Source organism: Formosa agariphila KMM 3901 (assembly GCF_000723205.1).
In the GTDB taxonomy this organism is placed as follows: domain Bacteria; phylum Bacteroidota; class Bacteroidia; order Flavobacteriales; family Flavobacteriaceae; genus Formosa; species Formosa agariphila.
In genome coordinates this window covers 3,982,192-4,039,862 of record NZ_HG315671.1, presented here as the reverse complement: position 1 = coordinate 4,039,862, position 57,671 = coordinate 3,982,192, and the positions used below count along the sequence as shown (strand labels likewise).

General features: G+C 33.4%; 55 protein-coding genes (2 of these 55 only partly in view). 36 read left to right on the top strand and 19 right to left on the bottom strand.

The window, feature by feature from the left end:
- The 3 genes from rnc to pyk form a co-directional block, all read left to right on the top strand.
- Positions 1-499, top strand: the 3' portion of a protein-coding gene (rnc, locus tag BN863_RS17030) for a ribonuclease III (RefSeq protein ID WP_038532619.1). The gene continues 242 nt to the left of window position 1, outside the view; 499 of the gene's 741 nt are visible here — the last part of the coding sequence; its start codon lies off the left edge, out of view; the stop codon is at positions 497-499.
- A gap of 135 nt (positions 500-634) precedes the next feature.
- Entirely contained in the window at positions 635-1,120 is a 486-nt protein-coding gene (locus BN863_RS17025; protein ID WP_038533848.1) for an IPExxxVDY family protein, read from the top strand.
- Positions 1,120-2,553 (top strand): pyruvate kinase, encoded by a 1,434-nt coding sequence (gene pyk, locus BN863_RS17020; RefSeq protein ID WP_038532617.1) that lies wholly within the window; start codon positions 1,120-1,122, stop codon positions 2,551-2,553. The genes BN863_RS17025 and pyk overlap by 1 nt, the downstream gene beginning before the upstream one ends.
- A 156-nt stretch (positions 2,554-2,709) precedes the next feature.
- On the opposite strand, the gene BN863_RS17015 is transcribed toward pyk, so the two are convergent.
- The 3 genes from BN863_RS17015 to dinB all read right to left on the bottom strand — a co-directional run bounded on the left by BN863_RS17015 (position 2,710) and on the right by dinB (position 7,850).
- Positions 2,710-4,074 (bottom strand): hypothetical protein, encoded by a 1,365-nt coding sequence (locus tag BN863_RS17015; protein WP_038532615.1) that lies wholly within the window; start codon positions 4,072-4,074, stop codon positions 2,710-2,712.
- 23 nt (positions 4,075-4,097) lie between these two features.
- A complete protein-coding gene (locus BN863_RS17010; protein ID WP_038532613.1) occupies positions 4,098-6,524 on the bottom strand; it encodes a TonB-dependent receptor in 2,427 nt (808 codons plus the stop codon).
- Between the two features lie 225 nt (positions 6,525-6,749).
- Positions 6,750-7,850, bottom strand: coding sequence for a DNA polymerase IV (dinB, locus tag BN863_RS17005; RefSeq protein ID WP_038532612.1), 1,101 nt, complete (start codon positions 7,848-7,850; stop codon positions 6,750-6,752).
- Between the two features lie 91 nt (positions 7,851-7,941).
- On the opposite strand from dinB, the gene BN863_RS17000 reads away from it, so the two are divergent.
- The 6 genes from BN863_RS17000 to BN863_RS16975 all read left to right on the top strand — a co-directional run bounded on the left by BN863_RS17000 (position 7,942) and on the right by BN863_RS16975 (position 13,147).
- Complete coding sequence (locus BN863_RS17000) at positions 7,942-8,619, top strand: NAD-dependent epimerase/dehydratase family protein (RefSeq protein ID WP_038532611.1); 678 nt, start codon at positions 7,942-7,944, stop codon at positions 8,617-8,619.
- The gene (locus tag BN863_RS16995; protein ID WP_038532609.1) at positions 8,600-9,070 is read left to right on the top strand and encodes a CYTH domain-containing protein; all 471 of its coding nucleotides are present in this window, start codon (positions 8,600-8,602) and stop codon (positions 9,068-9,070) included. The genes BN863_RS17000 and BN863_RS16995 overlap by 20 nt, the downstream gene beginning before the upstream one ends.
- Positions 9,070-9,621, top strand: coding sequence for a YciI family protein (locus BN863_RS16990; RefSeq protein ID WP_038532608.1), 552 nt, complete (start codon positions 9,070-9,072; stop codon positions 9,619-9,621). Before BN863_RS16995 ends, BN863_RS16990 begins: the two co-directional genes overlap by 1 nt.
- A 320-nt stretch (positions 9,622-9,941) precedes the next feature.
- On the top strand, positions 9,942-11,498 hold the full coding sequence (gene amaB, locus BN863_RS16985; RefSeq protein ID WP_038532606.1) for an L-piperidine-6-carboxylate dehydrogenase: 1,557 nt from the start codon (positions 9,942-9,944) through the stop codon (positions 11,496-11,498).
- A 189-nt stretch (positions 11,499-11,687) separates the two neighbouring features.
- Positions 11,688-12,605: an OmpA family protein gene (locus BN863_RS16980; RefSeq protein WP_038532605.1), complete on the top strand. Its 918-nt coding sequence runs from the start codon at positions 11,688-11,690 to the stop codon at positions 12,603-12,605.
- 29 nt (positions 12,606-12,634) lie between these two features.
- Positions 12,635-13,147: a hypothetical protein gene (locus BN863_RS16975; RefSeq protein ID WP_038532604.1), complete on the top strand. Its 513-nt coding sequence runs from the start codon at positions 12,635-12,637 to the stop codon at positions 13,145-13,147.
- 227 nt (positions 13,148-13,374) lie between these two features.
- Here the strand turns inward: BN863_RS16975 and BN863_RS16970 are convergent, their stop codons facing one another.
- Both BN863_RS16970 and BN863_RS16965 read right to left on the bottom strand, forming a co-directional pair.
- Positions 13,375-14,508, bottom strand: a complete 1,134-nt coding sequence (locus BN863_RS16970; protein WP_038532603.1) for an ATP-binding protein — start codon at positions 14,506-14,508, stop codon at positions 13,375-13,377.
- 2 nt (positions 14,509-14,510) lie between these two features.
- Positions 14,511-15,263 carry an SDR family NAD(P)-dependent oxidoreductase gene (locus BN863_RS16965; protein ID WP_038532602.1) on the bottom strand — a complete coding sequence of 251 codons (753 nt, stop codon included), beginning with the start codon at positions 15,261-15,263 and terminating at the stop codon, positions 14,511-14,513.
- A 249-nt stretch (positions 15,264-15,512) separates the two neighbouring features.
- Here BN863_RS16965 and BN863_RS16960 point away from each other — a divergent pair, with 249 nt between their 5' ends.
- From BN863_RS16960 to BN863_RS16910, 11 genes are all read left to right on the top strand, one after another.
- Positions 15,513-16,514, top strand: coding sequence for an AAA family ATPase (locus tag BN863_RS16960; RefSeq protein WP_038532600.1), 1,002 nt, complete (start codon positions 15,513-15,515; stop codon positions 16,512-16,514).
- Between the two features lie 105 nt (positions 16,515-16,619).
- Entirely contained in the window at positions 16,620-17,483 is an 864-nt protein-coding gene (locus BN863_RS16955; RefSeq protein WP_038532599.1) for a DUF58 domain-containing protein, read from the top strand.
- Between the two features lie 16 nt (positions 17,484-17,499).
- Positions 17,500-19,185 carry a hypothetical protein gene (locus BN863_RS16950; protein WP_038532598.1) on the top strand — a complete coding sequence of 562 codons (1,686 nt, stop codon included), beginning with the start codon at positions 17,500-17,502 and terminating at the stop codon, positions 19,183-19,185.
- On the top strand, positions 19,185-20,189 hold the full coding sequence (locus BN863_RS16945; RefSeq protein WP_038532596.1) for a vWA domain-containing protein: 1,005 nt from the start codon (positions 19,185-19,187) through the stop codon (positions 20,187-20,189). Before BN863_RS16950 ends, BN863_RS16945 begins: the two co-directional genes overlap by 1 nt.
- 3 nt (positions 20,190-20,192) lie before the next feature.
- Positions 20,193-21,230 carry a vWA domain-containing protein gene (locus BN863_RS16940; RefSeq protein WP_038532595.1) on the top strand — a complete coding sequence of 346 codons (1,038 nt, stop codon included), beginning with the start codon at positions 20,193-20,195 and terminating at the stop codon, positions 21,228-21,230.
- Complete coding sequence (locus BN863_RS16935) at positions 21,227-22,159, top strand: tetratricopeptide repeat protein (protein ID WP_242404049.1); 933 nt, start codon at positions 21,227-21,229, stop codon at positions 22,157-22,159. Before BN863_RS16940 ends, BN863_RS16935 begins: the two co-directional genes overlap by 4 nt.
- A 25-nt stretch (positions 22,160-22,184) precedes the next feature.
- Complete coding sequence (locus BN863_RS16930) at positions 22,185-23,957, top strand: BatD family protein (protein ID WP_038533844.1); 1,773 nt, start codon at positions 22,185-22,187, stop codon at positions 23,955-23,957.
- A 1-nt stretch (position 23,958) separates the two neighbouring features.
- Positions 23,959-24,708, top strand: coding sequence for a tetratricopeptide repeat protein (locus tag BN863_RS16925; RefSeq protein ID WP_038532593.1), 750 nt, complete (start codon positions 23,959-23,961; stop codon positions 24,706-24,708).
- Positions 24,709-24,751: 43 nt separating this feature from the next.
- The gene (locus tag BN863_RS16920; RefSeq protein ID WP_038532592.1) at positions 24,752-25,051 is read left to right on the top strand and encodes a hypothetical protein; all 300 of its coding nucleotides are present in this window, start codon (positions 24,752-24,754) and stop codon (positions 25,049-25,051) included.
- A gap of 71 nt (positions 25,052-25,122) precedes the next feature.
- The gene (locus BN863_RS16915; protein WP_038532590.1) at positions 25,123-26,715 is read left to right on the top strand and encodes a SulP family inorganic anion transporter; all 1,593 of its coding nucleotides are present in this window, start codon (positions 25,123-25,125) and stop codon (positions 26,713-26,715) included.
- A gap of 188 nt (positions 26,716-26,903) precedes the next feature.
- A complete protein-coding gene (locus BN863_RS16910; protein ID WP_038532588.1) occupies positions 26,904-27,530 on the top strand; it encodes a carbonic anhydrase in 627 nt (208 codons plus the stop codon).
- Positions 27,531-27,601: 71 nt separating this feature from the next.
- Here the strand turns inward: BN863_RS16910 and BN863_RS16905 are convergent, their stop codons facing one another.
- Both BN863_RS16905 and BN863_RS16900 read right to left on the bottom strand, forming a co-directional pair.
- The gene (locus tag BN863_RS16905) at positions 27,602-28,684 is read right to left on the bottom strand and encodes an HmuY family protein (protein ID WP_038532587.1); all 1,083 of its coding nucleotides are present in this window, start codon (positions 28,682-28,684) and stop codon (positions 27,602-27,604) included.
- Positions 28,685-28,699: 15 nt separating this feature from the next.
- Positions 28,700-30,832, bottom strand: coding sequence for a TonB-dependent receptor plug domain-containing protein (locus tag BN863_RS16900; RefSeq protein ID WP_038532586.1), 2,133 nt, complete (start codon positions 30,830-30,832; stop codon positions 28,700-28,702).
- A 96-nt stretch (positions 30,833-30,928) separates the two neighbouring features.
- Between BN863_RS16900 and BN863_RS16895 the strand changes: the two genes are divergently transcribed.
- The 4 genes from BN863_RS16895 to BN863_RS16880 are packed head-to-tail and all read left to right on the top strand — an operon-like array spanning position 30,929 to position 36,064.
- The gene (locus BN863_RS16895; RefSeq protein WP_051774908.1) at positions 30,929-31,840 is read left to right on the top strand and encodes a DUF6607 family protein; all 912 of its coding nucleotides are present in this window, start codon (positions 30,929-30,931) and stop codon (positions 31,838-31,840) included.
- 2 nt (positions 31,841-31,842) lie between these two features.
- The gene (locus tag BN863_RS16890) at positions 31,843-33,345 is read left to right on the top strand and encodes an ankyrin repeat domain-containing protein (RefSeq protein ID WP_038532585.1); all 1,503 of its coding nucleotides are present in this window, start codon (positions 31,843-31,845) and stop codon (positions 33,343-33,345) included.
- A 5-nt stretch (positions 33,346-33,350) separates the two neighbouring features.
- The gene (locus BN863_RS16885) at positions 33,351-33,845 is read left to right on the top strand and encodes a DUF2271 domain-containing protein (protein ID WP_038532584.1); all 495 of its coding nucleotides are present in this window, start codon (positions 33,351-33,353) and stop codon (positions 33,843-33,845) included.
- 14 nt (positions 33,846-33,859) lie between these two features.
- Entirely contained in the window at positions 33,860-36,064 is a 2,205-nt protein-coding gene (locus BN863_RS16880) for a PepSY domain-containing protein (protein WP_038532583.1), read from the top strand.
- On the opposite strand, the gene BN863_RS16875 is transcribed toward BN863_RS16880, so the two are convergent.
- Positions 36,061-36,585: a CvpA family protein gene (locus tag BN863_RS16875; RefSeq protein WP_038532581.1), complete on the bottom strand. Its 525-nt coding sequence runs from the start codon at positions 36,583-36,585 to the stop codon at positions 36,061-36,063. The two genes, BN863_RS16880 and BN863_RS16875, sit on opposite strands and share 4 nt — an antisense overlap.
- 128 nt (positions 36,586-36,713) lie before the next feature.
- Between BN863_RS16875 and BN863_RS16870 the strand changes: the two genes are divergently transcribed.
- The 3 genes from BN863_RS16870 to BN863_RS16860 are packed head-to-tail and all read left to right on the top strand — an operon-like array spanning position 36,714 to position 38,527.
- Complete coding sequence (locus BN863_RS16870) at positions 36,714-37,070, top strand: hypothetical protein (protein WP_038532580.1); 357 nt, start codon at positions 36,714-36,716, stop codon at positions 37,068-37,070.
- A 37-nt stretch (positions 37,071-37,107) separates the two neighbouring features.
- A complete protein-coding gene (gene pheS / locus BN863_RS16865; protein WP_038532579.1) occupies positions 37,108-38,127 on the top strand; it encodes a phenylalanine--tRNA ligase subunit alpha in 1,020 nt (339 codons plus the stop codon).
- Between the two features lie 4 nt (positions 38,128-38,131).
- Positions 38,132-38,527, top strand: coding sequence for a hypothetical protein (locus BN863_RS16860; RefSeq protein WP_038532577.1), 396 nt, complete (start codon positions 38,132-38,134; stop codon positions 38,525-38,527).
- Between the two features lie 12 nt (positions 38,528-38,539).
- On the opposite strand, the gene BN863_RS16855 is transcribed toward BN863_RS16860, so the two are convergent.
- The 6 genes from BN863_RS16855 to BN863_RS16830 all read right to left on the bottom strand — a co-directional run bounded on the left by BN863_RS16855 (position 38,540) and on the right by BN863_RS16830 (position 44,625).
- Complete coding sequence (locus tag BN863_RS16855; RefSeq protein WP_038532576.1) at positions 38,540-39,541, bottom strand: NAD(P)H-dependent glycerol-3-phosphate dehydrogenase; 1,002 nt, start codon at positions 39,539-39,541, stop codon at positions 38,540-38,542.
- A gap of 163 nt (positions 39,542-39,704) precedes the next feature.
- Positions 39,705-41,009 carry a voltage-gated chloride channel family protein gene (locus tag BN863_RS16850; protein WP_038532574.1) on the bottom strand — a complete coding sequence of 435 codons (1,305 nt, stop codon included), beginning with the start codon at positions 41,007-41,009 and terminating at the stop codon, positions 39,705-39,707.
- A 375-nt stretch (positions 41,010-41,384) separates the two neighbouring features.
- The gene (locus BN863_RS16845) at positions 41,385-42,536 is read right to left on the bottom strand and encodes an adenylyltransferase/cytidyltransferase family protein (RefSeq protein WP_038532573.1); all 1,152 of its coding nucleotides are present in this window, start codon (positions 42,534-42,536) and stop codon (positions 41,385-41,387) included.
- 69 nt (positions 42,537-42,605) lie between these two features.
- Positions 42,606-43,184, bottom strand: a complete 579-nt coding sequence (gene nadD, locus BN863_RS16840) for a nicotinate (nicotinamide) nucleotide adenylyltransferase (protein WP_038532572.1) — start codon at positions 43,182-43,184, stop codon at positions 42,606-42,608.
- 6 nt (positions 43,185-43,190) lie between these two features.
- A complete protein-coding gene (gene gmk, locus BN863_RS16835) occupies positions 43,191-43,766 on the bottom strand; it encodes a guanylate kinase (protein WP_038532571.1) in 576 nt (191 codons plus the stop codon).
- A gap of 1 nt (position 43,767) precedes the next feature.
- On the bottom strand, positions 43,768-44,625 hold the full coding sequence (locus tag BN863_RS16830; protein ID WP_038532570.1) for a YicC/YloC family endoribonuclease: 858 nt from the start codon (positions 44,623-44,625) through the stop codon (positions 43,768-43,770).
- Between the two features lie 116 nt (positions 44,626-44,741).
- Here BN863_RS16830 and BN863_RS16825 point away from each other — a divergent pair, with 116 nt between their 5' ends.
- Entirely contained in the window at positions 44,742-45,221 is a 480-nt protein-coding gene (locus BN863_RS16825; RefSeq protein ID WP_038532569.1) for an acyl-CoA thioesterase, read from the top strand.
- 2 nt (positions 45,222-45,223) lie between these two features.
- Here the strand turns inward: BN863_RS16825 and BN863_RS16820 are convergent, their stop codons facing one another.
- Positions 45,224-46,108 (bottom strand): DMT family transporter, encoded by an 885-nt coding sequence (locus BN863_RS16820; RefSeq protein WP_038532568.1) that lies wholly within the window; start codon positions 46,106-46,108, stop codon positions 45,224-45,226.
- Positions 46,101-46,454 (bottom strand): arsenate reductase family protein, encoded by a 354-nt coding sequence (locus tag BN863_RS16815; RefSeq protein ID WP_038532566.1) that lies wholly within the window; start codon positions 46,452-46,454, stop codon positions 46,101-46,103. Before BN863_RS16815 ends, BN863_RS16820 begins: the two co-directional genes overlap by 8 nt.
- Before the next feature lie 72 nt (positions 46,455-46,526).
- Between BN863_RS16815 and BN863_RS16810 the strand changes: the two genes are divergently transcribed.
- Complete coding sequence (locus tag BN863_RS16810; RefSeq protein ID WP_038532565.1) at positions 46,527-46,991, top strand: DinB family protein; 465 nt, start codon at positions 46,527-46,529, stop codon at positions 46,989-46,991.
- Here BN863_RS16810 and BN863_RS16805 read toward each other — a convergent pair.
- Together BN863_RS16805 and BN863_RS16800 are read right to left on the bottom strand one after the other, a co-directional pair.
- Positions 46,971-47,645 carry a DUF3298 and DUF4163 domain-containing protein gene (locus BN863_RS16805; protein WP_242404048.1) on the bottom strand — a complete coding sequence of 225 codons (675 nt, stop codon included), beginning with the start codon at positions 47,643-47,645 and terminating at the stop codon, positions 46,971-46,973. The genes BN863_RS16810 and BN863_RS16805 overlap by 21 nt on opposite strands.
- A gap of 165 nt (positions 47,646-47,810) precedes the next feature.
- Positions 47,811-48,563, bottom strand: a complete 753-nt coding sequence (locus tag BN863_RS16800; protein WP_038532564.1) for a THC0290_0291 family protein — start codon at positions 48,561-48,563, stop codon at positions 47,811-47,813.
- Between the two features lie 229 nt (positions 48,564-48,792).
- On the opposite strand from BN863_RS16800, the gene gdhA reads away from it, so the two are divergent.
- Positions 48,793-50,136, top strand: a complete 1,344-nt coding sequence (gdhA, locus tag BN863_RS16795) for an NADP-specific glutamate dehydrogenase (RefSeq protein ID WP_038532563.1) — start codon at positions 48,793-48,795, stop codon at positions 50,134-50,136.
- Between the two features lie 64 nt (positions 50,137-50,200).
- Here gdhA and BN863_RS16790 read toward each other — a convergent pair whose 3' ends face one another.
- The gene (locus tag BN863_RS16790; protein ID WP_038532559.1) at positions 50,201-51,226 is read right to left on the bottom strand and encodes a threonine aldolase family protein; all 1,026 of its coding nucleotides are present in this window, start codon (positions 51,224-51,226) and stop codon (positions 50,201-50,203) included.
- Positions 51,227-51,446: 220 nt separating this feature from the next.
- Here BN863_RS16790 and BN863_RS16785 point away from each other — a divergent pair, with 220 nt between their 5' ends.
- The 6 genes from BN863_RS16785 to BN863_RS16760 form a co-directional block, all read left to right on the top strand.
- Positions 51,447-52,913: a circularly permuted type 2 ATP-grasp protein gene (locus BN863_RS16785; RefSeq protein WP_038532557.1), complete on the top strand. Its 1,467-nt coding sequence runs from the start codon at positions 51,447-51,449 to the stop codon at positions 52,911-52,913.
- A gap of 7 nt (positions 52,914-52,920) precedes the next feature.
- Entirely contained in the window at positions 52,921-53,874 is a 954-nt protein-coding gene (locus BN863_RS16780; protein ID WP_038532556.1) for an alpha-E domain-containing protein, read from the top strand.
- 48 nt (positions 53,875-53,922) lie between these two features.
- Positions 53,923-54,771: a transglutaminase-like domain-containing protein gene (locus BN863_RS16775; RefSeq protein ID WP_038532555.1), complete on the top strand. Its 849-nt coding sequence runs from the start codon at positions 53,923-53,925 to the stop codon at positions 54,769-54,771.
- Between the two features lie 62 nt (positions 54,772-54,833).
- Positions 54,834-55,944 (top strand): peptide chain release factor 2 gene (gene prfB / locus BN863_RS16770; protein ID WP_148304639.1). Its coding sequence is split into 2 segments (ribosomal slippage): positions 54,834-54,896 and positions 54,898-55,944, totalling 1,110 coding nucleotides; the frame shifts between segments, so codons are not numbered across the junction.
- 12 nt (positions 55,945-55,956) lie between these two features.
- Positions 55,957-56,298: an arsenate reductase (glutaredoxin) gene (gene arsC, locus BN863_RS16765; RefSeq protein ID WP_038532551.1), complete on the top strand. Its 342-nt coding sequence runs from the start codon at positions 55,957-55,959 to the stop codon at positions 56,296-56,298.
- A 120-nt stretch (positions 56,299-56,418) separates the two neighbouring features.
- Positions 56,419-57,671, top strand: partial view of a TonB-dependent receptor domain-containing protein gene (locus tag BN863_RS16760; RefSeq protein ID WP_038532550.1) — the 5' portion only. It continues 1,210 nt past the right edge of the window; 1,253 of the gene's 2,463 nt are visible here — the first part of the coding sequence; it begins with the start codon at positions 56,419-56,421; its stop codon lies beyond the right edge, outside the window.

The following is a 57,671-nucleotide window of genomic DNA, read 5'->3' as shown; positions in this document are numbered from 1 at the left end:
TGCAGGAGATGAAGGTTATCTTACAAAAATGCGTTCTAAAATTGTAAGTCGCGAACATTTAAATGAATTAGGGAAGGATTTAAAATTAATAGATTTAGTTGAAAGTAAAATCCCAAAAGGTCAATTTGGAGACAACATTCATGGTAATTTATTCGAAGCTTTAGTAGGTGCAATTTATCTAGATCGTGGTTTTAAATACTGCGAAAAGTTTATTTATAAGCGTATTATTATACCTTTTGTAGATATAGAAACCTTAGAAGGTAAAGTTATAAGCTATAAAAGTTTACTAATAGAATGGTGCCAAAAAGAAAAGAAAACGTTCGATTATAACGTTTATGACGATACTGGGGTAGATGATGTAAGACACTTTGCTGTTAAATTAATGATAGACAAAAAAGTTGTAGCCAAGGCAAGAGCTACATCAAAAAAGAAAGCCGAAGAAAAAGCTTCAAAGCGTGCGTTCTTTGCATTTCAAAACGAAATATCAAAAGCGAACTAATTTAGGTTATTTCTTTTTTTTCTAAAAATTCCCTCAAACTAAAACGTTTTCGTGAAAATATAACACTAACTTATAGTTAAAAGGTGATTTTTTAAAACTTATATATGTTATATTTACAACAATAACGTAATGATTATGGCCATTCATAAACTTAATCTTGAGGACTTTTTTGAAGACGTCGATTATATTTTAATTGCCATACACAGTAGATTAGAGGATTATAGATTAGCATATTATTTAAATAGTCATCTAAATTTAAGTCTTACAAGAAGAGCTCAAGATATTGATTATAAATATTTTTCAGCTGCTTATTCCATTTTTGAATGGAAGGACGACGCAAATTTAATCACATATAATTTGGTGTCCAATATATGTAAACGCGAAGAAGATAGCTTACAAAGCTCCGGCTCATTGTTTACAAATCAAGAAAAAATTATAAAGTCTTATAACTTAGTTCCAGAGTTAAAAAATGTAGATTATTTAATGAAGATAACTAAAGAAGACTTGCAAATTACTGAACAATTAATAGTGAATAAAATCCAACAAATACCTCAAGTTATTACAACTTACACGGTAAATGTGGATCAGATAAAATCTAAAGACAATTTAATTTTTAATTAATGTTGAAAAGAAAGAAGACCAAAATAGTGGCAACCCTAGGGCCAGCCACGAGTACGAAAGAAGTTTTAAAGGGTATGTTAGACGAAGGCGCTGACGTATTTAGAATTAATTTTTCTCATGCTGATTATGCTGATGTAACAGAACGAGTTAAAATGATTCGTGAGTTAAATGAAGAATTCGGTTACAACGCTGCAATATTAGGAGACTTACAAGGTCCAAAACTTCGTGTAGGTGTAATGAAAGGAGAGGTTTTTGTAAACCCTGGAGACGAGATTATTTTTGCTACTGGCGAAAGATTTGAAGGCACAAAGGAGCGTGTTTACATGACTTACAAACAATTCCCTCAAGATGCTAAACCCGGAGAACGTGTACTTCTAGACGATGGAAAATTAATTTTTGAAGTTGTTTCAAGTAATAACGTAGACGAAGTTACAGCAAAGGTTATTCAAGGAGGTCCTTTAAAATCTAAAAAAGGTGTAAACCTTCCAAATACGAATATCTCTCAACCTGCGCTTACAGAAAAAGATATAGAAGATGCTATTTTTGCATGTTCTTTACAAGTAGACTGGATGGCTTTATCTTTTGTGCGTCATGCAGAAGATTTAATGCAATTACAAGAGCTTATTAAAGAACATAGTGAAGAAAAAATTCCAATTATTGCCAAAATTGAAAAACCAGAAGCGGTAGAAAATATCGATAAAATTGTTGCGTATTGCGACGGTTTAATGGTTGCTCGTGGTGATTTAGGAGTTGAAATTCCTGCAGAGGAAGTACCGCTAATTCAGAAGCAATTAGTACTATGTGCTAAAAAAGCAAGAATCCCTGTAATTATTGCAACGCAAATGATGGAAACTATGATAGATAGTTTAACACCAACGCGTGCTGAAGTAAACGATGTTGCCAATTCTGTAATGGATGGTGCCGATGCCGTAATGCTTTCTGGAGAAACTTCTGTTGGGCAATATCCAATTCAGGTTATTAAACAAATGTCGAATATTATTAAAAGTGTAGAAGATTCACCACTTATTAAAGTGCCACAATCTCCACCACATATTCGTACTAAACGTTATATTACAAAATCAATTTGTTTCCACGCCGCTAACATGGCAAACGAAATTAATGCACAAGCGATATCTACATTAACAAATAGTGGGTATACAGCGTTTCAAATTTCTGCATGGAGACCTTCTGCTCACATTCTAGTATTCACGTCTAATAGACGTATCTTAACGCAATTAAATCTATTGTGGGGAGTTAAAGCGTTTTACTACGATAAGTTTGTTAGTACAGACGAAACCATTGAAGATGTAAATAAATTGGCTTGCGATAAAGGCTATTTAGAAGAAGGTAACATGTTAATTAGTTTAGCAGCAATGCCTATTCAAGAAAAAGGAATGGTAAACACGTTACGTGTGTCAGAGATTAAGTTATAATCGCTGTAGTTACCTAAATCATAAAAAAGCCTCATTAACATTCGTTAATGAGGCTTTACTTTTGACTAATTTTGCAATAAAATAATAGAGTATTTATCCTAACAAAAGACTGCCTAAAAAGACAGTCTTTTTTATATATCTATTGGTAAATTTGGTTTAGAATACACCTATAAAGTGACTTCCTTCTGCATTTTCTAGTTGAGCACCTTTAGTAACATCACCACTTTCAGTTTCAACAATATAAATATTTCCGTTTTTCCCTACAGGAGCTTCTGTTAAGTAGATTTCTGTACCTTGAACTACAAAACCTTGGTATTGGAATAAGTAGAAGTCAGGATCGTAAGGAATATCAGTAATTAATTGAGCTGTTCTAGTATTTAAATCAGCAAGTGCAAAATATCCTTGAGCTCCAGCAACACCTTCAGCAGAACCTTCGTGACGGTATGCTATAACAGCTTTTCCATTTGCTGCAGGTCTCCATGCAAGTATATATGCGCCCTCAATCCCTAAGGCATCATCTAAATTGAAAACATAAGAATCGTCATATTGATTGTTAGCATCAATTTTTAAGATGTGAGAACCTTCTGGGTCGCTTTGGTTTGCTTGGTATACGCTTCCGTTATACTCCCAAGAGTTAATACTACGGTATCCGTTAGTGTTACCATGTCCTACAGTAGAAGTAATAATAGTAGGATTTTCTAATGAAGGGTAATCTAGTACAATAGTTTTAGATCCTAAAATTTCGTAATCACTATCGCTTTCTGTTGTTGCAGGATCTACTTTACTTAATCGGGCACCAATATAAAGTTTATCTTGAGCTTCGTTTAAAGTAGGCATATCAATTCTAGAGATATAGTATCCAGCAGCTTCTTCTTCTGCACTTAATGGGATAAGGTGTTCTTTTACCTCTTTAATTTTAGAGTCTACTAAATCTAAAGTTACTACGCCCATTGTAGCTTCGGTACGAACATAAGTATCGTCTGACACGTCGTTTGGAGTACCATTATCATCAATAGTAGGGTCTGCAACATCTACATAAACTGCACAACCTGTTTGGTCTCCATCAAATAATTTAATCCATCTAGGAGCTGTTCCTACGTATTGAGAAATATTTACAGCTGTTCCGTTTTGGATGTATGCATTACCGCCTTCTACATCGTATTTTGTATAATTTCCACCCGTATCTCCGGCGTAGCTGATATTGAATAAAGTGTTACCATCTTCAGAAGCTTGTAATCTCGCTGTTCTGTTTGACGGTGCGATAAAACCATTTTCAAATGGATTTACTATTACTGAAGGGTCTTTAGCGTCTTCGGTACTTATAGCGTAAACTAATGTTCCGCCATTTCCATCTCCTGGAGTTTCACCCATTCTAGCTCCGGTTACAGTTATCCATCTTGAATCTGTAGGTGTTGGATTTGGATCTACTGGGTCGCTGTCATCACTGCTACATGAAGTTATTAATCCTAGCGTTAAGGCTATTCCTGTAATGATTCTGTAATTTAAAAAGTTACGTTTCATATTTCAATTATTAATTTTTGTTTCTAAAATTTATTGATTGTATAATTCAGTTTTAAGTAAAATGCGCGCCCTGGCTTTTGTACAGATAAATTATCGTATACAGCTTCATCAAATATATTCTTGATATCAAAGCTTACAACAAGTTTATTATTAGGAAAGGCATAGCTAGCACCAAAATCTTGAGCAAATTGTTGTGGGACTTCAAAGAATTCATTTCCAACCGTATTAGAACCTTGATCTGTTAAGTATGAAAATTTATCTGTAAAGTTCATGACGTAATACAGATTTAATTGTGATTTTTTCTGGAATATATCTTGAAATGAATATCGGAAACTACTATTCATTGTAAAAAATGGTGTGTTAGGTATGTTTATTTCGGTTCCAAGTGCTGTTTCTGTAGTTAAGTCGAAATTGGAAATGTTAAAATTAAATCCAAAATTATTATTATAGGTATAATCTAATTGAGCATCTACTCCTTTAGATTTTGCGTTTCCTTGATTCACATAGAGTATTGTTTCATCATCAACGTTTAATGATGTTTCAATAGGTAAACCAATACGGTCTGTCATATCTCGAATAAAGAAATTGGTAGAAATACTAAATGCGTGTTTTTCAATATTAAATGTACCTAGTCTAAATCCTAAATTATAGTTTTTACTTTTTTCTGGTTGTATACTTGGGTTGGCTACCACATTATCTCCATCGTTACCAAATACTTCGGTTTCATCTGGTAAACGTATTGCTTTTTCTGCCGAAACTAATAACGAAACATTAGGAATCACGTCGTATGAAAGTGCAAATCCGTATCCGTTATCTTTATTGTCACTAATAGTTACTACGTCTACAATTTGAGGATTGCCATTGGCATCGTTCTCTATATCTGGATCTGAATTGGTTGTTTTTTGTTGATAATATTTCCAAAAAATATTAGCCTTTAATCGGTCATCAAAAGCGTTTAGCTCGTAAGTAAAAGATGTAATGTTTTTATTTAAATCTCTAGTACCAACAAACGTACTCTCTAATAACGATTGTAAAGCATCGCTATCTTCTCTATCAATACCACTGTAAACATGATTTACTAATACCTTATGATTATCGTTTATAGTGTATGATATTCCTGATCTTACAGATGCAACATTTCTTTTAATTGTTGCTAATGTAGGGCCGCCTTCTTGTTGAGAATTCCAGATGTATTTAAACTCATCTCCTTTATAATCGATAGCTCTTTCTCCTGCCCAACTATACGCCCAAGGCATAGTATCGTTGACCACTCGGTTTCTGGTTCCGTAAACACCATGTACATTTATATCTAGACCTTTAGTAAATAAATCTTTCTTTTGGTATGTTAAACTTCCAAGTGCAGCATCAGATTCCAGAAACCTGTCTTTATAAGGCGTAATGGTCATAAAAGCACCATGTTGTACTTCTTTATAATCGTCTGATCCTGTTAAGCCAATAAAGAATTGGTCTGCCCATTTTACATCTGTAAACCCAATTTGAGCCATTCCTCCAACAGATCTATACGCATCGTTAAACCGTCTTGCAGTAATAGGAGTTTGTACACCACCTAATCCAGTAACCACAACACTTCTACCTGAAACCTTATAATCGTTATCCGAACTGTTATAAAAACCCGAAGCCTTTACTGTAAAACCAGACTTGTCGAAACGATATAAACCATTAAGGCTTGTCTGTAACGTGTTAAATGAACCGTATGAAATTGATGCGTTTAAATTATTTTTAGCGCCTTTATGAAGTACAATATTTATTGCCCCACCCAATGCATCGTCTGCTAAATATCCAGGTACAACACCTTTATAAACTTCAATCCGTTTAATCATTGAAGGCGGTATACTATTTAAACTAAAAGAAGAACCGTAAACAGAAATAGGTATACCGTCTATAAAAATACGAACAGCACTTCCAGATAATCCGTTTAAACTGTATTGAACATCTGATCCTAACCCTCCGTTTTGGCGGATATTCACACCTGCACTTGTTCTTAGTAATTCGTTAGTTTGCACATTTCTTAAACCAGCTTCTTTAGTTTCTATAACGTTAACAGCAAACCCTTCGTCTTCAATTTTTTCCTTAGTAGTTTTAGATTTTACTAGGATTTCTGCTAAATCTTGGTATTCAGAAAATTTTATTACCGTGTTATGTATGTCTTTAGAAGAATCATGTACTACTTCTATAGTAACAGAATTTGCATTTAAAGAATGCATCTGAATGTTATATGTACCAAAAGGAATATTTTTAAAACTGTAGTCACCATTAATACCAGTTACAGTTTCTTTTTTTAAATCGATACCTATTAATATTATATGGGCTCCAAGAACAGGTTCGTTAGTATCGAAAACAACATTTCCGTTTAATTCCCCTTTTTGAGAAAAAGCGACACAGCTTATTAAGAAAAGTAAAAAAGTAAAGTGTCCTTTGTTTAAGACCATTTGTGTAAATTTTAACGCAAAATTAACCTTATTTAGACTTAGTACAAATAAAAATAAAAGAATTGTGAATAATTTTAAATCTATACTTATTTGGTGGATATTCTTTAATAAGAATTATTCTAAATTAATAATTCAATATTCGAAATGACTATTTTTTAAGAATTGTTAATTTAGACTTTACGCTTTAATATGAATAATAGCAATTGTATGGTAACTTTGCTTAATCTAGAATTTAAATTGCAATTGTACGCTTACACTTTTCTGTTCTAGTTTTTTATCTTGCTTTTCTGTGTTTAAATTGGAAATAGAAATGCCTAATAGCCTTACAGAATTGCTTAATTCTTCTTGTATTAGTAACGTTTTAACCGTGTCCATAATAAGGTGGGCATCACTAATAAAATAGAGTAGGGTTTTACTTCGTGTTTGCAATGTGAAATCGCTGTACTTAATTTTTAGTGTAATGGTCTTTCCTGCTACTTTGTTTCTCTTTAATCGTTTAGAAACTTCTTCGGCAATAAGTTCTAGTTTTTCTAACATGAAGATTTCGCTAGATAAATTTTCGCTAAAAGTACGTTCGGCAGCAAGCGATTTTCTAATGCGATTGGGTTTTACCTCACTATTATGAATGCCTCGAACCACATGATAATAGTACTGTCCAGATTTTCCGAAATGGGAATCTAAATATTCAAGCGATTTTAATTTTAAGTCTTTTCCTGTATAAATGCCTAGTTGATACATTTTTTCGGCAGTTACTTTTCCAACGCCGTAAAATTTCCGAATATCTAATGCTTCCAAAAAAGGTAATACATCTTCAGGATTTACAGTTTTTTGTCCGTTTGGTTTGTTGTAATCGCTAGCAACTTTAGCAATAAATTTATTAATAGATATTCCTGCAGATGCCGTAAGCCCCACTTCTTTTAAGATTCTGCTTCTAATTTCTTCAGCAATAAGCGAAGCGCTAGGGTTTCCTTTTTTATTTACGGTTACATCTAAATAAGCTTCATCGAGCGAAAGTGGTTCAACCAAATCGGTATAATCAAAAAATATTTTCCGTATCTGTTTAGATATGTCTTTATAGCGGTCAAATCTGGGTTTTACAAAAATTAACTCAGGGCAATTACGTTTGGCTTGAGCACCACTCATTGCACTTTTAACTCCAAATTTTCTAGCTTCATAACTCGCAGCACTTACAACTCCACGTTGTTCACTGCCGCCAACAGCTATAGCTTTTCCTTTAAGTTCGGGAAAATCCATTTGTTCTACAGATGCGTAAAATGCATCCATATCAACATGAATTATTTTTCTTAACGGAATATCTGACTCCATAATTTAGTGGTACATTGCTATGGTTTATTGCAATGTGTTTTGTATACTATTCAACAAATTTAAATAACTTTATTCAAGAAAATATAAACTTATGGGTAAAACAGCTATCGTATTGGGTGCAACGGGTTTAACAGGAGGGAACTTGTTGCAAGCACTTTTAAAAGATAGGAGTTATAGCCGAATCGTGTTATTTAGTAGATCCACTTGTGGCATTAAACACGCTAAAATTACAGAATACCTTATCGATTTATTCGAGTTAGATAACTACAAAACGTTGTTTCTAGCCGACGTGGTGTTTTGCTGTATTGGAACCACGAAGTCTAAAACACCAAATAAAGCCATATATCATAACATTGATTATGGAATTCCGCTTGCTGCAGCCAACCTATGTCTAAAAAATAATATAGAGACCTTTATATGTATCTCGGCATTAGGTGCAGATGCCAAAAGTAAAGTTTTTTATAATAGAACTAAAGGTGAAATGGAAGCTGTTGTGTTATCTTTAAAAATTAAAAATACCTATATGCTTCAACCATCTTTAATAGTTGGTGGTCGAAACGAGTTTAGATTAGGGGAATATTTAGGAAAGATTTTAATGAGATTGCTATCGCCTTTATTTATTGGTAAATTGAATAAATACAAACCTATAGAATCTGAAACCATTGTGTCTGCCATGCTTTGGTTGGCAGAACATACATATGAATTAGAGCGTATTCCTTCAGAAAAAATAAAAGAGATTGCAATAAAATATGATAGAAATAGAACGTAAATTTTTAGTAAAGTCTGATGCTTTTAAAGCTGAAGCTTATAAACATACTAAAATCGTACAGGGATTTTTAAATACACATAAAGCACGAACGGTTCGTGTGCGTGTAAAAGGAAATGAAGGATTTTTAACCGTAAAAGGCCAATCGACTAAAGATGGTTTAGAGCGTTTCGAATGGGAGAAAGCTATCGAAAAATCAGATGCAGAAGCACTTCTTAAATTATGTGAAGACGGTGTTATAGATAAAATTCGTTATGAAATTAAAATGAATCAACATGTATTTGAAGTTGACGAATTCTTTGGAGATAATGCCGGATTAATAGTTGCCGAAATAGAATTGAGTCATCCTACAGAAATCATTTCTAAGCCACTTTGGTTAGGAAAAGAAGTTACTGGAGAGGTGAGATATTATAATTCGCAACTCAGTAAACAACCTTATAAAACTTGGAAATAATGAAATATATTATTGTGTTATTAAGCTTCGTAGTAGTATTAAGCTGTAAGAACGAAACAAATCAAACCCCTATAAATACATCGATTAAGCCAGTCGATACGGTAGAAGGGACCGTGAAAGCAGATTCTATAATTTTAGATGACGAAATTAAAACAGCGCCTAAAAGTTACAATGAAATTAAAGCCGAATTAACAGCCAAAGGTTTCGAGACCTACGATTTTGTAGATAAAAAAACAAAAGACACTGTTTTAATGCAACAGTATTTTATAGCATTTTTAAAAGGAGGAGCTGTAAGAACTCAGAATGAAGAAGAGGCGCAACAATTGCAAGAAGCACATTTAGACTATTTAAAGAAAATGTACGATTTGGGCTATGCAGATATTTCTGGTGGTTTTGGTGATGATGGAGAGGTTAGAGGTGTAACCATTTATAATGTCCCAACTCAAAAGATAGCCGATAGTCTAGCCAATGCAGATCCAATGGTGAAAGCTGGCCGATTAGAAATAGAAATTCGTCCGTGGTGGGCAGCAAAAGGGGCTACTTTGCGTTAATCTAGAGATTTCATCTTTACTGATAATTTTAAAATAGGAGAAAGGAATATCTCTCTAGCACTTCCGAAGTGTCTATCTTTAATCGTTTTGGTAAGCTTTTTTAGACTCTAAGAACAGTCCGTTCTCTTGGAGTGGTATGTATAAAAATCAAGATGTTTCTACATCAAATTATAGTATGTAGTTAGTATAGATTCTCAAATATTTACTGAGCACTTCACGTTAAAAATGTTAGCTTTTATTTATTGTATCTGTCTGATATAAAGCGTTTTTAAATTAGTATCTTAGTAGAAATAGATGGTGTAATTTATAAAAACTACAAAATGAAATCGGTTGCTGCTAAATTCAAAATTAAAAACGTTCTAAAAGAATTAGGCGTTAAAAATACAAATGAAGGAACGTCTACTGGAAAAAACAACTTTTCAAGTAGTGATGTAAGTATTAAAAGTTATTCTCCGGTTGATGGAGAATATATTGGTTCTGTAAAAATTACTACTAAAGACGATTACGAAAAAGTTGTTGAAACTGCACAAAATGCATTTAAAGTTTGGCGGACAACTCCAGCACCTTTGCGAGGAGAAATTGTACGTCAGTTTGGTAATAAATTACGTGAGAGAAAAGAGGCTTTAGGGAAGCTCGTGTCTTACGAGATGGGTAAAAGTTATCAAGAAGGATTAGGGGAAGTTCAAGAAATGATAGATATCTGCGATTTTGCCGTGGGATTATCAAGGCAACTTCACGGGTTAACCATGCACTCCGAACGTCCTGGACATCGTATGTACGAGCAATACCATCCGTTAGGTATTGTAGGTATTATCTCAGCTTTCAATTTTCCTGTAGCTGTTTGGGCTTGGAACACAGCTTTGGCTTGGGTTTGTGGCGATGTGTGTATTTGGAAACCGAGTGAAAAAACACCATTAACAGGTGTTGCTTGTCAAAATATTGCTGCCGAAGTATTTGCGGATAATAATCTTCCAGAGGGCATATCGAATGTTATATATGGCGATCAGCATGTTGGTGGTTTATTAACAAAAGATGTGCGAGTGCCTTTAATTTCGGCAACAGGTTCCACAAGAATGGGAAAAATTGTGGCTCAAGATGTGGCGGCACGATTAGGTAAATCGCTTTTAGAGTTAGGCGGAAATAATGCCATAATTGTTACGCCAGATGCCGATATAAAAATGACTGTTATTGGGGCGGTTTTTGGAGCTGTTGGTACTTGTGGACAGCGCTGTACGTCTACACGACGTTTAATTATTCATGAAAGCATGTATGATCAAGTTAGAGAAGCTCTAGTTAAAGCCTACAACCAACTAAAAATTGGAAATCCATTAGATGAAACGAATCATGTTGGGCCACTTATCGATTTAGCAGCCGTCAAAATGTATGAAAATGCTTTGGTTGCTGTAGAAAAAGAAGGCGGAAAGAGTGTTGTAGTTGGAGGTGTTCTTGAAGGACAAGGTTACGAAGGTGGATGTTATGTAAAACCAGCAATAGTAGAAGCTCAACCTCATTATAAAATGGTTCAGCATGAAACTTTTGCGCCTATACTATATTTGCTTAGATATTCTGGAGATGTTAGTAATGCTATCGAAATTCAAAATGCTGTGGCACAAGGCTTGTCGTCGGCAATTATGACAAATAATCTTAGAGAAGCAGAACAATTCTTATCTGTAAATGGTTCCGATTGTGGAATTGCAAATGTAAATATAGGGACGTCCGGTGCTGAGATTGGTGGTGCATTTGGAGGCGAAAAGGAAACTGGTGGCGGACGAGAGTCAGGTTCCGATGCTTGGAAAGTGTATATGCGTAGACAAACAAATACAATAAATTACACGACAAATTTACCACTTGCTCAAGGTATAAAATTTGAATTATAGATGAGTATATCTATTTAAAAGAGAAGCGTTTTTCAGTAATATGAAAGGTGCTTTTTTAGTTTCTAATGCATTTTTTTATTCAATTTATGGTCTAAAAATATGCAGTTAAGTATTTACTTTTTTTTTATTGAAAAAACTTACATAAAAATTCAATACCTTAAGGGTCACTAATTTAAAAACCTTTAACCAATGAGCAAAAAAGCAGTTTACCTATTGGGTATTTTGTTAACCATCATTCTTGGAACAATTTTGTATTGTAACCTCTGTACAACATGTTGTGTCCAGGAAGAAATTGTAGCAGAACCTGTGGTTGTAGAACCTAAAGCGGCCACTATGAACCCGTTTCTATTAAATGATTCTAATGGAGATTTAAAACTTAATGTTAACGATAACATTAATTTTAAAGCGTCGGGAATTACTATTCTTACACCCATTTCTAGTAGTGTAGAAAATGCAATCGATAGTCTTAAAGTCTATTTAGACGCCAATCCTTTAAAAACTATAGGGATTACGGGACTTTACACCAGTGAAGAAACTAATAACTCTGCATTTCCAAATTTAGGTTTGGCAAGAGCAAATGCTGTTAAAAATTACTATGTTTCAAAAGGTATTTCTTCTCAACAGATTGACACGTTTGGAACATTGCAAGATAGCATGATTCCTGATCAAGATAGTGTGTATTACGGGCCAGAAAACTACTCCATTTCTACACGTGATGAAAGCGATAATTCGCATCTAGATGCCTTACAATTAATTAAAGATGAAATTGAAGCGAATCCATTAGTTATGTATTTCGATACCGCAAAAGCATCTATAAGTTTATCTGCAGAACAACGTGAAAAAGTGGCTAAAATCTCTAGGTATTTAGATAAAGTTGAAGGTGCTACAACAACCATAGTAGGTCATACAGATAATACTGGTAATGCAGATAGTAATGTGGTCTTAGGGCAGGAGCGTGCAGATTTTGCAAAATCTTACTTTATAAGAAATCATATTCCTGAAAGTAAAATTACAACACTTTCTAAAGGGCAAACAGAGCCTATCGCAGATAATGATACAGAAGACGGTCGTGCTAAGAATAGAAGAACTATAGTAATATTAAATTAAAAAACGTTTAAACTTAAAAAATATAAATTATGAATATGTGTATATTAATTCCAGCAATTGTAGGCCTACTTTGTGCTTTGTTAGGGTATTTTCTTGGAAAATCGAGCGTTAAAGAGGTAGACGAAACATTGTATACAAGTAAAATCTCAAAATTAGAAACCGATTTAAAAGCGTGTAACTCTAAACTAGGTGCGTTAAAAATGCAAGATAGTAGAATGGCAGCCGCCATGAGTGCACCATTATTAGTCTTTAATGCAGCAGAAGCTAAAGCCATCTTTGGAAAACTAATTAAAGAAAACGATTTAAAAATTATTGAAGGTATTGGTCCAAAAATTGAACAATTATTTTTTAATGCAGGTATTACAACTTGGAAAGCACTTTCTGAAACATCGGTAGCTAAATGTCAAGAGGTGTTAAATGGAGGAGGCGAAGCCTTTAAGGTTCATAATCCAGGGACATGGCCAGAGCAAGCAAAATTAGCTTACGAAGGACAATGGAAAAAACTGTTAGAATGGCAAGATATTTTAGAAGGCGGAAAATAATTCTGTTTAGAACATAAAAAAAGAAAACCACCTATAAAATAGGTGGTTTCTTTTCTAATAAATAACCTTAATTTCAATGCCAATCTTTATTGGGAGAAATAAGGTTAATATTATGATAATGACTAATAGCACAACAAATATATTGCTTAATAGGGATTGATTTATCTTATTTATATAGTTGGTACTAAAAATTACATAAATGGTATGTAATAATGTATAGTTAAATTCTAACTGTATTTTACTTTTCTTAGGATGCGCATTGCTTCTTTGTAAAGGAGATAAACTTCTAAGGTGTAGGATTTAAGGTAGGGCTTGGCTTCTTCAAGTTTATTCAAAGATTCAGGGAAATCATTAAGGTAGCATAACAGGTAAGTTGCGGGTAAGTTTTTAATATCTTTTTCTTCGGATTTATTAAGTGAAAATCCTTTTTTTAATTTTTCGAGAATAGTATTATTGCTGTTGTAAATATGGTGCAATACCTTCTTGTCATATTGCGGTGGCTCAAACAATAATTTGGTGTTTATTTGGTAGCTCGCATTGTCTTTAAAACTGATAATAGTTTCTTCTAAAGGGTAGTAATTATAAGATTGTTGAAGTCCTAAATGGACATACTCAATAATGTTAAAAGAGTCTTCGGTAATGCTAATTGAAACTTCGTCTAAGGTTGAAAAAAACAATCTAACCTGTTCGTTAATCAGTTCAATATCTACTCTAGAATAGTAAATGTTATTTTTTACGATTTTTCGTTGTCCGGCCCAACACACCACAAAGTATTCTTTAAAAACAAGATATTCAGGATTGTAATCCTTTCTAGAATTCATAAAGTCGAACACGCCATTTAAGGTGTATTCTATGTTGTTTTGCGCATGATTTTCTATGGCTTCAACAATCTTAGAGTTTACATCTTTAAGTTCAATGTCGAAAGCTTTAGGCATGCTAATGCTCCCGTCTCTAAAAAATACCGAACCGCCGTAATATTTCCAAATATTTTTTCGGAGGGATGTAATTTTGTTATTCGATCGTATGGTAACTAACCCAACCACCTTATGACCTGGTAAATGCGGAAACGGAATGTTCTCGTATTGAACTATAGGCGGATTAGTGAGGTATGCGTTTATTAAATTCTGAATTTTACTATCGTCGAAGAAGTCTACGCCTATAATTTCATTCGTATCATCTTCAACTCCAATTACAATAAACGAATTGTTTTTAGGGTTGCTGTTAGAGAGTGCACACACATGCTTTAAAAACTTAGCTTTCCCTTCTTTTTCGCTAATATTAATTTTACGCTTTTTATCGTAAAAACTATTTTCGTCGTTATGCGCTAATAGGTTTTTTATAAGAAGACGTTTATTAATCATTTTTAATCCTTTTTTACTATCGTTGAATTGGCTTGAGCGGTAGGGAACACGAGTAAATCTGCAATATTAACATGGTAAGGTCTGCTAATTACAAAGTAAATAATTTCGGCAATGTCTTCGGGTTGCAAAGCATTAAAGCCTTTGTATACTGTATTAGCTATTGGGTCGCCTTTAAAACGCACCTGAGAAAATTCTGTTTCAACTAAACCAGGATTTATTGCTCCTACTTTTATACCATGCGGATTCATGTCTATACGCATACCTTCGGTTATGGCTAAAACAGCATGTTTACTTGCGCAGTATACATTACCTTTTGGGTAAACTTCTTTTCCGGCAGAAGAACCTATATTAATAATATGTCCAGATTTACGAGCTATCATCTTAGGTGTTATGGCTTTACTAACATATAAAAGTCCTTTTACGTTTATGTCGATCATAGCATCCCAATCTTCGGTATCTCCATCCTGAAAAGGGTCTAAACCGTGAGCATTACCTGCATTATTAATTAAAATATCGATGTTAGAGAATTCTTCGGGTAAAGAATTAATAGCATCCATAGTGGCTTGTTTATTTCGAACATCAAAACACAAGGTGTGTACATCGGTGTCTTTTTCTAGGGCCTTTTTTACAATGTCTAAACGGTCTTTTCGGCGTCCGCATAAGACTAGTTTTATATGGTGTTTTGCAAATTCGTGAGCAGTAGAACGGCCAATTCCACTTGTAGCTCCTGTAATTAATGCTATTTTAGTATTCATTTTATGCTGTTAATAGGTGTAAATTCAACTATAAAAATACTTAATACACTTTAATAAATGGGATGTTTGTGTTGTTTATTGTATAAATGTCAAGGTTTTTAATTGATATATTTTGTTTTTATCACCTTAAATCTTAATTATTGTATAATGTTTAATTTTTAACCAATTATTAACAGCTATACACGGAAAATTTTAACAATTTGCAAGGCGTTAAAATGCTGAATAAAATAGAGTTTTAAAACAAAGAATATGGATAGTACCAGTACAGTTGATATTAAGTCAATCAACGAAAAGATTGAAAGAGAAAGTGCTTTTGTAGATTTACTTACGTTAGAGATGAACAAAGTAATCGTTGGGCAAAAACACATGGTAGAACGTTTACTTATTGGGTTATTAGGACAAGGGCATATCCTTTTAGAAGGGGTTCCTGGATTAGCAAAAACATTAGCGATTAATACATTGTCTAAGGCTATCGATGGTAGTTTTAGCCGTGTACAGTTTACTCCAGATTTATTACCTGCAGATGTTGTTGGTACATTAATTTATAACATTAAAGAGAACGATTTCTCGATTAAAAAAGGTCCAATTTTTGCAAACTTTGTACTTGCAGATGAGATTAACAGAGCGCCGGCAAAAGTACAATCGGCTTTACTGGAAGCGATGCAGGAGAAACAAGTAACTATTGGAGATGAAACCTTTATTTTAGATAAGCCATTTTTGGTAATGGCAACACAAAACCCAGTAGAGCAGGAAGGAACGTATCCGTTACCAGAAGCGCAAGTCGACCGTTTTATGTTGAAAACTGTTATCGATTATCCTAAGTTAGATGAAGAGCAACTTATTGTTCGTGCTAACTTAAGAGGAACTTACGAAACCGTAAATCCTGTGGTATCTGTAGAGCAAATTATAAGAGCGCAAGCTGCAGTTCGTGAAGTGTATATGGACGAGAAAATTGAGAAATATATACTTGATATTATTTTCGCAACACGTTACCCAGAAAAATATAGATTAGCAGATTTAAAGCCGTTAATTTCTTTTGGAGCATCGCCTCGTGGAAGTATTAACCTAGCTACAGCTGCTAAATGTTATGCCTTCATTAAGCGTCGTGGTTATGTTATTCCTGAAGATGTTCGTGCCGTTGTTTACGATGTGTTACGTCATAGAATTGGAATTACTTATGAAGCTGAAGCCGAAAATGTAACGTCTGAAGATATCATTACTAAGATTGTAAATGAAATAGAAGTACCATAATCCCATCCTAAACCCTTCATAGAAAGAAGGGCTTTAAAAGGGTGAATAAAATTTTAAATTTTAAAATCTTTTCTCCAATGGAGAGAGGGTTGGGAAAGAGGAAAAATGGATACTAAAGAATTACTTAAAAAAGTACGAAAAATTGAGATTAAGACACGCCGACTGTCTAATCACATTTTTGGAGGAGAATATCATTCTACCTTCAAAGGTCGTGGTATGACGTTTAGTGAAGTGCGTCAATATCAATTTGGAGACGATGTTAGAAATATAGATTGGAATGTTACCGCGCGTTACAACGAGCCTTATATAAAAGTGTTCGAAGAGGAGCGTGAGTTAACTATGATGCTTATGGTTGATGTTTCTGGATCGGAATGGTTCGGGACAGAACAGCAATTTAAAAATGAAGTAGTTACAGAAATAGCCGCAACATTAGCATTTTCGGCAACCCAAAACAATGATAAAATTGGATTGGTGTTGTTTTCAGATACCATCGAACTTTACATTCCGCCAAAGAAAAGCCGTTCGCATGTATTGCGTATAATTCGTGAACTTATAGAATTTAAGCCAAAAAGTAAACAAACTAATGTTGCTGAAGCGTTTAAGTTTTTATCGAGTGTCTCCAAAAAACGTGCAATTGTTTTTGTGCTGTCAGATTTCATTTCAGACGATTATAAGCAGACTTTAAAAATCGCAGCTAAACGTCACGATGTTACAGGAATTCGCGTGTACGATAAGAGTGAGGAAAGTATTCCAAATTTAGGTATGGTACATATGCAAGACGAGGAAACTGGCGAGTTAATGTTAGTCAATACATCGTCTAAAACGGTAAGAACAAATTACAGTAAATATTATCAAGAAAAAGTAAACTATTATAAAGACAGTTTTGCAAAATCTGGAGCTGGAACTATAGATTGTCGTGTAGACGAAAGTTATGTGAAAAAATTACTTGGCTATTTTAAACGCAGATGATAATCTTAAATAACTTATGAAAATTTTTAAATTCCCAATATCGAATCGCTTCAAGAATAGCTTATGTTTACTAATTGTATTCAGCATATTCTCGAGCTATTCGTATGCACAAGATATAACATCAGGAATCGATTCTACTTCAGTAAAAGTAGGCGCGCAAATTACATATAAAATTGAAGTTGAGGTAGATTCTACTAAGCTAGTCGTGTTTCCAGAAGGACAAACTTTTGCGCCTTTAGAAATGATACATTCGTATCCTGTAGATACAACTAAGCGTGATGCTAAATTCAACTTAATTAAGAAATATGGTTTAACGCAATTCGATTCTGGACAGTATGCTATTCCGATTCAGAAAATTGTAATTGGCGATCAAACATTTCAGACCGATTCTTTAAAGGTTGAAATTAGAGACATTGTTGTAGACTCTACCAAGCAAGGACTTTACGATGTAAAGTCGTACATACAAGTCGAGAAAAAGAATAATAACTGGTGGAGATTACCACTTTATATTTTATTAGGACTAATCATATTAGGTGCTATTTTATACTGGTTTTTATGGCGTAAAAAACCATTGACAGAGGAAGAAGAGATTGCATTATTACCACCTTATGAACGTGCAAAATTAGCACTTCAGAAATTAGATGATAGTCAGTTTTTAGCACATTCAGAAATTAAAGAATATTATTCTGAATTGACATTAGTACTTCGTAAATATTTAGATGAAAAGGTTTACGATAAGGCTCTAGAAAGTACCACCGATCAATTAATAAGCCGTTTACAATTACTAAAAGAAGGTAATCAAATAGATTTTAGTAAAGAGACTATTAAAAATATTGAAAGTATTTTAAAACGTGCCGATTTAGTAAAGTTCGCTAAATCTGCTCCAGACGTCGAGTTAGCTGCATTAGATAAAAAAACTATTGCATTAGAAATTGATCATGTTAAGGAAGTCCTTCCAGAACCAGATGAAGAAGAAAAGTTATTAAACCAGCAGTATAAAGAAGAACAAGCGCGTAAAAAGAAGCGTAAGAAAATCATGATTTCTATAGCTGCCGGACTTGGTTTAATTGCTTTAATATTTGCAGGATTTGCTATGAAATATGGCTTCAATTATACCAAAGACACTATTTTACGTCACGATACTAAACAGTTATTAGAAGGACAGTGGGTAAAAAGTTCTTATGGTTTTCCTCCAATTACCATAACAACACCAGAAGTGTTAATGCGTTTAGAAAGTCCTGTTCCAGATGAATTGAAAGAAAAAATTCAGGTTACTAAGTTTGGTTTCGGCACCATGTCTGATGCGTTTAGTGTAAATGTTACTACACAAAAATTTGCGCCAGAAAATCCACAAGCACAACAAGGTGGTCAGCAGCCACAGCAAAAACCAGCAGCAATAGACTTAAATGAAGCTTCAGAACGTGCTATACAGCAATTCGAGCTTAATAAAGTAACAGATATAACGGTGAAACGCGATAAGTTTACAACACCAAATGGGGCAGAAGGTTTAAAAACGTATGGAAACGGACATATTCCTTTGGCGAATTCAGATAACTATATCGCTGGACATTATATCATGCTTCATTTTACAGCAAATAATGTATTACAAGAAATTATAATTACATGGAAAAACGACGATGTGTATGCCGAAGAAATGGCAGAGCGTATTGTAAATTCCGTAGAACTAAATAAAGCAGAATAATGTTTGAGGGTATAGAATTTTTAAACAAAGAAGTATTCTGGTTGCTAGCATTGTTACCAATAGCATTGGTATGGTATCTTTTTAAGCAGAATAAGCAAAATGCCGAGCTTAAAATGTCAAGTATTAAGGGGTTTAAAGTAACTAATTCGTGGTTGCCAAAATTAAAACATCTCTTATTTGCTTTACGTTTGTTGGCATTAGCGTTATTAATTACCGCTTTGGCAAGACCTAGAACTGTAGATGTGTCGTCTAGAACAAATACTACAAAAGGTATCGATATTGTAATGGCAATAGATGTTTCGGCAAGTATGTTGGCAAAAGATTTAAAACCTAACCGTTTAGAGGCTTTAAAAGAGGTTGCTGCCGATTTTATTAAAGAGCGTCCAAACGACAGAATTGGTTTGGTAGAATATGCCGGAGAGAGTTATACAAGAACTCCAATTACTAGTGATAAAGGAATTGTTATCCGTTCTCTAGAAGATATTAAGTATAATAATATTATAGAAGGTGGTACTGCAATTGGTATGGGATTAGCAACTGCTGTAAATCGATTAAAAGACAGTAAAGCAAAAAGTAAAGTAATTATTTTACTTACCGATGGAGTTAATAACTCCGGTTTTATAGACCCTAAAATTGCTAGTGAAATGGCCGTGGAATTTGGTATTAAAACCTATACAATTGGATTAGGTTCTAACGGTATGGCATTATCTCCAATAGGAATTTTGCCAAATGGAACATTTCAATACGGTCGTGTTCAAGTAGAGATAGACGAGGCGCTTTTAGAAGAGATTGCTAACGTAACTGGAGGGCAGTATTTTAGAGCTACCGATAATCAGAAACTAGAAGAAATTTACGGAGAAATTAATAAACTGGAAAAAACAGATATAGAAGAGTTTAAATTTTATAATTACGAAGAGAAATACCGCCCATTATTACTGTTGTCAGGTATGCTATTGTTACTTGAAATTTTACTACGTTCTACAATATTTAAAAGTTTTATATAATAGATGTTTCAATTAGAAGAAAAAATATGGTTTTGGGCACTGTGTGTCGTTCCGGTGATTATCGTCATCTATTTGATGCTTCAGTTATGGAAACGCCATGCTCAAAAAAAATTCGCCGATAAAGCACTTTTAAAACGATTAAGTCCAAATCGTTCGGTATTTAAATCGGTTTTAAAATTAGTAATTATATGTCTGGCTTTTGCATCTTTGGCAATTGCATTAGTAAATCCTAAAGTCGGGACAAAGTTAGAAACGGTTAAGCGAGAAGGTGTAGATATTGTTTTTGCTGTAGATGTCTCTAAAAGTATGCTAGCCGAAGATATTGCACCAAACAGATTAGAAAAGGCAAAACAATTGGTAACTCAGATTATTAATAATCTGGCAAGCGACCGTGTGGGAATTATCGCTTACGCAGGAAAAGCATTTCCGCAATTGCCAATTACTACAGATTATGCTTCGGCAAAAATGTTCCTTCAGAATATGAATACAGACATGATGTCGTCTCAAGGAACCGCAATTAATGAAGCTATTAATTTGGCAAAAACATATTACGACGATGCTGAGCAAACAAATCGTGTGCTTATTATCATTTCAGACGGGGAAGACCATAGCGAAGTTGCTGCACAGGTTGCAGAAGAGGCCGCCGAAGAAGGTATTAGAATCTTTACTGTTGGTGTTGGAGATGTAAAAGGTGGACCAATACCTATTAAACGTAATGGCATTGTTATGAATTATAAAAAAGATAACAATGGAGAAACTGTTATAACACGATTAAATGAAGAAACACTTAAAAATATAGCGAACGAAGCCAATGGTGTTTATATTAATGGTAGACATACAAATACGGTGGTAGAAGAAATTCGCGATATTTTAAACGGTATGGATAAAACAGAATTTGAAGCTAAGCAAATAGCCGATTTTAAATCTCAATTTCAGTGGTTTATCGGATTAGCAATTTTACTTCTGTTTTTAGATATTTTCTTGTTAGATCGTAAGACAGGGTGGTTAAAGAAGTTAAACTTATTTAACGAAAACTTATGATAGAAAACGCTAAAAAAATAGTAATATTCAGTGATTTTGGAGTATTTGTTATGAAACCTATTGTATTAATTTTTATTGCATTTTTTACAGTATCGTCTTATGCACAAGACGACAATGAAGCGCTTGTTGAAGCAGAAAGATTATCTAATAATTTTGTTTTTGAAGGTAATGCGAAGGTGTTAGAAGAGGATTATATAGCTGCCGAAATGGAATATAGAAAAGCTATTTCTGAAGCAGAATCGAATGTTTCTGGAATATATAATTTAGGAACGTCGTATTTTAAAAAAGGAAATTTAGAAGAGTCATTATTTCGATTACAAGAAGCAGCAAATAAGTCTACAGATAGAAGTGAAAAACATAAAGCGTTTCATAATATCGGAAATATTTTAATGCAGAATAAACAATGTAAAGAAGCTGTTGAAGCGTATAAAAATGCATTGCGAAATGATCCTACAGACGAAGAAACGCGATATAATTTTGGTCTAGCTAAAGAATGCGCTAAAGAGCAGGAAGAGCAAAACGAAAATAACGAGGACGATCAAGAAGATAATAAAGATCAGAATCAAGATAATCAAGACGAAAACGAAGATCAAAACCAAGATCAGGAGGACCAAAAAGACCAAGATAAACAGGACGAAGGCGACGATAAGGATCAGGATAAAGAAGATGAAGGTGATCAAGATCAAGATAAAGGCGACGAAGAGGAGAATGAAGATGGTAAGCCTAAAGACGATAAGCAAGATCAAGGTGAAGGCGATCAAGATAAAAAAGAACAGCCCCAGCAGCCAAAGCCTCAGCAAGGGCAAATGTCGCCACAGCAAATTAAAAACTTGCTAGAAGCGATGAATAATCAAGAACAAAAAGTTCAAGAAAAAATGAATGCAGAGAAACAAAAAGGGGAACGCATTCAAACCGATAAAGATTGGTAATTTTGTTTTGAGAATGAATTTAAACATGAAAAGGATTAAACATATAAGTATAGTTTTAGTTTTACTAGTTTCTAGCGTAACCTTTGCACAGGTTAAGTTTGAGGCTAAAGTGAGTAAAACTAAACTTGGAATTAATGAGCGTTTAAGAGTAGACTTTGAAATGAATAGAGATGGAGATAATTTTAATCCACCTAGTTTTGCAAATTTTAAAGTTGTTGGAGGACCAAATCAATCTGTAAGTAAATCATGGGTAAATGGGGTGTCTCAATTTTCTAAAAAATACTCTTACTTTTTAGCACCTACAAGTCAAGGAACTTTTACGTTAAGTCAGGCCTCTATTGAGGTCGACGGCGAAGTGTATAAAACTATTCCAACTAAAATCACAGTAACTTCTGCGGTAAGCAAACCTCAAGATGGTAACAATGCCGATTATGTGGCGTCAGAGAATATTCATTTGGTAGCCGAGGTTTCTAAAACAAATCCGTATTTAAATGAAGCGATTACAGTGGTTTACAAACTGTATGTATCGCCAAATACTGGGGTTAGTAATTGGCGCGAAATAGACAATCCGAAGTATAGCGATTTCTGGAGCCAGAATATAGATGTAAAAGGGTTACAAGTAAAGAACGGAACGTATAAAGGAGAATCTTACCGTTATGTAGAATTGCGTAAAACGGTATTGTATCCTCAAAAAACAGGAAAACTTAAAATAGAACCTTTAAGTTTAGATATAACAGTAGATGTACCAACAAATAGACGTGATATTTTTGGAGGCCGATTAATGACACAAGTTCATAAAACGGTTTCTGCTGGAGAGCGTACTATTAATGTAAAACAACTTCCTGAAAAAGGCAGACCAGACGATTTTACAGGTGCGGTAGGAGACTATGATTTTAAAGTTACAACCACTAAAACCGAGTTAAAAGCATCGGAGTCTTTAAACTTAAATGTTGAGGTTTCTGGAAACGGAAACTTGAAATTATTTGAATTACCAAAAGTGGTTTTACCAAGTTCTTTAGAGGTTTACGAGCCAGAACATAACGAAAAAGTAACTACAAATTTAAGAGGTATGCAAGGGCGCATTTCCGATAATTATACGGTAGTGCCTCAGTTTAAAGGAAAATATCCTATACCAAGCATCTCGTTTTCATATTTCGATTTAAAAACAGAATCGTATAAACGTATTTCTTCAGAAGAGATTGTGGTAGATGTTACCCAAGGACCTAATAATGCCATTGCTGAATCTCAACCATCTGTTAGCGGAGAGAATAAACAACCTGTAGTTTTAAACAACGACCAATTTGCATTTATTAAAACCAAAACCACACTAGAGAGTAATAAACCGTCTCATTTCTTTAAGTCGAAATTATTTTGGAGCTCTTTATTGGTGCCATTTTTAATGATTCCATTAGCTATGGTCTTTAGAAAACAAAAAGCGGTTAGAGATGCAGATGTTACCGGAAATAAAATAAGAAAAGCAGATAAGTTGGCTAAGAAGTATTTGAGTGAGGCTAAAAAAGCTTTAGGTCAAAAAGAAGCTTTTTATGTTGCTTTAGAAAAAGCGCTTCATAATTATTTAAAAGCAAAACTTAATATTGAAACTGGCGATTTAAGTAAAGATAAAATACAGAACCTTTTACTTGCTAAAGAGGTCGACCAAACAGTGGTTTCCGATTTTTCATCCATACTTGAAAGTTGTGAATTGGCACGTTACACGCCATCTACGAAAGTTAGCATGCAACAAGATTACGATAAGGCAGCAAGTACCATTTCTTTAATAGATAAACAAATACGTTAATATGAAAGCAGTTTTATACATACTAATGATTTTGTTAAGTAATTTTACTTTTGCTCAAGAGCAATCTCTTTTCGAGCAGGGTAACACACTTTATAATGAAGGTAAATATGCTGAGGCTATAGATAAATATCAAGCCATACTAGATAGCAACATGCAGTCTAGCGAGGTGTTTTTTAATTTAGGAAATGCCCATTACAAGTTAAATCATGTAGGCCCGAGTATTTATTATTTTGAAAAAGCATTACAGTTAGCGCCTCGAGATAAAGAGATAAAAAACAATATCGCTTATGCGAGAAACATGACCATAGATGCTATAGATGTAGTTCCAGAAGTAGGTATTTCTAAACTCTTAAAAAACATTACAAATGTTATGAGTTTCGATGGTTGGGCTATAACAACCGTAATCTTATTTATTCTATTTGTAGTCTTATTTATTAGTTACTATTTCGCAGAATACACAAATAAGAAACGTGCGGCTTTTTCAAGCAGTATCATCATTTTAATTGTAGGTTGTTTCACTTTATTTTTTGCATTTCACAATTATAATCAACATAAAAAAGATAATCCAGCTATTATTTTTGCTCAAGAAAGCCAAGTTAAAAATGAGCCTAACCTAAGTAGTCCAGAGGCTTTTAAGCTACATGAAGGAACAAAGGTGCAAGTTCTTGATACTGTAAATAACTGGAAAAAAATAAAACTCTCCGACGGAAAAACAGGTTGGATTTCTAGTGCAGATATTAAAGTCTTATAGTTATATTTGCAGTAAACTTATAGTTCTTCAATGAAAATATTATATGTATAAAACCTTTATTTCTTTATTTCTTACTATGATTTTTGCGATGCTAATTTCGGCACCAACGGTCATATCTATTCTAGATAAAGATGTAGATGTATCCATGTTTTATAACATTGCTGAAGAAGAGAATAGTAAGGAAACGGTTAAGCTTTATGAATTAGAACTTAAATCGCATCCAGGTTTAAACGACTTAATTGGTTACTCAGACCATGATAATACGTTTAGTTTTTACCTTAATATTAATTCTCAATTCGAATTAGATAACTTTTCCCCACCCCCAGAAGTAAGCATAGTATAATACGTTTTAATGGTCTGATTTTAAGTAGTCAGACTGCATATTTATTTTAAATATTAAAGCAAATTTTTATTATGTTTAAAACATTGAAAAATGATTTTCCGGCAAGTATTGTCGTGTTTTTCGTGGCTTTACCTTTGTGTTTAGGTATTGCTTTGGCGAGTGGAGCGCCGTTGTTCTCTGGAGTTATTGCAGGGATAATAGGAGGTATAGTAGTAGGATTTTTAAGTGGCTCTAAAATTGGAGTGAGCGGACCTGCAGCAGGATTAGCTGCAATTGTTTTAACTGCCATTGGTACGTTAGGAGGTTATCAGAATTTTTTAGTAGCAGTAGTTTTAGCAGGTATCATTCAAATTATTTTTGGAGTTTTAAAGGCCGGTGTTATAGCATATTATTTCCCGTCTTCAGTTATTAAGGGGATGCTAACTGGTATAGGAATTATTATTATTTTAAAGCAAATTCCAAACTTTTTTGGATATGACGAGCAATCGTCTTGGGATTTCGAATTCTTCGAGATAGATGGAGGTAATACCTTTTCAGAACTGTTTAATATTATTAATAATGTCCATCCTGGAGCCGCTTTAATTGGGGCGATTAGTTTAGCTATTCTTTTATTATGGGATAATGTGTTAGCTAAAAAGAGTAAAATCTTTACGGTTATTCAAGGGCCTTTTGTCGCTGTAGTTTTAGGAATTGTTTATTATAATTTAACCAAAGGTCACGATATATTATCTATAGGCCAAAGCCATATGGTTAATGTACCTGTGCCAGAAGATGCAACTTCCTTTTTTAATCAATTTAGTTTTCCAAATTTTAGTGCAATCACCGACCATGGTGTGTGGATTGTAGCCTTTACAATAGCTTTAGTTGCTAGTTTAGAAACGCTATTATGTGTAGAAGCATCAGATAAAATTGATCCAGATAAAAATGTCACGCCAACCAATAGAGAGTTGTTAGCTCAGGGTATTGGTAACATCGTGTCTGGTTTAATTGGAGGTTTGCCAATCACCCAAGTTATTGTTAGAAGTTCAGCTAATGTGCAATCTGGAGGTAAAAGTAAATTATCAACTATTTTACATGGATTCTTATTATTAATCTCTGTTATTTTAATTCCTACGTTGTTAAATATGATTCCGTTGGCTGTTTTAGCGGCAATACTATTAATTGTAGGTTATAAATTAGCGAAACCTGTTTTATTTAAACAAATGATTGATTTAGGTTGGAAACAATCAGTACCATTTTTTGTGACTATAATTGGTATTGTATTTACCGATTTATTAGTTGGTATTGGTATGGGACTTGGTGTAGGGATTGTAATTATTCTGTTAAAGAGCTATCAAAACTCACACTTCCTAAATATGGAAGATAAAAGTAATGGAAAACCAAAAGTGAAAATGACTTTAGCAGAAGAGGTAACTTTCTTTAATAAAGGAGCTATTTTAAAAGAATTAGATCGTTTACCAGATAATTCGAGTTTAGAATTGAACCTCTTAAAAACACGTTATTTGGATTATGATATTATAGAAATACTTGAAGATTTTACTCACAAAGCAAAAGAAAGAAACATCGATATTACTTTAATTTCTAAGCGTGGTGTGGTAGAGAACCCAGAGAGTTATATCGCATTCTTTAAAGAACGTCCTAAGTCTAATATCAGTTTAAGCTAAACATTATATGCGATTTAAAGCACATAAATGTGCAAAATAATATACTTTTAGGAGTATTTAATTAGAGTATTCTAGAGTTTAAAAAGTATTAAAACAAACTAAATAAAGGTTGTTAAGTCGGCCATAAAAGAAGGGATTTAAAATAAAATCTCTTGATTAAATTTAATAGAATTATAAAAATATAAGTTATGGTATTAAAAAATGTATTTAAGAATAACGAAAAGTGGATTAAAGATAAGTTAGCTACTAACGAAAACTATTTCGAAGATTTACGTCACGGGCAAACCCCAGAATTTTTATATATCGGGTGTTCAGACAGCCGTGTAGATGCAGAAGGTTTAATGGGATTAGAATTGGGACAAGTTTTTGTACATAGAAACATTGCGAATATGGTGCCTAATACCGATTTAAATGTGATGTCTGTTGTAGATTATGCCGTAGATCACTTAAAAGTAAATCACGTTGTGGTTTGTGGTCATTATGGTTGTGGTGGTGTTAAAGCCGCTATGCAATCGGCAGATTTAGGTTTATTAAACCCATGGTTAAGAAACATTAGAGATGTATACCGAATTCATGCAGACGAATTAAATGCTATTGAAGATGAAGATAAAAGGTATAATAAGTTAATCGAACTAAACGTTCAAGAACAATGTGTTAACCTTATTAAAACATCTGCTGTTCAAAAAGCGATACGTAATAGAGCGATGCAAGTTCACGGATGGGTATTCGATATTCATACTGGAAAATTAATCGATTTAAAAATTGATTTCGATGCTATTTTAGAGAACATCAGACAGATTTATCATTTAGATTAATTAAAATCTATTTTATTAAAAACAACAAAAGCCACTCCTAGAGTGGCTTTTTTAATCTGTATAGAATGGATTTATTGTAATAAACTATACACAAATTCAGGATAACCACGAACTCCAGATTCGTTAGTTAAAGCTAAAAATTTAAGCTTATAATAGTTACCATTAGCATCTTGAACGATGTAAAATACCGAATCCTTAAGCGACGGTAAAGAACTTGGACCCCCACCATTTCTCCAGCTACTACCAATATTACGTTGGTCATTTTCGAATAGTGTAGAATTAACATCGTCTAATGTAAACGTATCGTAAGTTAACGTTGCTTCTTCATTATTAATTAAATATGCTTTAGCATCGGCTTTTAAATTATTTGCAACAAAATCTGTATAGCCGTAAGAACCATATCCCTGAATCTCATTAGTAAAAACGGTAAAGTTTAAATCCCATTCAGATTTCTTAGGTTCTACATCTACTACAGTTTCAGTATTAAAACTAAAGAATGTAAAATTGTAATCACTATTTTTTGAAATTGTAATTTCTTGATGTGTGGTAGCATTTAAATCAGCATATTGTAAAACATAATCATTCCCAGATTTTGTAATTTTTATTTTTTTCCAACCTCTAGATTCACCTGTAACGGCAACACTTCCTGTAGCAGCTGATTCATTAGAAAGTCCGAATCCTAAGTTTAAAAGGTAAACATTGTTATTGTCTTCTGTAACTTCAGCAATAGCAGTGCCCGATAAATCTCCATTAGGAGCATCTACAAATGCTATATTTTCTGCAGCATATGTACCTACAGCCACTTGCTCTTGTAACGTTAGTACTTCAGTGTTGTCTTCAGTAACGGCATCAATATCTGTAGCAGATAAAGCTGCAGTTGCCATATAAATAGAACCGTTTAACACAACTCTAAATTCTGTCCCAGAGGAAAAACCTAAATCCCAAGAATCACGAGCAATTTCAGTTGTTGTATTGGTACTTAAATCGACATAGACTTGGTTTGGTTCGTTTGCTCCACCAAGATTTGGAGTTACGGTAGCGCCGTCAATTACGATTTCTATAAGATCGGTTGAGTTATCGTCGTTACTTGAGCAGCTTGATAATCCTAATATACTTAGGCAGGTAAAAAGAGTTAAAATTTTGTTGATTTTCATAATTAAATTGGGTTTTTAAATGTTTAGTTTATATAAAAGTTTTAAGTAAAAAGAACGTCCGTAGCCTAGTAGTAATGCATTACTGTTCGTAGCGTGTGTGCCGCTACTAGTTGTTCCGAACGTGTCAACGTTAATTACGTTAAGTAGATTGCGTCCACCTAATGTAGTTTCGAATTTATTTTTAAAGAATGATTTTTTAATGGAAGCATCCATCCAACCATATCCATCGGTAGTCGATTTTGTAAACAGCGCATCGCCATTAGCATCTATGCCCGTAGCTAAATAGGTTTCTTGTTGCCCGTTGTATTTGAAGAGTAAGCTAACGGCAGTGTTCCATTTTTCAATATTATATGTGGCGCTGGTATTTAATTGAAAAGCGTAAAGAAATTCATCGTTAGCATTAACTTCATTATTTAATATCCTAGAAATTCCTTGAAGTGTTGCTCCTAAATTAAAAGTCCATTGTTTGGCTTGAAAGCGATTGTCGGACGTTAATCCCCAAAGTTTATAACCGTCTATATTTATATATTGGTATTGTAAAGGCGACTCGTTTACAATGGCTAAATCTATTTTATTGGTTACGTCTATATAACTTACCTTTAGCGCATTTGTAAAAGCCATATCGTTCACCCAACTTTTCTTTTTTAGATTAATAAAACCGGTGTAACCATCTTCAGGTTTTAAATTTTCATTGCCTTGAACATCGTGATTAGAATCTACAAAATAGTAGTAGAGTTCTTCAAAATTAGGAGTTCTGTAAGAGGTTCCTATATCTCCTCTAAGCTCGAATCCTTTATTTAAAAGTAATCTCATGCTTAAGGCGCCTAAAAATTTAGAGTCGAATTTTGAATTGTATTCGTAACGAACACCTGGTCGAATAGAAAACTTGTTTGTAAGATTTAATTCTGCCGAAGTAAATAGTGCAATATTACTTTGTGTTTGCGTTTTTGCGTGTTGGGTTTCAGAACCTGAAGCTTGGGTGTCATACCCTTCAATATATTTGCCTTCGTAGCCTAATTGAAAATTATAAAAATCACTTTGGACTAAATTATTGATTGTTCCTTTCGAGAAAAATACTTTGCTAGATTGATATTTCTCATCAGTTTCATCCGTCTTGTCTTCGGTTATAATGTAATAATTAAAAATGTTTAAGTCGCGTTCTTGTTGTTGATAAGAGAAGTCAGCACTGTAATTGGCTCCAGAATTAATTTGGCCAGAAAGATTAAGATTCTTTACAAACCGATTGGTTGTGTAAATTTTATCGGTTGCCGAGGGGTTACTCGTCTGATTTTGTACATCAATATTGGCTCTTACCGAACTATCATAATAGTATAATTTTTCATTAAAGTAGTTGAATTTATATGAAACTTTAAAGTTATCAGTATTATAATACACGAACGCATTAATTGTTAATTGTGACTTTGGTAGCCATTCGTAACCTCTTAATCCATTGTTAGTGTAGTAATCTTTACCTTGTTTATCGTTTTTAAATCCTCTAAAATCATTTCTATTAAAACCAACGCGGGCCAACCATTTGTCGTTAATATTATGTGCAATATTTAGCGCTTGAATGTGTCTACCTTCTTCAGACCAATTGTATTCGTCATTTACCGTTTCTTCTTGAACAAATGTTTGTATGTTCCATGAATTAGAAATACTTTTTTTGGTGATAATATTTATTACCCCAGAAACAGCATTTGCGCCGTAATCTACGCCCATCGCACCTTCAACAATTTCAATGCGCTCTACGTTATCTAGATTTATCTGCGTTAAATCGATGTTGTTCCCTAGGCCATTATCACTTACTAGAGGAATGTTATCTACTAGAATATTGAAATATTGCGCATCTAATCCAAAGAATGATATCGTAGATTTTCCTGTTTGCGCATTAGGTATAATGTTTAAGTTTAAATTGAAATTTAAAACATCGGCCAGATTATTGGCAGCCTGATTTTCAATTTGTTCACGGTTAATTACAATAACATTATGAACAGATTTTTTTATGGATTGCGGATTGTATTGACCTGTAATAACAACTTCGTCTAGTGTTTCTGTAGATAAAGAGTCTTTTATGTTTTCCTGAGCAGTCAATAAGGCACTAAAAGGGAGGATTAAAAAAAGTAAAATATTATTTTTATTTAGACTCATTCTTTTTTAGATTTGTAGCAAATATATAATCTTATTTTAATTGAGTCTAAATAAGATTAATTTTTTTAATTAAAAATTAAAACCCAACCAAAAACTATGAAAAAAACTATATTGCTAACTTTCTGTGTAACTATATGTTTAGTGAATACTACCATTGCTCAGAAACAAAAAAAGCAAGATCAAGAAGCGATAAAAGCTATGTGTGGATGTTACGAAGTGAATTTTAATTTTGCCGAGACCTTCAATTATGTTAATGACTCTACTTATGTGCCTTCAGAAGTAAAGCATGACAAAGGTCTAGAGTGGGTAGAATTAGTAGAAGATTCTAAAGATAAAATTGCACTACAACATTTATTAATTGTTGGTGACCCTGCACATCCGCATATTGTTAAACATTGGAGACAAGATTGGGAATTTGAAAACACCGACTTATATACGTATAACGGCGATAACGAATGGACGTATGTAAATCTGCCTAAAAGTGAGGTAAAAGGACAATGGTCTCAGAAAGTATTTCAAGTAGATGATAGTCCGCGTTACGAAGGCTCTTCATCTTGGGTACATGTCGATGGAAAAAGCTATTGGGAGAACACTACTACAGCGCCCTTACCAAGACGTGAGTATACAAAACGTAGCGATTATAATATTACACTAAGACGTAACCGTCAAGAAATTACAAAAACAGGTTGGATTCACGATCAAGATAACGATAAAGTACTTCGCGAAGCTGGAAAAGCAGATGTGATTATTGCACAAGAAAAAGGATACAATACATACACTAAAGTAGACGATAGTAAATGTGTTGCAGCACAAGATTATTGGAAAAAAACCAGTGATAAATGGGCTTTAGTTCGTACAAAGTGGGATGAAGTTTTTGCAAGAGATAAAAATTTATCTTTAGAAGAAAAAGTAGACAATAAACAATTATATAAGTATTTGTTTTCCGAGGAAGACTATCAAAATGAGGAAGATATTAACGCTATTATAGAATCTTTCGTAAAAAAATAAACATGAAAAAATCAGTATTTAGAAATGGAATTTTAGGTGCATTTTTAGCACTAGGAACATTGGTCCAAGCACAAGAATCTAATGTGTTTTTAAACCGTGACTTTTGGGGAACCAACCCTACAGTTCAAACCATAGAACAAAAAATTAAAGAAGGCAATGACCCAGCGCAACTTAACGAAAGAAGTTTCGATGCCGTTGCCACAGCTATTCTTCAAGGTGCATCAAATGCTAATGTTTATCATCTTCTAAAAAAGGATGGAAACGATGTTAATAAGTTAACTCACGATGGGCGTACTTACATTTTCTGGGCAGCAAATAAAGGAAATGTAGAGCTTATGGAGTACCTTATTAAGCATGGTGCTAAAACCGATATTTTAGATAATCATGGGTATTCATTGTTAAACTTTGCAGCAGCAACAGGACAAAAAGATACTAAGGTTTACGATTTATGTTTAGCTAACGGAGCGAAACTAACCGACTTAGATCACCACGGGGCGAATGCCTTATTGTTAGTGTCGCAGCGTGCCAAAGATTTTAGTACGATAGATTATTTTACAGCAAAAGGATTAGATTTAAATACTAAAGATGCCGATGGAAATGGTATCTTTTATTACGTAGCCAAGTCTGGAAACACAGATATGCTTGACCAATTAATCGCAAAAGGTGTAGATTACAAAACGTTAAATAAAGAAGGTGGTAACGCAATGATTGCTGCAAGTAAAGGTGGTCGTGGACCGTCTAATGGCCTGGACGTTTTTAAATATTTAGAAAGTAAAGGGTTAAAAGCTAATATTACAACTAAAAACGGATTAACTCCTTTACATGGTTTAGCAGGTAAAAGTAAAGATGCAGCAGTAATTAACTATTTCTTAAATAAAGGAGTAGATGTTAATCAAGCCGATCAAAATGGAAATACACCATTTTTAAATGCAGCGTCAAGTAATGAATTGGCTATTGTAACTTTACTTAAAAAAGAAGTTAAAGATATTAATGCTAAAAATAAAAAAGGAGAATCTGCTTTAGCTTTAGCTGTTGAAAATAACACGACAGAAGTTGTATCTTATTTAATTGATAACGGTGCAGATGTAAATGCTTTAGATGCTAGCGGTAACAACTTAACACCATATTTGTTTAAATCGTATTCGCCAAGTAGTGCAGCAGATTTTAAAGCGAAATTAGCACTATTAAAGTCTAAAGGATTAGATATTACTAAACCTCAATCTAACGGAAATACGCTATATCATTTAGCTTTAGACCAAAATGAATTTGAATTACTTAAACTTGCAACACAATCTGAAGTTGATATCAATGCGGTTAATGCTGAAGGAATTTCACCGTTACTAAAATCGGCAATGTCTTCTAAAGACGATGTTGTTTTAAAGTATTTAATTGATAACGGTGCAGATAAAAGTATAAAAACCGATTTTGAAGAAACGGCTTTCGATTTAGCGAGTGAAAATGAGCTTTTAAAGGCAAACAACGTAAACATTAACTTTTTAAAATAATTACCATGTCTAAATTTTCAATACTAAAAACTATTTGTGCATTGGCATTTGTTATGTTTAGTTTTTATTCATTCAAACCAGTTGCAGCTTCAACTAAATATAAATGTATGTTGCAAATGACTAATTATACGGGAGAAGGAGCTTACGTTGCCATCTCGTTAATTGATCCTAAAGGCGAATACGAAAAAACCTTGTATATGCAAGGTGATGATGATGAGTGGTACAACGATCTAACTTCTTGGTTTGACTTCTACGGAAAAAAACGTAATAATATTGATGCCATCACAGGAGCTACTGTAGCAGGCGGACAACGTAGTATTAATGTCATTGAAATAGAAGATTCTAAAATCGATTCAGGTTATAGTATCCGTTTTGAATCTGCTGTAGAAGATCAAGAATATTACAAACAAGATGTTGAGTTTGAATTAACATCTGCAAGTGTAAAAAGTAAAGTTGAAGGCACAGGCTTTATACGTTACATACGTATGATTCCTAACTAAAAAATAATTAAAGCATGACAATTTCAATATGGAGATATAGCCACCTTGCGCTGGCTGTATCTTCGTTTGTTTTTATAATATTAGCCTCGTTAACGGGTATTATTTTAGCATTCGAACCTATTTCTAATCAGGTGCAACCTTACCGTGTCGACGATTTTAATGAAGTATCGCTTGCAGAAACGATTCAAAATTTAAAGGCAAATTATATTGAAATTTTAAACGTCGATGTCGATGCAAATGATTTTGTTTCAACATCGGTAATTACTGAAGACGGAGATGCAGAAACATTCTATATCGATCCTCGTACAGGTGAAAAAATTGGCGATATTATCGAAAAATCGCCATTATTTCAATGGACAACAAACTTTCATAGATCGTTATTCTTAAAAACTACAGGACGTATTTTTATAGGAATTACGTCGTTTTTACTTTTCTTAATCGCTGTTTCTGGAACGGTTTTAATCGTTAAAAGACAGCGCAGTTTTAAACGCTTTTTTAGCAAAATTGTAAACGAAAATTTTGCGCAATATTATCATGTTGTCTTAGGTCGTTTGTCTCTAATTCCTATTATTATACTTACGCTTACTGGTGTGTATTTGTCTTTATATCGTTTCGATTTATTGCCAAAAGAAAACCTTACGCACAACGTTAATTATGATGAAATTTCTGAAACTCCAAAACGCGCGTTAAAAGATCAATCTATTTTTAGTGACACCAAGTTATCTGAAGTCCGAAGTATAGAATTTCCGTTTTCTGAAGATGTAGAAGATTATTACACGCTTCAATTACAAAATCGAGAGGTGTTGGTCAATCAATATACTGGCGATATTCTAAGCGAATCTAAGTATCCGTTTATCGCTATTGCATCTCGATTAAGTGTCAATTTACATACAGGTCAGGGCAGTATACTTTGGGCCTTAGTTTTAGCTATTGCTTGTCTTAATATTTTGTTTTTTGTGTATTCCGGATTTGTAATGACTTTAAAACGTCGTAAGGCTAAACTCAAAAATAAATTTAAAAAAGATGCTGCGAAATTCGTCATTTTAATTGGGTCGGAAAATGGGAGCACAGTGCACTATGCGAACATGTTGCACAAGCAATTATTAAAGTTAGGCGAGTCTAGTTTTATTGCTGAATTGAATGCGTTTTCAACGTATAAATCCTGCGAACATTTAGTTGTAATTACAGCGACGTATGGACAAGGAGAAGCACCAGAAAATGCGAATAAGTTTGAAGCTAAATTTAAATCCATTCAATCGGATCATGCCTATAGTTTTTCAGTCGTTGGATTTGGCTCTTTAGCGTATCCAGACTTCTGTAAGTATGCTTTCGATGTCGATACGTTATTACAAACAGATATTAATGCGGTTCAACTTTTAAAGCCCTTCACCATTCATAATAAATCTTTCGAAGCCTACACACAATGGATTAATTTATGGTCGAAAAAAGTAGGGTTGCAGATTAAACTAGAAGGAGAAAGTTTATTAGAAAATAAAAAACGGAAACGCAGTTTTACCGTAAGTCATAAAACTATTGCAAATCAGAATCCAGACGATACTTTTACCATTGCACTAAAATCTAAACTAGGATTAACGCGATTTAAATCGGGCGATTTATTAGCCATTCAGCCAGAACCAAATAGTGTAGAACGCTTATATTCTGTCGGGAAGGTAAACGATACCGTGTTTTTAAGTGTAAAACGTCAAGAATTAGGGTTGTGTTCTAATTATTTAAATGATTTAAATACTAATGATGTTATAAAAGCACGCTTGGTAAAAAACAAAGAATTTCGCTTGTCTAAACATACAAAACATGTATTAATGATTGCTAATGGTACAGGAATAGCGCCGTTTTTAGGGATGATTAATAACAATACTTCAGGCCAAAATGTGCAATTGTATTGGGGCGGAAGACAAGAATCTTCTTTCGAAATTTATAAACCTATTATTGAGGAAGGTTTAAAGTTAAAACGACTTCAGAAACTAGAAATTGGATACTCGCAACAAGCGGGTAAGAAAGTTTATGTGCAACACCTTTTAGAACGCGATGCAGAACAAGTGGCACAAGTTTTAAAACAAAAAGGTGTAATTCTAATTTGTGGGTCTATAGCCATGCAAAAAGACGTTCTAGTTGTTTTAGAAGCCATTTGTAAACGCTATTTAGAAGAGCCGCTAAGTGTATATAAAAATAGAGGTCAGCTTAAATTAGACTGTTATTAACCTAGTTTTTTAGTAATAATATCTTTCTTTTTGGTGTCTACTTTTTCCTTAATTGCAGGATATAATTTAGTCGAAATAGCGATTACAGGTTTGTATAAAATAGATTTATCTAAATCTTTTTTATCTACAAAAGGAACCGTGTCGTTTAGTGTTACAAAAATATTTAAAGCAACACTTGCCATTAATCCTATTTTAAGCATTCCAAAAACACCGCCTAAAATTTTATTTACAATACCTAAAAAGGCAAAATCTGCAAGTTTAGTAAGTGCTTTGCCTGCTAAACCAATAGCTAAAACAATAACCACAAAAGTTACGGCAAAGGCAACAATACTAACGTAATTTTCATCCCAATCTACTTTATCTTCAAAAAGTGAAGCGGTAAAACTACTAAAGTGAATAGCGCCAAAAACTCCAATAATTAGTGCTAGAAGAGAAGCAATTTCCACAAAAAGGCCGTTCATGAATCCTCGAATTAATCCGAATAAAAGAATTACAGCGAGAATAATATCTAATAAAGTCATAATGAATAGGTTGTTTTGTCAAATATAATATTTAAAATGAATTTGTCATATTTTATAAGATGTTTACGAGAAATGAAAGGCTATTTTTTAACTTTGCAGCACGCCACTTAAGCGTAATAGAAAACTATATGTCTAGAGACGAAGAATTAAAAACACGATGGAATGATGTCGTAACTAAATTATCTAACCAATTTGCAGATGGCGATACTTTAGACCTAGATGCCATTATTTATTTAATTGGCTTACAGGAATTAGGGCAGTTTGATCGCACATTTAAAAAAGATCAGAAATTAGATTTAATGCACATTGCCATTTGTAAATTATTGGTGCCCTATGGTTACTATGAATTTGATTTTGTAGACGACGACGGTTGGCCACATTATACCATAAAAGAACAGTTGCCAACTTTAAAAGCCGGTGAACAAAGTATTTTAATGAAAGAAGCTATTGTAAACTATTTCGTTGAAACCGAATATATACAGTAAGAATTATTAAATTTGCACTCATTTTTGAAGGAATATCATGATTGATAAAATAAAAGAACTTATTGCTGAAGCAGAAGCGTTTAAAGCACAATCTAAAGAGGAAGTGGAAACATTTCGTATTAAATACTTAGGTAAAAAAGGATTGTTAAACGATTATTTTGCTGAATTTAAAAACGTAGCTAACGACCAAAAGAAAGAATTTGGTCAAGCTATTAATCAGCTTAAAAACACAGCACAAGAGCGTGTAGATGCGTTGAAAGCAGAGTTGGAAGGGGATGAGGAAGCGAAAGGAATTTACGGCGATTTGTCTCGTCCGGGAGAACCGATTTCTATTGGTGCGCGTCATCCGATTTCAATTGTAAAGAATCAAATAATTGATATTTTTTCAACCATAGGATTTAACGTTAGTGAAGGTCCAGAAATTGAAGACGATTGGCATAATTTTACGGCTTTAAACTTACCGGAATATCACCCCGCAAGAGACATGCAGGATACGTTTTTTATTCAAACTGATCCCGATGTATTATTAAGAACACATACAAGTTCTGTGCAAGTGCGTTATATGGAAAATAATGCGCCTCCAATTCGTACAATTTCTCCAGGTCGTGTGTATAGAAATGAAGCCATTTCGGCACGTTCTCACTGTTTCTTTCACCAGGTAGAAGGATTATATATAGATAAAGATGTAAGCTTCGCAGATTTAAAGCAAACGCTTCAATATTTCACAACAGAAATGTTCGGTAAATCTAAAATTCGTTTACGTCCGTCTTACTTCCCATTTACAGAACCAAGCGCAGAAATAGATGTGTATTGGGGCTTAGAAACAGAGTCTGATTACCGTATAACTAAAGGTACTGGTTGGTTAGAAATTGGTGGTTGTGGTATGGTTGATCCTAATGTTTTAGAAAACTGTAAAATAGATTCTAAAGTTTATTCTGGATTCGCTTTTGGAGTAGGAATCGATAGAATAGCGATGTTATTACACCAAATAAACGACATTCGTTTGTTAAGTGAAAATGATGTGCGTTTCTTAGAACAATTTAAGTCTACAATTTAATTGTATGAAAAAAGATATTGAAATTCCAAAGGTTGAAGGTGTTTATGTCGCTGCTGTAAAGGTGTTTAATAAAGACCTGAATGTAGACGAATGGAATGCATATATTATAAATGATAAAGACATTGATTTAGAGATGGTTTTAATCGTCTCTAAAGGTTTGTCTAAAGATAAGAAAACGGCTGTTATGCGCCATAAGTTGGAAAAGCTTCCTGCTAAAAGCTTTGCTAAAATAGAGTATCTTCAAGACGAAGTATTGGCGTTAGTCAATACGTTTGAAGTCTCTTTTTTCGAAGATAACAAAATGTTTGATAAGTCTTTCGTTTTTAAATCTAATACGATTAACGAGAAGGCTTATCAGCCTATTCCAACTATGGGCGTTCAAGGGGTTCTAGTGAAATAAAAAATACACTTATTAATCTAGTTTCTCGGTCAGTTTCTCGAAGGTCTTTTTAGGATCTTTTCCTTCGTATAAAATTTCGTAAACCGCATTAATTATAGGCAACTTTGTCTTTCTGTCGTTTTTGTCGTTAAGTAATTGTGCGCTTTTAGTGGCATAATACCCTTCGGCAACCATACTCATTTCCATTTGTGCAGATTTTACGGTATAGCCTTTTCCAATCATATTCCCGAACATTCTATTTCTAGAAAATGTAGAGTATCCTGTAACCAATAAATCGCCTAAATATGCCGAGTTATTAATGTTACGTTTCATTTTATGCATTTTCTTAATAAAGCGTTTCATTTCACGAATCGCATTACTCATAAGTACACTTTGAAAGTTGTCTCCATATCCTAATCCATGCGCAATACCAGCAGCAATGGCATAGATATTTTTTAGCATTACGGCGTATTCGGTTCCAATAACATCGTCGCTAATTTTAGTCTTTATATAATTACTAGAGAAGTTTTTAGCAATGGCTTTCGCCTTTTTAGAGTCGGCACAAGAAATGGTTAAGTACGATAAACGTTCTAAAGCAACCTCTTCGGCATGGCAAGGTCCTGCAATTACCGCGATATTATTGTAAGATACATTGTACACATTATGAAAATGTTCGCCAACCAATAATCCCGATTCCGGAATAATCCCTTTAACGGCGGATACCACGGTTTTATTAGAGATATCTACAGTTATTTTTTCTAATTCACTTTGCATAAAAGCAGAAGGAATGGCAAAAATTAGCACATCTGCATACTGTACTATTTCATCTATATTGTTACTTAAAATAAGTTGATCTGTTCTAAACTCTACAGAACTTAAGTAATTAGGATTGTGCTGTTCTTTTAATAAATGTTCTTTTGTGTAAACGCTACGCATATACCACCCCACTTCGTCTAGATTTTCACAAAGCATTTTTACAATGGCAGTAGCCCAACTACCAGCACCAAAAACAGCATATTTTAATTCATTACTCATAAAGTCATTGTCATTTAATAATTCAAAAATACGTAAAAAACTAGTTTCTTTTGGTTATAGAAATGTTATTATGGTTAGTCATTGTAGTATTTAATTTGAATAATTTAAGGTTTAGCCAATATTTCATTTTCTTTAAATAGGGTATTGACTGTGGTTTGTGTATTTACTTCTGATGTTTCCTCTCGTCAATTTCAGATAGGGTTAATCCTTTGTCTTTAATTACACTTGTATTTTTTGGACTTCCAATAATTTGTGACGTGTACACGCCGGTATGGCCTGAAAACAAATAAGACACACTACAGGCAATAGCAATAAATACGCCGGCTTCAATACCAAATAACTCAATGCCCATAACGGTACATGCAATAGGCGTATTGGTTGCTCCCGCAAAAACAGCAACAAAGCCCATGCCTGCTAATAAACCCATTGGTAATGGGATAAACCAAATTAAAACATTCCCTAAAGTCGCTCCAATATAGAATAAGGGGGTAACTTCTCCGCCTTTAAAACCTGCTCCTAGTGTAAATGAAGTAAACAGTAGTTTAGCTAAAAAATCGTAAGAATTCATGTTAGAACTAAACGATTCTACTATCGTGGGTACGCCAAGTCCGATATATTTAGTGGTACCAATACTATAGATTATGATGGCTAAAATAACTCCGCCAATAGTTGGACGTAAGGGTGGATATTTTATAAGTTTTTTAAACAGATTTGCCCAAAAATGTGTTGATTTTGAAAATAACATGGCTACCAAACCAAATATGATTCCTGCTAGAATAGCCCAAAGCAAATTAACGGGTGTCATTTCGGCCACGCTATCTATATGATAGTGTGTATGTGAAATATCCCAAATTTCGCAAAAATAATTGGCCAATACAGCTGCCAAAAAACTTGGCACAATAGCATCTAAACGAATACGCCCTAAGATAAGTACTTCTAGAGCAAAAATTCCGCCAGCTAAAGGTGTTCCGAATACCGATGCAAATCCGGCGCTAATACCTGCTATTAATACTATTTTGCGATCGCCGTTGGTGAGTTTGAAAATTTTTGTGAATTGATCTGCTACAGCGCCACCAATTTGTACAGCCGTACCTTCTCGACCTGCAGAACCTCCAAAGAGATGTGTTATTACGGTGCCAAATAGGACCAAAGGAGCCATTTTAAAAGGAATAATTTTTTTAGGCGAATGAAACTCTTCTAAAAGTAAATTGTTCCCTTTTACAACGCTATTTCCGTATAAATGGTAAGTAATTCCTATAATAAAACCTCCGATAGGTAGTAAGGCAATAATCCAATAATTTGCTTCTCTGTAAAGTGTTGCCCATTCTAAACTCTTCAAGAAAAAAGCAGAAAAACTCCCCGCTATAATTCCTAGAAAGGTGCAAATTATTAACCATTTAATAAGGTAGTATAAAGAAGGGATTTGTTCGACAGAGGCTAGTTTCTTTTTAAGATGTTCAAGTTTCATAATGACCTTTTATAAATGACTCTACAAGGGTGCTATTAATATTAACGTAGAAGTCATTAATTCTTTCTGAAGGGTTTAAGGCAGACCCATTGCCGAATGAAACAAAATTAGAATAAATTAAATAAAATCAATCAGTTTTTGTCAGTCTTTATAATTCTTACTTATGTTTAAGTCATCATATTAAATCGATAGACTTTATAATGTATTGATTACTAATTTTTTAACATTATATTATGTTTGTTAATACAATACTGGCATAATTATTAGAGTTATCTAATTGCTAAGATTTTAATTTAATATCTCTATCATGTACTGACTAATATTTTAGAATGTACTTGATAGAGATATTTATTAATTATAAATGTCTAATGTGTATTAAAGCACTTCTTTTCGTCTAATGTTAATGCGCATAGCATCTTCAATTGGTTTTTCTGAAACTAAAATTAAATAGCCACCTCCACCAGCACCAGCTAATTTCCATGCCATTGCGTGATCTTTATGCTTATCAATTTCTTTATTAATTCTATCGTTAACCATCGCTGGGAACATTTTTACTTGTGCTTTAAATGAATTTAAAAATCCTTTAGCAAAAGTGTCTAAGTCTTTAGCTTTTATAGCGTCCCAAACCATCTCTGATGCTTCAGACAGTTCTTTTACATTGTCTTCAGTAATATATGTTTCACCTAAAAGATCTAAACCAGGTTCTCTTGGCCATAACATAACCATGTATATATGTTCTTCTAACCAAGTTAAGATAGATTCGTCTTGAATAGATTCAAATTTAGTAGGCCAATATGCTTTGTCGTAATAGTGTCTTGTGAGCCCTGGCATACAAATACCAATGGCATCTTGTGCACCAGAAATTAAAGTTGAACCCGGTGTGTTTTCAAATTTAAATAGCATTTCTGCTAGTTTTTCTGGCTTTTCTAATGGTAAGTAATAAGGCCAAATTTGTTTTGCAGCATTTCTAGTAGATGTAGACATACCACAGCGTTCGTTATATTCTATAATCGGCTCTAAAGATAATGTAATAGCCCATCCTGGATGAAATTTAGAGACATAAGGTTGGTCAATCCAAGTACCTGCTAAATCGATTCGGTAAGGTAAAGTGCAATTTCCTGCCGAACGTATAGCCGTTGTAGAGCGTTCAGGAAGTCCTTCGTCTGGAATACGTTTTAAATTTTTTAATTCGATGTTAAGTGCATTACACAATTCTTCTTTTTTTGGAGAAAAACCATCTTCGTTAACCACAAAGTAATCTGGCTTTAAAACTTCTAAATCTTCTTTAAAATCTAAAATCCCAGAACCCGAATTAACAAATGCTTTCTTTACATACCTAATGGCATTAATCATATAAAGTCGTTCTTGTTCCGAATTAATGGTCTGGCGTCCTTTTAATTCTGCAATAGTAGCGTCAGAACCTATTCCAACATATAAGTCACCATATGTAGAGGCTTCTTTAAAAAATGCAATATGGCCGCTGTGTAGCATATCGAAACATCCCGAAACAAATACTTTTTTTTTCATCTTATATTAAATTTATATTCAAAAAAATTGAATTTATATACTTTCTAACACAATGGTAAGAAAGACATTTTATTTGTAAAAATTCATCTCGTCTATGTATGTCCATACATATTCGGGTAGTAAAGGTTTGCAACTTTTGCCATCGCGAACAGCTTGCCTAATAAAGGTTGATGAAATCTCCATTATAGGGGCATCAATACGGTGGATTTTAGGATGATTTAGAAGCTGATTTTCAGTTTTACCTTCAGAAATTCTAGGGTAAACGTATATATCGTGATTTTCTAAAATAATATCATTGTTTTTCCACTTATGAAACCCTTTTAAGTTGTCTTCACCCATAATTAGCGAAAACTCATGTTTAGGATGTTTTTCTAAAAGATAGGTTAATGTATTAATGGTATAGCTAGGTTGTGGCAAATTAAACTCGATATCGCTGGCTTCTAATTTTTCGTAATCTTTAGTGGCCTGATACACCATTTCTAACCGATCGTGATTGTTTAGTAGGGTGCTTTTCTTTTTAAACGGATTATGAGGTGTAACCACCAGCCAAATTTGGTCTAAATCGCTGTATTCTGCCATGTGATTAGCAATCACTAAATGCCCAATATGTATCGGGTTAAAGGTGCCAAAGTAGAGACCTATTTTCATAAATGTTTAATCTTTACTTATAAAGTTTGAAACAATTCTTTCAGCTTCTGTAAGGGCGTGTTCTAAAGTATCGTTTTCGATAATACAATCGAAAAGCGGCGCTGTAGCTAATTCTGCCGAAGCCTTAGCTACACGCATGTTTATTTTATCTTCGGTTTCTGTTTTACGCTTTTTTAAACGAATTTTTAACTCATCTATACTTGGTGGTTTAACAAAAATGGAAAGTGTTTCTTCTGGGAATTTACGTTTTATACGTAAACCTCCTGACACATCAATATCGAAAATAACATGTTTACCTTGCGCCCAAATACGTTCAACTTCACTTTTTAAAGTCCCATAAAAATTATCGCGATATACTTCTTCCCATTCTAGGAAATTATCGTTTTTAATATTGGATTTAAAATCTTCTAGCGATAAGAAATAATAATCTTTAGCGTGTTCTTCTGTGCCTCGTTTTTCTCGTGATGTAGCCGAAATTGAAAATTCTAAATTCAAAGCTTCAATACCTAATAAGTGCCTTACAATTGTTGTTTTTCCAGAGCCTGAGGGTGCAGAAAAAACGATAAGTTTCCCTTTCGACATGTTATAATACGTTTAAAAGTTGTTCTTTAATTTTTTCTAATTCGTCTTTCATTTGCACGACTAATTTTTGCATAGGTGCATAATTACTTTTAGAACCAATCGTGTTAATTTCACGACCCAATTCTTGACCGATAAATCCTAGTTTTTTTCCGTTAGAATCTTTAGAATTTAATGAAGACATAAAATATTCTAAATGATTTTTTAAACGTACTTTTTCTTCAGTAATATCGTATTTCTCAATATAATATACCAATTCTTGTTCGAATCGGTTCTCGTCTACTTTCTCTTTTAAATCTTCTACACCTTTACGTAAGCGTTCTCTAACAGCCTCGATACGCTCTGGATCTATAGCGATTACCTCTTCTAATAACGATTCTATGGTAGCGATTCTATTTTTAAAATCGGCTTCTAAAACTCTACCTTCATCTAAACGATATTCGGTAATGTGATTTAAAGCAGCATGAATTTCATTTAAAATGGTTTTCCATTCATTTTCGTCTATGTCTTCGCGCTCGGTACTTAGTGCATCTGGAAAACGTACAGCCATTTTTAATAACTCGGTTGTGTCTCCATCAACAATATCTTTCAATTGCTTTAAATACTCTTTTACAACAGGCTTATTAATTTGGGTAGAAGTTTCTTCTCCAGTAATTTCAACAAAAATTGAAAAATCAATCTTTCCGCGTTCAAGCTTATCTGCAATAAGTTTACGTAAGTTAAGCTCCTTCTCTCTGTAAAAAGAAGGCATTCGCGTATTCAAATCTAGGTTTTTGCTGTTAAGAGATTTTATTTCTATAGAAATTTTTTTGGTTGGTAATTGTATTACAGATTTACCATAACCTGTCATTGAATATATCATAAACTATAATTAAAAGTTATGCAAAGGTAATTAAACTTAAGCGTTTAGAAAATTCTAAAATTATTATGCGTGCACAGTATTATTTTTTATTTTTATTGAAATGAAAACTTAAAGATATGTATACTAAACAATTTGAAATACGATGGAGTGATATTGATGCTAATCGACACTTAGCAAACTCGGCTTACACTAATTTTATGAGCCACACGCGAATGGCTTTTTTATTAGAAAGCGGATTTTCTGCTAAAGATATGGCACAACATAATATTGGTCCAGTAGTGTTTTACGAGCATATGTATTATTTTAAGGAAGCTTTTTTAGGGCAGCCCATTACTGTAGGACTTGAAGTTTCGGGAATAAGCGAAGATGGGAAATTCTTTAGATTCGAGCATAATTTTTATAACCAAAAAGGCGACAATATAGCGCATTGCGAAATGTTAGGCGGTTGGATAGATTTAGAACAACGCAAATTAACAGGTCTTCCAGAACAGTTAATGAAACTTGCGGATGCGTTTCCAAAAACAGAAGATTTTAAGGTGCTGACAAAAGCAGATACGCGAGCCTTTAATAAAGTGCCAAAACCTTTAAAAGGATAATCTTATTTAGAAGGTTTAGTCACTAAATAGACACCGATAAAAATTAAAATAGCAGCTATAATTTTGACGCTATTTATAATATCACTACCAATAATTAAAGCGAAAATTGCTGCAACTATGGGTTGCAAATACACAAAAATACTAGCTGTAGATGCTTTTACGTGTTTTAAAGCAATTACATTTAACAAGTAGGTTCCAAACGTTGCAAAAACAACAACAAAAAATGCTGCAAATATATTGTAGGACGAAAATGTATGCCACTGCACCTCACGAAATTCTTGAATACCAAAAGGTGTGGTCATGATTAAACCTAAGAGGAATAACCATTTTATAATAGTTAACGGATGGTATTTAGCCGTAAGTTTTTTTGCAATGATAAGGTAAATACTAAAAGAGATAGCATTAAGAATTATTAATGAATTCCCTAGTAAGATATTATCGCCAGAATGTATGGCTTTTCCATAAATACTTAATATAATAGCACCCGTAAAGCCTAAAATTATACCTAATATTTTAAGGCTAGTGATTTTCTCTTTTAAGTAAATAGAAGACAAAACAAGTACAACAATTGGAGTAATAGTAGAAATTACAGAAGCGTGGATGGGCGTTGTAAATTCTAAGCCTTTAAAAAAAGAAAGCATGTTTAGAAACATTCCGAAAAATGCAGCGGCCACAAACGTTAAGTAGTCTTTTTTGTCAATCTTTTCTTTAGGAATAAATAGGCTTATAATCCAGAATAGGGTTGTTGCTCCTAATAATCGTAATAAAATAAACCCTGCAGGTTTAATGTGGCCGCCATCTATAACATCGTTGGCAAAACCATAATTTAATCCGTAAAAGACCTGAACTAGAAAAAGTAAAATTAAAGCAAGTGTGCGTTTATTCATGTATTGCCTCTTTAGCCGCTGCAACATTCTTTTTACTATTTCCAATAAAAATCTGATTGTTGTAAATTAATACCGGACGACTTAAAAAGGTGTAATGTTCTAAGATGTAGTTTTTATAATCGGTTTCTTCTAACGCTTGGTTTTTTAAATCCATTTCCTTGTATAATTTGGCGCGTTTACTAAAAAGGGCTTCATAACTACCCGATAAATTATGTAGTTCTTCAAGTTGCTTAACGGTAATAGGCGTCTCCTTAATATCTTGAAATATCACGTCTTGAGGCAAGTCTAATTCTTTAATAATACGCATACATGTATTACACGTTTTTAGGTAGTATATTTTATTCATAATAAAACAATTTTAGTGCAAAATAAAGGCATTTAAACGAGTTTCACTTATATTTAGTCAAAAATAGATAGAATGAATTTTACTTTTGAAGTGTTTGAAAAAACTAGAGGATTTTTTAGAATATATTTAGACCAATTAAGTCTAGACGAATTAAATAAAATTCCACCAGGTTACAATAACAATATCATTTGGAATATCGCTCATATTATTGCTACCGAACAGGTCTTAATTTATAAATTATCTGGAGTACCTATGTTAGTGTCAGACGATTTTGTGAATGCTTATAAAAAAGGGTCTAAACCAGAAGTTGACGTTACTCAAGAAGATGTTAATCTTATCAAAGAATTATTAACAGAAACAGCTAAGCAAACTAAGATAAATTATAATAATAATGCCTTTGTTAACTTTCCGGAATATACACCAGAAACTACGGGAACAACAATACATAATATAGATGAAGCCTTAACGTTTGTCTTATTTCATGACGGCCTTCATTTAGGAATTGTCATGGCGTTATTAAAATCCGTCAAACTTTAAATAAGAATTCGCATCGTTAAATGGAATGATAAATTCTGTAATTCCTGCTGCATAGGGCGCGATTTCGTAGGTATTATATAATAATATTAATCCGTCTGCACTGTATCCTATGTTTTGAGGTAGTACAAAACTTTCAGAATCTACAACTAAGTCTTTTTTGTTAGAAATTTCTTCGTTAAAGTAGGGCTTTGCGAATTCGTAGAATTCGTCTTGGTCATCAAATAATTTATTTGTTTCTATAAGTTCTCCTGTCTGCCCATTAAAATTTAAAAAGGTAATAACTAATATGCCGTGAGCGCCTCCAGTATTCGTATAGCTCGTTAAAGAAATACTAATGAGTTCTGGGGTCTCATACATAACTTCACCATCTATTTGAGCTTCCCATTCTTGTGCGCTTTCTGGAAATTGATTCTTAAAATTAGTGTATTCAGTATTGAAACTATTTATTTGATCTTCAATAGCATTTATACGTTGGTCCTCCTGGTTAAATTGAAGCGAAGCGCTAACATGTTGCTTTAAAATGGTGTTAATTTGAAGTGCGACTTCGTTATCCCCAACAGCTTGAGGAATATTAATGTCTACTATAGTGTTTTCAGGCGTCGTTATAGATTCTTCTGAAAAGGTAATTGTTTTTTCTTCACTACATGAAGCCAAAATAATAAGGCAAAAAATAAAGAAGAATGAATGTGATTTAGGGTGCATATGATAGCTTTATTATTTAAAAATAAAGGTACATATTGCCATTTGATATTTGAAGAGAAAATTAAACTTTGTAAGAAAATAATTCAAGATAACGAATCTGAATAATTTTAACCCAGTTTAGTTAAGGTAATATACATAACCAAAATTCACCCAAATTAAAGCATCGTTATTTTTGTTGTAGCTTAATTGGTGGTTTAATCCATCTACCCAATCGCTATTGTAAAAGTGATATTTCGCTTCAAATAAAAGATCTGAATAGGCACTAATTTTAAAACGCACCCCAACACCTGTATTAATTGCCCCAGTATAAAAAGACTCAGAGCTTACAGAATTTTTATCCCAAGGTCCATATAATTGATCAGGATCAGTAATATTTGTTCCTGGTTGAGCAAAAGTGTATTGTGCTCCAAGTAGTATGTAGGGCGAAAAGTCGAAAAAGTTATAGAAGAAACTTCTTAAACTTAATGGATAATATTCTAAAGCTATTCCTCCGCTAAAATTTTTAGCTTCCCCACGCTGATTTCTTAATTTGTTAGCATTATCACTATTCTGACTAGGGTCTACAAATTTTCCGTAGTGTTTAAGATTTGTTTTGTTGTAAGATAAATCGAATCTAAGTTTAAAATGATCGTATGCATAGTTTCTTCTTGATCCCCAGTCCATTGGGTTTATATCAAGCATAACGCCAACACCTAATCCTATGTTACCAAGATTTGTGTCTTTATCTCCTTTCAAACCGAAATCAGAACGCATTTGTACAGGACCTGCAAGAATACCCAGTTCATATCCTGTTAAACTTTGTGAATAAACAGAGTTATAAAAACTAAATATTAATAAAAATAAGGATAGAGGTTTAAGGTTGTTTAGCATTGTTTTTACGTTAAAAAATAGATGCTGCTTATAAGTAGGGGATAAAAGCACGAACAAATATATAAAATGATTAATACCAATGCAATAAATCTTGAAAAATCCGCATTAACTTTTTTTAACACTTAGATTTATTTTGAAATTAAGGATAAAAGTTAGTAATAAATAGAGATAATGTATATTTGTTGTTATAATGTAAAGATTACTTAACGGTGTCGTAATTTTCAAAAGAATGAAAAATCAAATAAATACTTTTTTAGAGCTTGTAAAACAAAAAGATGGCCATGAGCCAGAGTTTTTACAAGCAGTACATGAGGTTGCAGAAACTGTAATTCCATTTATTGAAAATAACCCAAAATATAAAGGAAAAATGTTGTTAGAGCGTATGGTTGAACCAGAACGTACTTTAATTTTCAGGGTGCCTTGGATTGATGATGAGGGTAAAACTCAAGTGAATAGAGGGTTTAGGGTTGAATTTAACTCGGCTATAGGGCCATACAAAGGTGGATTACGTTTTCATCCTACTGTAAATTTAAGTATTTTAAAATTTTTAGGATTCGAACAAACTTTTAAAAACTCTTTAACAACTTTACCAATGGGAGGAGGAAAAGGAGGAAGCGATTTTAATCCAAAAGGAAAAAGTGATAACGAGGTAATGCGTTTTTGTCAATCGTTTATGACGGAATTAAGCAGACATATAGGTCCTAATACAGATATTCCAGCGGGAGATATTGGTGTTGGAGGTCGTGAAATAGGTTATTTATTCGGACAGTATAAAAGGTTGCGTAACGAATTTACTGGAGTCTTAACTGGTAAAGGAATGGAGTACGGAGGGTCATTAATTCGTCCTGAAGCAACGGGTTATGGTACTGTTTATTTTGCAAAAAATATGTTAGATACTTGTGGCGAGTCGTTTACAGGTAAAACAGTTGTAATTTCGGGTTCTGGGAATGTGGCGCAATATGCTTGCCAGAAGGCTACAGAATTTGGAGCAAAAGTGGTAACACTTTCAGATTCTTCAGGATATATTTATGATGCTGAAGGAATAAACGATGAGAAATTGGCTTTTGTTATGGAGCTAAAGAATGTAAAACGTGGGCGTATAAACGAATATGTAAATCAATACCCGAGTGCTAAATTTATTGCAGGAGAAAGACCATGGTCTGTAAAATGCGATTTAGCAATGCCTTGCGCAACGCAAAATGAATTAGATGCTAACGATGCGAAACAGTTGATAGCTAATAATGTTATCGCTATCGCCGAAGGTGCTAATATGCCTACAACACCAGAAGCAATTGAGATTATTCAAGATGCTAAAGTTTTATTTTCTCCAGGGAAAGCCTCTAATGCAGGTGGTGTGGCAACTTCAGGTTTAGAAATGAGCCAAAACTCATTGCGTTTAAATTGGACAAGAGAAGAGGTTGATGAAAAATTACATCAGATTATGAATGATATTCATGCATCTTGTGTTGCCTATGGAACGCAAGAAGATGGTTATATAGATTACGTTAAAGGAGCAAATATTGCTGGTTTTGTTAAAGTTGCAGATGCTATGTTAGCTCAAGGTGTGGTTTAACAATATTCCATTAAAATATTTTAAAGCCTTCAGAATTTTATTTTGAAGGCTTTTTTTTATTTATTTAAAATTGTAATTGCTTTAAAGTCTCTAAAGTTTTAGAGTGCATGTTGTCTGTGTAGTCAATATGTGTAACTAATCTTAGTTTACCTTGGCCCATATCGCTAATTGTAATGTTATTGGCTTTAAGTTTTAAGATGAAGTCTTCGCTATTTACATCTTTAGCCAATTCAAAAATCACAATGTTAGTTTCGGTCGGTTCTACGTGTTTTACAATATGTAAAGATTGTAATATCAAACTTAATTCTTTTGCTTTAGTATGGTCGTCTTTTAAACGGTCAATATTATGGTCTAATGCATAAAGCCCTGCGGCAGCTAAAAACCCGCCCTGTCTCATGCCTCCTCCCAACATTTTTCGGATGCGTAAAGCATGAGTCATAAATTTTTCATCGCCAGTTAAAACAGAACCAATTGGGCAACCAAGTCCTTTGCTTAAGCATACAGAGATGGTGTCGAAAATAGCACCGTATTGTTGTGGTGTTTCGTTTTTAGCAACTAAAGCATTCCAAAGTCGTGCACCATCTAAATGAAAGCCTAAGTTGTTTGTGTTACAAACCTGTTTAATTTTTTCAAGTTCATTTAAATCCCAGCAAGCACCTCCTCCTTTATTAGTTGTGTTTTCAATTTCAACCAATTTAGATAATGGACTGTGGTAAAATTCTGGCGGATTTATAGCTTCAATGACATCTTTTGCTGTAAACATGCCACGGTAACCATCAATTAATTTACAAGATACACCACTATTAAAAGAGGCACCGCCACCTTCATAATTATATATGTGTGCATATTTGTCACAAATAACTTGGTCGCCAGGATTAGTATGTATTTTAATGGCCGTTTGGTTGGCCATTGTTCCGCTAGGAAAAAACATGGCGTGCGACTTTCCAAACATCTTGGCAATGCGTGCTTCTAGTAGGTTTATGGTTTCATCTTCCTGATATACATCGTCTCCAACTTTAGCAGACATCATAGCGTTTAACATTCCGGGTGTTGGTTTGGTTACCGTGTCGCTTCTTAAATCAATGTTCATAGATTCTTATTTAACTATATAAAACATGAATATAAGTTAAGATAATGGAATCAAATAAAAGTTTAAAAGACTTCTGTTTTATTTCGTGAGAACTTATTTGTGAAATTAATATTATTAATGTTCAAAAATTATGGAAAGTAGAATGAAAATGTGAAATTAATATATTTTTTATATTAAAAACATGAGAAATAATGATTAATTTAGAAAAAACCTAAAATGCATGAACCCAACTAATTTTAAGCATCTTTTTTCTTCTTACGATAGTAATGAAAATTTATTTGATGAAATTTTCGATAAAGACAAAAATGTTCGAGACGTCTACAAGAAATTATTCGATTTATATAACGGATATCCTATAGAGGAATTTATTAACCTTAATAATAAGTCGAAAACAAATTCGTTTGATCAAGGTATTACTTTTCAGGTATACAATGATGCTAAACCTCAAGAGAAAATTTTTCCTTTTGATTTGTTTCCAAGAATTATTGATCACGATGAGTGGCAAACAATAGAAATTGGAGCTTTACAACGTTGTAAGGCCTTGAACGCTTTTATAGGTGATATTTATCACGATCAGAAAATTATAAAAGCAGGTATTGTACCTATGGAATTAATTAGTTCTTCAGCTAATTATTTAAGACAAATGGGTGGTTTGGATCCTGTAGGTGGCATTTATAATCATATTTCAGGTACCGATTTAATAAAGCATTCAGATGGTAAATATTATGTGTTAGAAGATAATATTAGATGTCCGTCTGGGGTTAGTTATGTAATGTATAATAGGAATGCTCTAAAGCGTTCTTTGTTTGGGTCTTTTAATCATTATAATATAGAACCCGTTGCCGATTATTCTGAAAATTTATTGCAAATCATGGAGTCGGTTAAGCCAAATGGAGTCGATACGCCAACCTGTGTTATTTTAACTCCTGGAGTATTTAATTCGGCTTATTACGAACATTCTTTTTTAGCTAAAACCAGTGGTATAGAGTTAGTAGAAGGTCGTGATTTAGTTGTGGAAAAGGATTTTGTGTATATGAAAACCATATACGGACTTAAAAAAGTTGATGTTATTTATAGACGAATAGATGACACTTATTTAGATCCATTGGCGTTTAAAGAAGATTCTGCAATTGGTGTTCCAGGATTGTTTTCAGCTTACAAAAAAGGAAATGTTACTTTGGTGAATGCACCGGGAACTGGAGTTGCAGATGATAAAGCAATTTACACGTACATGCCAGAAATTATTAAATTTTATTTAGGTGAAGAGCCTATTTTAAATAATGTGCATACGTATCACTGTAGTCGACCAAAAGAATTGAAGTACGTTTTAGAAAATATTCATAATTTGGTAGTAAAACCAGTAGATGAAGCAGGTGGTTACGGAATTTCCATCGGAAATAGATTAACAAAGGCAGAAATAGAAGCTGTTAAAAAAGTGATTCTCGATAATCCGCGAAAATATATTGCACAACCAATACTTTCACTTTCTGTGCATGCTACTTACATAGACGATTGTCAGTCCTTCGAGCAACGACATATCGATTTACGAACGTTTACCTTACTTGGTCAAGATAAAGAGTTTGTGCTAAAAGGTGGTTTAACACGTGTAGCACTTAAAAAAGGAAATTTAATAGTGAATTCTTCTCAAGGTGGAGGGTCAAAAGATACTTGGGTTTTAAAAAAATAAATAATATATGTTAGCAAGAATAGCCAATAACTTATTTTGGATGGGGCGTTATATGGAGCGTGCAGAACACACCGCACGTTTTACAAATGTAAATTACTTTTCGTCTTTAGACGCGCCTAATAAATTATCTAGAGACCGTCAATTTGTATTGCGTTCCATGTATGAAATGGTTGGGGAGGAAGAAGAAAACGATGAGGTGTTAAAAGAAGAAGACGTACTTTATAATACAGCATTAAACCCAGAAAAATATTATTCCATATTACAATGTATAACCTTTGCCAGAGAAAATGCAAACAGTTCTAGAGATTTAATTTCTAGCGATTTTTACGAGGCCATAAATATATTTTATCACTCTTTGGTAGGATATTCTAAAGAGCATTTTGTAACTAGAGGTCTGCATGATTTTACAAGTCATGTTATGCATCAATCTACAATTTTAAAAGGGAAAATGCGTGCAACCATGTTACACGACGAAGTATATGCCCTTATTAAATTGGGTATGAATATTGAAAGAGCAACACAAGTTTCTCGAATTCTACAGATTAAGTTCGACGATGCAGTACAAGCAAATATTAAGAAGCCTAAATCTTTAAAAAGAAGTTTTGAATGGACTACACTTTTAAAGTGTTTAAATGTGTTAGATGTTAATCGAAGAGTGTATAAAAAGGCTCCGACACAAACCACTGTTCTCGAATTTTTAATTCTTAATCCAACTTCTCCAAGAACAGTTTTAAAGTGTTTAAACGAAATACAGACGTATATCACGATGTTGGATCCATTAAAAGCTCACGAAAAAAATACAGCATCATTTTTAATTGGGAAAATGCGATGTGAGTATAATTATAAAACGGTTGAAGATATTCAAGAAGATGTTAAAGGATTTATTTCCGATACATTTGAAAGCTTAATTGAAATAAGTGAAAAAATAGAAGAAGAATATTTTTATCAAGAAAAAATATAATTTTTTATCTAAATAGCTTTTATTTGGAAGCTCCAAATTAGTAAAAAGATGTTTAATTACACTATAAAATATACTGCCGAAAACACTTACGAGAATCCTGTTTTTGAAGCGTATTGGCAGTATTTAGTTACACCTCTTACCGATGATACTCAAGAACTGATTTCTAGTGAGTTTAATGCGTCTGCAAGTTGCGTGTTCGAAAAATCTATAAATGGATATGATTTTGAAACTATTCGAATTCGTAATAAAAAAGCTGTTGATGCACTAAATTTTGAAGCTGTTTTTAAAGTGATAAAAGCAGAAGTTGGACCTATTGAGTTCGATTCAAGTATTAAATTCGAAGAGACCTATAACGCATTAAGCGATTTAAGTTTCACGGTAGATTTCGAAGCGTATTTATATCCTACAGAATTTACACAATTAAAAGAAGAGCCTTTTGATCTTTTTATGTTTGAACCTTCAAAAAATATCATAGATAATTTAAAAGCATTGAATAGCTGGGTGCATCACTATATTACTTTTAAAAGTAACGAAACTTATCAAAATACGTTATTAAAGGATGTTGTAAAGAACAAAGCAGGTGATTCTCCAGATTTTGCACATTTATTTTTAGCTATTGCTAGAAAAAATAAGTTGCCAGGTCGTTTTGTTACAGGATATCTACATCAAGGCAATAATTTTTTTGGAGACACACAAATGCATGCTTGGGTAGAAGTATACGTCCCGAATTCAGGGTGGATTGGTTTTGATCCAAGTAATAATTTATTTGCAAATCATAATCATGTTAAAGTCGCTCACGGTATAGACTATAAAGACTGTGCTCCTTTTAAATCATTTTTATTTGCTTCTGGTGATAAAAAAATAAAACATGCTGTAGAAGTTACATACGACCAATAATCTGTCTTAAGAATTTATTTTTTGAAAAAAAGTATAGTACTTTTGAGTAAAATGAAATACTTATGATAACAGCAGATCAAATAAAAGATCTTTCACACCGCCTTACCTCGTTAAGGCAATATCTTTGACATAGATGTTAAACTAATAGAAATACAAAACGAAGAAGAGCAAACCTTCGATCCTAATTTTTGGAATGACTCTAAAGCAGCCGAAGCTATAATGAAATCACTTCGAGTTAAAAAGAAGTGGGTAGAAGATTTTAATAAGGCAACAACTTTGGTTGGCGATTTAGATGTTTTATATGAGTTTTACAAAGAAGGCGACACTACTTTAGAAGAAGTTACAGAACAGTTCGAAAAGGCGCAAACACTTTTAGAAGACATCGAATTTAAAAACATGTTGTCTGAAGAAGGTGATGGGTTAAGTGCGGTGCTTCAAATTACCGCAGGTGCAGGAGGAACAGAGAGTTGCGATTGGGCAAATATGCTTATGCGTATGTACTTAATGTATGCAGAAAAAAGTGGATTTAAAGTTAAAGAATTAAACTATCAGGCTGGCGATGTGGCCGGAATAAAAACCGTGACCTTAGAGCTTGAAGGCGATTTTGCTTTCGGTTGGTTAAAAGGCGAAAATGGGGTGCATCGTTTGGTGCGTATTTCTCCATTCGATAGTAATGCCAAGCGTCATACAAGTTTTGCTTCGGTTTATGTGTATCCGTTAGTAGACGATACTATAGAAATTGATATTAATCCAGCAGACATAGAAATTACAACAGCACGGTCTAGTGGTGCTGGAGGGCAAAATGTGAATAAAGTTGAAACTAAAGTGCAGCTTTTACATAAGCCCACAGGTATTCAAATACAATGTTCAGAAACACGTTCGCAACACGATAACAGATCTCGAGCAATGCAAATGTTAAAATCTCAATTGTACGAAATCGAATTACAAAAACAATTAGCACAACGCGAAGATATTGAAGCAGGAAAGATGAAGATAGAGTGGGGAAGTCAGATTCGAAACTATGTTATGCATCCTTATAAATTGGTTAAAGATGTTAGAACAGCACATGAAACCGGGAATGTAGATGCCGTAATGGACGGTAATATAGATGCCTTTTTAAAAGCCTATTTAATGATGATGGGACAAAAAACAGAAGATACTAATAACTTATAATCGCAATTAATTATGATTACAATTTATCACAATAACAGATGTAGTAAATCTCGCGAGGCTTTAGATATTCTTGAAGCTTCAGGAAAACCTTTTACTATTGTAAAATATTTGGAAGATGTGCCTTCTAAAGCCGAATTAACACGTATAATCGAATTGTTAGACATTATGCCAATCGATTTGGTGCGAAAAAATGAAGCCATTTGGAAAGAAAATTTTAGAGACGAAAATTTAACAGATGAAGCAATAATAGAGGCAATGGTTAAATATCCAAAACTAATCGAGCGTCCAATTGTATTAAATGGAGACCAAGCTGTAATTGGTCGTCCACCTCAAGATATCACTAAAATTTTATAAAACTTAAAAGCCTCTAATTCAGTAAACAGATTAGAGGTTTTTTATTTTAACAATCTTTTAACTAAGGAAGACTAAACCTAATTCGTTTCTTGCGGTCTTATTTAATTAAAAGATGAATTTATGAATTTGATAAAACAAGTAGTTTTTAGTCTACTTTTTTTGAGTATTTGCTTCAATATTCAAGCGCAATCAGGTAAAGACGTTAAAATAACGGGTGTTGTAATTGATCAGGAAACTAAGCAACCTCTAGAATATGCAACCGTTGCTTTTAGAAATAGCAAAGACAATAGTGTAGTAACAGGAGGAATTACAGATATGAATGGGAAATTTAATATTCCTGTTCCTGTGGGCGTTTATAATGTATCTTTTGAATATATTTCATTTAAAAAGCAAACTATTCTAAGTAAAAATTTATCAAAAAATACCGATTTAGGAACCATTATTTTGGCTTTAGATACGGAGTCTTTAGATGAGGTTGAAATTATTGCAGAAAAAACGACTGTAGATATCCGTTTGGATAAAAAGATTTATAATGTAGGTCAAGATTTAACGGTTAGTGGTGGTACAGTAAGCGATGTTTTAGATAATGTACCTTCAGTTTCTGTAGATGTAGAAGGAAACGTTGCATTAAGAGGAAACGATAACGTTACAATTCTTATCAATGGAAAACCATCAGGTTTAGTTGGTTTAAATTCTACAGATGCGCTAAACCAATTGCCATCAGATGCTATAGAACGTGTTGAGGTAATTACATCTCCATCTGCAAGATATGACGCAGAAGGAACAGGTGGTATTTTAAATATTATTTTAAGACGAAGTAAACTACAAGGGTTTAACGGTTCTATTACAGCAAATGCAGGATATCCAGATATGGCGGGTATTTCTGGAAACGTGAATTACAGAACAGGCGATTTTAACTTCTTTAATACTACAGGATATTCGTATAGAGAATCTCCAGGAAATTCGGCTACCGAAACAGACTATTTTAATTATGAGTTTGATGATGAGGGTAATATTATAAACGACCTTCCAGATACCTATTTAAATGAATATAGAGATTTCGATAGAGTTACAAAAGGACTAAATACTAACTTAGGAGTAGAATGGTATATTACCGATAATACGTCTTTAACAGGAGCTGTGTTTTATAAAAACAATGACAACAGTTCGAATACAACAAATAATATTTTCGAAGTAGATAATTTAGGAAATACAATAAATGAAACTTTACGTTTCGATCCAGAGAGTGAAGATGATAAAACAATTCAGTATTCATTGAATTTTGACAAGCAATTTGATGCTCCAGGACATAAATTAACGTTCGATTTCCAGTATGAAGATACTACAGAAGATGAAAATTCTCTTATTACTGA

Coding starts and splice junctions, on each gene's coding strand:
- BN863_RS16955 (WP_038532599.1), top strand. CDS start 16,620: ATGGATACTAAAGAATTACTTAAAAAAGTACGAAAAATTGAGATTAAG.
- BN863_RS16965 (WP_038532602.1), bottom strand. CDS start 15,263: ATGAATACTAAAATAGCATTAATTACAGGAGCTACAAGTGGAATTGGC.
- pyk (WP_038532617.1), top strand. CDS start 1,120: ATGTTGAAAAGAAAGAAGACCAAAATAGTGGCAACCCTAGGGCCAGCC.
- BN863_RS16895 (WP_051774908.1), top strand. CDS start 30,929: ATGAAAAAAACTATATTGCTAACTTTCTGTGTAACTATATGTTTAGTG.
- BN863_RS16810 (WP_038532565.1), top strand. CDS start 46,527: ATGAATTTTACTTTTGAAGTGTTTGAAAAAACTAGAGGATTTTTTAGA.
- BN863_RS16850 (WP_038532574.1), bottom strand. CDS start 41,009: ATGAAACTTGAACATCTTAAAAAGAAACTAGCCTCTGTCGAACAAATC.
- BN863_RS16880 (WP_038532583.1), top strand. CDS start 33,860: ATGACAATTTCAATATGGAGATATAGCCACCTTGCGCTGGCTGTATCT.
- BN863_RS16975 (WP_038532604.1), top strand. CDS start 12,635: ATGAATATGTGTATATTAATTCCAGCAATTGTAGGCCTACTTTGTGCT.
- BN863_RS16890 (WP_038532585.1), top strand. CDS start 31,843: ATGAAAAAATCAGTATTTAGAAATGGAATTTTAGGTGCATTTTTAGCA.
- BN863_RS16940 (WP_038532595.1), top strand. CDS start 20,193: ATGTTTCAATTAGAAGAAAAAATATGGTTTTGGGCACTGTGTGTCGTT.
- BN863_RS16910 (WP_038532588.1), top strand. CDS start 26,904: ATGGTATTAAAAAATGTATTTAAGAATAACGAAAAGTGGATTAAAGAT.
- BN863_RS16935 (WP_242404049.1), top strand. CDS start 21,227: ATGATAGAAAACGCTAAAAAAATAGTAATATTCAGTGATTTTGGAGTA.
- amaB (WP_038532606.1), top strand. CDS start 9,942: ATGAAATCGGTTGCTGCTAAATTCAAAATTAAAAACGTTCTAAAAGAA.
- BN863_RS16900 (WP_038532586.1), bottom strand. CDS start 30,832: ATGAGTCTAAATAAAAATAATATTTTACTTTTTTTAATCCTCCCTTTT.
- BN863_RS16875 (WP_038532581.1), bottom strand. CDS start 36,585: ATGACTTTATTAGATATTATTCTCGCTGTAATTCTTTTATTCGGATTA.
- BN863_RS16995 (WP_038532609.1), top strand. CDS start 8,600: ATGATAGAAATAGAACGTAAATTTTTAGTAAAGTCTGATGCTTTTAAA.
- BN863_RS16780 (WP_038532556.1), top strand. CDS start 52,921: ATGTTAGCAAGAATAGCCAATAACTTATTTTGGATGGGGCGTTATATG.
- BN863_RS16885 (WP_038532584.1), top strand. CDS start 33,351: ATGTCTAAATTTTCAATACTAAAAACTATTTGTGCATTGGCATTTGTT.
- BN863_RS17025 (WP_038533848.1), top strand. CDS start 635: ATGGCCATTCATAAACTTAATCTTGAGGACTTTTTTGAAGACGTCGAT.
- BN863_RS16990 (WP_038532608.1), top strand. CDS start 9,070: ATGAAATATATTATTGTGTTATTAAGCTTCGTAGTAGTATTAAGCTGT.
- BN863_RS16815 (WP_038532566.1), bottom strand. CDS start 46,454: ATGAATAAAATATACTACCTAAAAACGTGTAATACATGTATGCGTATT.
- nadD (WP_038532572.1), bottom strand. CDS start 43,184: ATGAAAATAGGTCTCTACTTTGGCACCTTTAACCCGATACATATTGGG.
- gmk (WP_038532571.1), bottom strand. CDS start 43,766: ATGTCGAAAGGGAAACTTATCGTTTTTTCTGCACCCTCAGGCTCTGGA.
- BN863_RS17015 (WP_038532615.1), bottom strand. CDS start 4,074: ATGAAACGTAACTTTTTAAATTACAGAATCATTACAGGAATAGCCTTA.
- BN863_RS16820 (WP_038532568.1), bottom strand. CDS start 46,108: ATGAATAAACGCACACTTGCTTTAATTTTACTTTTTCTAGTTCAGGTC.
- BN863_RS16970 (WP_038532603.1), bottom strand. CDS start 14,508: ATGATTAATAAACGTCTTCTTATAAAAAACCTATTAGCGCATAACGAC.
- BN863_RS17000 (WP_038532611.1), top strand. CDS start 7,942: ATGGGTAAAACAGCTATCGTATTGGGTGCAACGGGTTTAACAGGAGGG.
- pheS (WP_038532579.1), top strand. CDS start 37,108: ATGATTGATAAAATAAAAGAACTTATTGCTGAAGCAGAAGCGTTTAAA.
- BN863_RS16980 (WP_038532605.1), top strand. CDS start 11,688: ATGAGCAAAAAAGCAGTTTACCTATTGGGTATTTTGTTAACCATCATT.
- BN863_RS16845 (WP_038532573.1), bottom strand. CDS start 42,536: ATGAAAAAAAAAGTATTTGTTTCGGGATGTTTCGATATGCTACACAGC.
- BN863_RS16855 (WP_038532576.1), bottom strand. CDS start 39,541: ATGAGTAATGAATTAAAATATGCTGTTTTTGGTGCTGGTAGTTGGGCT.
- BN863_RS16960 (WP_038532600.1), top strand. CDS start 15,513: ATGGATAGTACCAGTACAGTTGATATTAAGTCAATCAACGAAAAGATT.
- BN863_RS16945 (WP_038532596.1), top strand. CDS start 19,185: ATGTTTGAGGGTATAGAATTTTTAAACAAAGAAGTATTCTGGTTGCTA.
- BN863_RS16930 (WP_038533844.1), top strand. CDS start 22,185: ATGAAAAGGATTAAACATATAAGTATAGTTTTAGTTTTACTAGTTTCT.
- BN863_RS16925 (WP_038532593.1), top strand. CDS start 23,959: ATGAAAGCAGTTTTATACATACTAATGATTTTGTTAAGTAATTTTACT.
- dinB (WP_038532612.1), bottom strand. CDS start 7,850: ATGGAGTCAGATATTCCGTTAAGAAAAATAATTCATGTTGATATGGAT.
- BN863_RS16950 (WP_038532598.1), top strand. CDS start 17,500: ATGAAAATTTTTAAATTCCCAATATCGAATCGCTTCAAGAATAGCTTA.
- BN863_RS16775 (WP_038532555.1), top strand. CDS start 53,923: ATGTTTAATTACACTATAAAATATACTGCCGAAAACACTTACGAGAAT.
- BN863_RS16825 (WP_038532569.1), top strand. CDS start 44,742: ATGTATACTAAACAATTTGAAATACGATGGAGTGATATTGATGCTAAT.
- BN863_RS16785 (WP_038532557.1), top strand. CDS start 51,447: ATGAACCCAACTAATTTTAAGCATCTTTTTTCTTCTTACGATAGTAAT.
- BN863_RS16920 (WP_038532592.1), top strand. CDS start 24,752: ATGTATAAAACCTTTATTTCTTTATTTCTTACTATGATTTTTGCGATG.
- BN863_RS16870 (WP_038532580.1), top strand. CDS start 36,714: ATGTCTAGAGACGAAGAATTAAAAACACGATGGAATGATGTCGTAACT.
- BN863_RS16790 (WP_038532559.1), bottom strand. CDS start 51,226: ATGAACATTGATTTAAGAAGCGACACGGTAACCAAACCAACACCCGGA.
- gdhA (WP_038532563.1), top strand. CDS start 48,793: ATGAAAAATCAAATAAATACTTTTTTAGAGCTTGTAAAACAAAAAGAT.
- BN863_RS16915 (WP_038532590.1), top strand. CDS start 25,123: ATGTTTAAAACATTGAAAAATGATTTTCCGGCAAGTATTGTCGTGTTT.
- BN863_RS17010 (WP_038532613.1), bottom strand. CDS start 6,524: ATGGTCTTAAACAAAGGACACTTTACTTTTTTACTTTTCTTAATAAGC.
- BN863_RS16830 (WP_038532570.1), bottom strand. CDS start 44,625: ATGATATATTCAATGACAGGTTATGGTAAATCTGTAATACAATTACCA.
- BN863_RS16800 (WP_038532564.1), bottom strand. CDS start 48,563: ATGCTAAACAACCTTAAACCTCTATCCTTATTTTTATTAATATTTAGT.
- arsC (WP_038532551.1), top strand. CDS start 55,957: ATGATTACAATTTATCACAATAACAGATGTAGTAAATCTCGCGAGGCT.
- BN863_RS16905 (WP_038532587.1), bottom strand. CDS start 28,684: ATGAAAATCAACAAAATTTTAACTCTTTTTACCTGCCTAAGTATATTA.
- BN863_RS16860 (WP_038532577.1), top strand. CDS start 38,132: ATGAAAAAAGATATTGAAATTCCAAAGGTTGAAGGTGTTTATGTCGCT.